This is a genomic window from Lentilactobacillus hilgardii, from assembly GCF_009832765.1.
Lineage (GTDB): Bacteria > Bacillota > Bacilli > Lactobacillales > Lactobacillaceae > Lentilactobacillus > Lentilactobacillus hilgardii.
On record NZ_CP047122.1, the window covers coordinates 1 to 42,732 of the forward strand.

Sequence of the window (42,732 nt, forward strand, 5' to 3'; positions counted from 1 at the left end):
ATGACAAAATCAACAGATTTCAATTACTATGAAGCCGATAACGTATATGGAGCCTTATTCTTCCAGTTTCCTAAGGTATTAATGTATGGCGAGCAATACAGACATTTAAGCAATGACGCTAAATTAGCCTATATGGTCTTAAAAGACCGACTGGAGTATTCATTAAGGAACAACTGGGTTGATGAAGATAATCACATTTACTTTATTTTTACCAACCAAGAATTGGGAAACCTATTTAACTGCTCCGAACACAAAGTCATCAAAATAAAAGCTGAACTTGAATCAATTGGTTTACTCTTCCAAAAACAACTAGGTTTCAACCCGAAAACTAAAAAGAATGAACCGAACCGCCTATACCTGTCCAAGCTTGATGTTCAAGCTACCGACGTCTATTTGCGCGGCGAATATGGTCAAAAAGACGCGCAATCCCTTGGTACAAGCGGAACTGCAAAAAATGCAGTTCCGCATAAGACTGCTGAATCCCTTGGTATAAGCGGAACTGCAAAAAATGCAGTTCCGCATAAGACCGTTGATAAGGACGCACAATCCCTTGGTACAAGCGGAACTGCAAAAAATGCAGTTAATCTAGATCTAGAACGAAGTGATAGAGATAAAGATAGATACTTAATAGATACTCCGGAGTTAGACTTTTCCACAGCTAATTACTCACAAGCTGAAATTGAACAACAAAACCGGGACCTGATTGAAAACGCCTATCACTTTCTCACCCACTCAGAAACTAATGACATTTTCTTAGAACCCGAAGCCGTCCAACTGATCAGTTTCTGGGCCCGAACCCCGCAACAAATGCGGCGGTTTATCAAAATTATTCTCAACGCCAAATACAAAGTTGAGAAGGAGCACCAAGATATCGGCGTCTACATCATCTTAGATGATCCGGAGTTAAAACCCCTAATGACCCAAACCCTCCGTCGCTATTTTAACGTCCTCCGAAGCAACGAGAAACACGTCAAAAACGTGGAGAACTACTTGTACGGCACCATGCAAAACCTATTTGGGATTTGGTGGAATAAACAAGCGGCTAGAGAATATGCGGCCAAACACCCCGAAGAACAGAACACTGACAATGAGCCTTATTGGAATTAAACGCCGTATAAGCTCATTTAAGCCGTTTTAAGTGTTACATGCATAATTATATTAAAATCGCTTTAAAATCGCTTAGAAGCAAAAATAGACACCTTGAGTGGCTGAATTGGCGCTTGGTGGAATAAACAAGCGGCTAGAGAATACGTGGCCAAACACCCTAACGATGAGCGTGCTTAAAACTAAAAAGCTATATAAGGCCATTTAAGCTGTTTTAAACAGATAGAGCATAATTATATTAAACGAGTTTTAAAATGCGCTTACGGGCATTTTAGGAACGTTGTATAAGTGCCATTGCGGAAAGGACAGCAAACTTAAATTCACAACTTTTAAAGAAGCAGGATAATTAAGCTAGCACTCAAAAGCTAGTATAATGTGAGTAGTGAATAAAAGGGGGCGAGAAAATCATGGCAGTTAAGGAAAAGAAACGCGTACAAGTCCAGATTGACAAAGAATTGGCTGATAATACCGAAGCAGTTTTAAGCGAGTTGGGTCTAAACCCAACTACCGCAATTAACATGTTTTATAAGCGGATTGTTGCTGACGCAGCATTACCGTTTAAACCAGCCCTGAGCGAAGCAGAAAAAGCTAATTTAGGCCTTTTAGAGGCTACCAAAGAGAGGCCAGTAACAGAGCTAAAAGACGCTATAGAAGCCGGTGATTTAAATAATTAATAACCAGGGAGGGTGTTTAGTATGAAAGAGACAATCACAATTAATGACTTTTTTGAAATCGCCAAAGAAACGGATTTAAAAGATTTACTTGATAAGTCATTACATGAGCCAGATCCAGAAAAGCGCAAAGTATATGACGCTTTATATACCTACTTTTTAGATAAAAGGCAAGATGAGGTTATTAAGCGAAAGGACTTTGTCCGTTGATAGATAAACCCCAATATATAATTGTTGCTGGTATTAACGGAGCAGGGAAAAGTACGCTATACGATACTTTCCCCATCTTGTTTGACAAAACAAAACGGATTAACGCTGATGAACTTTTAAGACAAATGGGTGGCGATTGGCATAAAGATAGTGACAACTTAAAAGCCATGAAAGAAGGAATCAAACAACTACACTATGCTTTAGATCACCAGCAAAGTATTCACGTAGAAACAACACTGGCAGGTAGAGGCAAAGATCAACTCAATTTGATTGACAAAGCTCACAAAAATGGTTTTGAAGTGACTTTATTATATGTTGCTTTGCGAGATGAAAATTTAGCTATCCAAAGGGTCAACGAACGGGTACAAAAAGGTGGCCACGGTGTCCCAGTAGCAACGATCAAGAAACGTTATCAGCAATCCAAACATAATTTGCCATTAGTGGCCTTTAAATCTGATAAGGTCATGATCTATGATAATAGCGAAAAGTTTACCTCTGTTTATGCAAGAGAGAAGGGACAAGTTTTTAAGAACGATTTGAGGCATTTTCCTTGGATAAACCAAAATATTACTTATCCAGAAAAGGTGCAAAAGCAGTTACAAAATTTTGCAGATCAAAACCCAGAAGTAAAGCCTAAAAATGATCCAGAAAATAAAAACGATCGGCCTAGTTATTAGGTTGATCGTTTTTGAATTTATCCGGTTTATGGGCGTTAACATAGTCAGCAAATATTTTTAAAAGCTCTTCGGTTTGTTCAACCGAGAGATTATCAGCTTGAAAGTATTTTTCGAGCAAAGCCCCCCTTTTGAATTAATCGGCGAGAACGGGCTTTGCGGGCTTGTCGACTTTCATAGTATTTAGATTGCCGTAATTTAAAATCTTCTCGCTCAATTTTTTGCTTTAAACGCGCTTGTTGTTCAACCAGTTTCTCATATTGATTAGCCATAACACAACCCCATTATTTATAACCGATTATGTGCTTGATTTTCCTTTAAAAACTCGGATACTTTTTTGGATAAGGACTTGATATTGTCATTAGATAAATTAGCATAATTTAAATTTGCTTGACTGATGATTTGTTTACCTAGCCGTTGTTCAATCTTATTTTTTTCATCCTTAATCTTTTGATTAAGCTGTTTTAATTTAGCTTCTTGTTTTTCTAAGTTACTTTGAGACATAACAATCCCTCCAATCGTATTAAAAATAATCACCGATACTATATCACACAGAGAACGTTAAGTCAAAGTATAAAAGTTGAAATAGCGAAGCGGAAGGCATACACTAAAAGTAAATTCAGGAGAATCAGCAGACCGAGTGAAACGAGGTCAATGCGCACTTACACGTCATCTTTGATGACGTTGTGCTAAACCCATTAAAACCTGTATTAGAAGTCGCTGATGGCGACAACAAAGTCAAACCCATAAACCCAAAGAAAGGTGGTGACCGACATGGCAATTTTTCACATGAGTTTTAGTAATATTAGTGCTGGTAAAGGACGAAGTGCGATTGCCAGTGCCGCTTATCGAAGTGGTGAAAAGCTATTTGATGATAAGGAAGGCCGCCACTATTTTTATGCCCGCTCGGTTATGCCAGAAAGCTTTATTTTAACTCCCGAAAATGCGCCTGAATGGGCCAGTGATCGAGAGCAGTTGTGGAATGAAGTTGAAAAGAAAGATCGTAAATCAAACTCACGGTATGCAAAAGAGTTTAACGTGGCTTTACCGGTAGAATTAAGTGAATCAGAACAGAAAGAATTACTGACAAAATATGTGCAAGAAAATTTTGTTGATGAGGGCATGGTAGCCGACGTGGCAATTCATCGCGACCACCCAGATAATCCGCACGCTCATGTGATGTTAACTAATCGCCCATTTAACCCCGATGGTACTTGGGGACAGAAAACAAAAACCGAATACATTTTAGATAGTCATGGTAATAAAACTAAGACCCCTGCAGGGAATGTGAGAAACCGAAAAATTTGGTTGGTTGATTGGGATAAAAAAGAAAAAATAACTGAATGGCGGCACAATTGGGCGGTTAGTGTAAATCAAGTTTTAGAGCAAAAAAATATTCCCGATCGGATCAGCGAAAAATCATTTATCGAGGAGGGAATAGATGATACCCCAATGCAACATGAGGGAATCAATAGTAAGCGGCATGAAAGAAAAGAATTTAACCAACAAGTTAAGGACTATCGCAAGGCCAAAGCCAGTTATAAAAACAACCAAGAAAAAGTAATCAATAGAGGTCATTTAGATAGCCTAAGTAAACACTTCTCGTTTAATGAAAAACGGGTAGTTAAAGAGTTAAGCCATGAACTGAAAACTTATATCAGTTTGGAGAACTTAGATGATAAACGGCGCATGCTATTTAATTGGAAAAACAGCACCTTAATTAAACATGCAGTTGGTGAAGATGTGACTAAACAATTATTGACAATTAACCAACAAGAAAGCTCACTCAAAAAAGCAGATGAACTCTTAAATAAAGTAGTTGATCGCACGACTAAAAAACTTTATCCAGAGCTTAATTTTGAACAGACCACGCAAGCTGAAAGACGAGAATTAATTAAGGAAACCGATAGCGAACAAAAAGTTTTCAAGGGTAGTGAATTAAACGAACGTTTAATGAACATTCGTGATGATTTGTTGACCCAACAATTATTGACCTTTACCAAACGGCCATACGTCGGCTGGAAGTTATTAATGCAACAAGAAAAGGAAGTCAAAATCGAACTGAAATATACGCTGATGATTCATGATGATAGCTTAGAAAGTCTAGAACACGTTGATCAAGGTCTACTAGAAAAGTATTCACCAACCGAACAGCAAAAGATTACTCGCGCAGTCAAAGACCTACGGGCAATCATGGCCGTTAAGCAAGTTATTCAAACCCAATACCAGGAAGTTTTAAGAAGAGGCTTTCCTAACGGTAATTTTAATGAATTACCAATGATTAAACAGGAACAAGCCTATACAGCCGTGATGTACTATGATCCTGTTTTAAAGCCATGTCAGGCTGAAACAATTGAACAGTGGCAAGCAAATCCACCACAGGTGTTCAGTCCCCAAGAACATCAACAAGGACTAGCTTATTTATCGGGACAGCTTAGCTTAGATCAGTTAGAAAATCATCACTTACAACGGGTTTTAAAGCATGATGGCACTAAACAACTCTTTTTTGGCGAATGCAAAGCCGATCCGACGATTAAGAACAGTCAGATCGAGAAAATCCAAAAGCAGTTAAAAGGGCAACAAGCTAAGGACGATCAATACCGAAAATCCCAGCTAGCACATTATCAACCATTGAACTACAAGCCAGTTAGTCCAGACTATTACTTAAAGACGGCCTTTAGTGACGCGATCATGACTGTTCTATATGCTCGTGATGAAGATTACCAACGACAAAGACAGGCGCAAGGTTTAAAGGAGACTGAGTGGGAAATGACGAAAAAGCAACGGCAACACCAAACTCGAAACCGGCATGAAGATGGGGGCATGCACTTCTAATCACAAAATTAGCGACTGGTTAATTGGTATGAATGGTAGCCCATAATGTATTTTATATTGATAAAAATTTGGTACGTAGAGCGTGCTCGATTAGTTACCTATAGCTGCCAGCCTTGTATATGGTCTATCAAAGGGACCAGGCAATCAAAAACTTTAAGCCGGAACCTTATTTTGAGCTAAATGCGGAAATTTTAGCTAATCAGCAAAAATTTGTCGCAAAATTAGACCCCTATCAGCGATTTAAAGACGAAACAGGGCTAATGACATTCATGCAGGCTAAACACGTTCAGAAAGGCTCACAGGCCGGTTTAATCAAGGACGTCCAAAAGCAAGGCAAAAAACGAGCTAGTCCCCAACTATTCTCGCTATCTAGTCTCCAAAGTGCCATGAATAAACGTTATCACGCCAGCGCCAGCCAAACCTTAGCGGCTATTCAAAGCTTATACGAAGACAAACTACTCAGTTATCCCCGCACCGATTGTACTTATATCACTGATGAAGAATTTGAGTATTTAGTGGCTAATCTGACGAAGTATCTGGGTGTGGTCTCTAAGCCAGTCGCTTTAACCAATACCACCCCAAATAAGCGCTATGTTAATGGAAAAAAGGTTGAAGAACACTACGCCATTATCATGACTAAAGTCGTGCCGACGAAAGAGAAACTAGCTAGCTTGCCTAAATTACAGCAACAAGTCTACGACCTGGTTTTAGGAACCCGTCTAGTATCTTTTAAGAACTATCTTCAGGAAGGCCAATACAACCATTTGAAGACTGCTGTTAAGGGCGCGTTCACAGTTTTTCCAAAGTCGCCGACATTTGTCTAGCCAACTCCATGAACGTTCAATGATCCATCGTTGCGGTAACACCGTGAACGTATGCAACTCGTTGCGTTTAGCTACCGTCGTCTTAGCATTCAAAATGAGCTTCACCTGATCCGCAAAGTCATTGCCAGTGTAGCCACCATCAACCATGACATGCTGAACCAGCTCTAAATTTTGGCTAGCCAAACTAATAAACATAGCCAATGCACCTGAACGATCTGATACATTAGCTCGTGTCACGAGAACGGCTTGTGGTAAACCATTAATATCAACCGCCATATGACGCTTAATCCCTGAAATCTTTTTGCCGCCATCGTAGCCACTATTTTTCGTTAAATCAGTGGTTTTAACACTTTGAGCATCAACAATCACAAACGACGTTCGGGCCGATCGGCCCTGTGCAAAGCGATAGTAAGCAACAGTTTTTTTAAAAGACTTTCTAATAGTGAATCGGCTGTCGGGTCTGGTTTATCTCGCCACATATCGTAATAGTGGTAGACAGTGTGCCATTCCGGGAAATCGTGCGGTAATTCACGCCATTGACACCCTGTAGTAAGCGAGTAAAGGATGGCATTGAATACGTCACAAAGATCATAACGACGCGGTCTTGTATGCTTGCGGAAGTTTTCTAAATCAGGTTGTATTAACGCAAATTGCGCTCGAGAAATATTGCTTGGATAATCTGGCATGACAAACTCCTCAGTCGGTTTTCCACAATTCTACCAGATTCAGCAGATACTAGACAGGTTCTAAGAGGCATTTCACCATACTAACAAGAAAACCAAAAATTCCCAGATCATTAATTTAACATATCGTATCAAACCACGTCTGGAATATTATCTAGGCGTTTTTTTAATGTCATGGTATTTTCTGGCATAAAGGTTGCATTATTGTGACTACGGTTGTAAACTAATAAGTGTTAAGAGGCTACAAACGTAAACTTAGAATTCAATTAATGGAGGAAGCCAATTGAAGGATGCAAAGAATGTAACCATCACCGATTCTGAATGGATGGTTATGAGAGCAATTTGGACAATGGGACATGCGACTAGTCGTGAACTAATCGATGCTATGAACGAATTAGAAGGCTGGTCAGCTTCAACAACCAAAACGCTACTTCACAGGTTGATTCAAAAACAGGCGGTTTCGCAGCATGGCGGCAGTCGACCATTCACGTATAAGCCGGTTGTTGGCGAGAAGGAATCAATGGCGGCAGCGGCAGATGATTTGTTTGACCATATGTGTGCGATGCGGGCTGGTTCAACAATTGCCGGCGTTATTCAGTCAAGGGAACTCTCACGGGCGGATATTGCGAACTTACAAGCGATTCTAGCTGAAAAGGCCAAAACAGCGCCCGAGGAAGTTCAGTGTAACTGCTTGCCAGGTGATCAAACGTGTTAAGACTGTGGTGTTCTGTTTACTTTTAGGATTGCTGCACAAAAATCCAGAATCTGGGATTTCTGATGGCGGAAACTTATGAATTTTTGTCGTAATTCTCATTCATATAGTGGCATGGTGCTCCGCAAAGCAGAAGCCTAAATATAAAAACCTGGTGGAAAAATCCCGAGCCCGGGGATTTCCACACAAGGAACTTATATTCCGGCTTCTAACCGCTTTGCTACGCACACTTATTTTTAGGGGGTCGATAATCATGGCAAATAAAGAGGACCATATGAACATGAAAAACATGAGTGCTAAGAATATGGAAAATAATGAATCAAATATGAGTCATATGGATCACGATATGACCGAAACGGATCATAATCAAATGAACATGGACCACGATATGGCTGAAATGGATCACAGCCAAATGAACATGAATCACGGTGATATGGATATGGCTGGGACTGACATGATGATGCACGGTGGCTCAATGATGCATATGGGGAATTTGAAAGTTAAATTTTGGGTCTCCGTTGTCTTAGCGATTCCAGTTTTACTGTTAGCACCAATCATGGGTTTAAACGTTTCCATCCTTAGTTTCAGTTCACCGCTAATTGTTGGCATTATCATCGTTTTGTTTGATACAGCACTTTACTTTTATGGCGGAATGCCATTTTTAAAGGGGGCTAAAGCGGAAATTCAGGATAAATCTCCTGAAATGATGACGCTAGTAACCCTTGGAATTTCCGTTTCGTATTTCTACAGTTTGTACGCATTTATTGCCAACAACTTCTTGAACCCGGCAAATCATGTAATGGATTTTTCGTTCGAACTTGCAACCCTGATTTTAATTATGCTTCTAGGACACTGGATTGAAATGAATGCATTGATGGGGGCTGGGGATGCCTTACAAAAGATGGCGGCCCTGTTGCCTAAGACGGCCCATCTAGTTACAGATAATGGTGAAACAAAAGAAGTGCCAGTATCTGATTTAAAAGTTGGTCAAGCTTTCCAAGTGCGTTCAGGTGAGAGTATTCCAGCCGATGGTGTTATTACGGCTGGGGAGTCGACCGTGAATGAAGCACTGGTAACCGGTGAATCTGCTGCCGTTACCAAGAACGTTGGCGATAAGGTCATTGGTGGTGCAACCAACAATAACGGGACGCTAACGGTTAAAATTAGTGGTACTGGTGACTCCGGCTATCTTTCTCAAGTAATGAAAATGGTTCAAAATGCCCAGCAAGCTAAATCTAAAGCAGAAGATAAAGCTGATTTAGTTGCCAAGTATCTATTTTACGCGGCATTTGGTGTTGGGATTATTGCTTTCTTTGCCTGGTTACCCCAGGGATTGGCGACTGCAATGACGATCATGGTGACCGTCTTCGTGATTGCTTGCCCGCATGCATTAGGATTAGCGATTCCATTAGTGGTTTCTCGTTCTACTACGATTGGCGCTCAAAATGGGCTATTAGTTCGAAATCGCCAAGCCATTGAAGCAAGTCAACATGTTAGCCACGTTCTCTTGGATAAAACTGGCACGTTAACAGAAGGTAAATTTACGGTGAATGCATTGATTCCAAATGATGGGATTGACGAAACAACGTTATTAAGCCGACTGGCCGCCCTTGAAAATAATTCGACTCATCCGCTGGCCCAAGCAATCATTACTGAAGCCCAAGCGAAGGACATTGAAGTCGTTGCGGCTGAAAAGTCTCAAAATATTCCGGGCGTTGGTATTTCCGGTAATGTTGATGGCACTGACTATACGATTGTTAATGGTAACTATTTAACGAAGCAAGGGATCAGGTTTGACGAGGCCGCTGCTGATAAATGGGCTGCTAAGGGTAATTCCGTCAGCTTCCTATTGCAGGGCACCCAAGTTCAAGGAATGGTTGCTGAAGGCGACACCATCAAAGCGGGTGCTAAGGAATTAATTAGTGGTCTTCAGAGGCGAGGAATTACCCCCGTAATGCTCACTGGCGATAATCCAAAAGCCGCGGAACACGTTGCTAACTTACTAGGATTGACTGAATTCCATGCAGGCCTATTACCAGATGATAAACAAAAGATTATTGCTGATTATCAAGCAAAGGGCAATCACGTCATCATGGTTGGTGACGGCGTAAATGACGCACCAAGTCTTGCCGCGGCCGATATTGGAATTGCAATTGGTGCCGGAACCGATGTTGCCATTGATTCCGCTGATGTTGTGTTGGTTAAATCAGAACCCAGCGATATTTTACATTTTCTTGATTTGGCTAAAATCACAAATCGGAAAATGGTTCAAAATCTCTGGTGGGGAGCAGGCTACAATATTGTCGCAATTCCACTCGCTGCCGGTGTGTTGTCATTTATTGGAATCATTCTAGACCCAGCCGTTGGTGCTGTGGTCATGGCGATGTCGACAATTATCGTGGCAATTAATGCGATGGGATTGACTGGTGAAAAGATTAAAAACGTGTAATTAAGTGATGACAAAAAGAGGAGAAAGATCAGCTGGTAGTCTGGTCTTTCTCCTCTTTTTGATCATCATGTTAATTACTTATCTGGTTGCTCAGTTAATTTCGCCAATTTTTGATGCAGCCTAATGTCATATTGCCTGGTAATTGGCATTAACACCGCGACCACCCCGCAAATGGCAGCACCGATTCCTGCAATCACAAATAGGCGTTCAATGCCAATCACATCAGCTAGGGGACCGGCAAAAATTAAGCCAATTGGTTCACCTAGATTCAACAAAGAATTCAAAACGCCTAGAATCTGCCCTAACTCTTCTGCTGGATAACTTTGTTGAATCATTGCCATTAAAAGCGTTGTAAAAAATGGAGTCGCAATTCCTTCAATGATGTTTAAAGCTGCGAACCATAAAAATCCGGTTTGGTTACCTGGCAAAATGCCGCTAATACCGGTTGGAATGCCAACCAGGAAAAACGCGATGATTACGGGCTTCATCCGGTCCTGCCACTTACCAAAGAGGCCAATGATAGTGCCGCCGATTAGCATGCCAGTTGAATAAATGGCTTCAATTAAGCCAGCCTGACTAACGGTTCCCTGAAAGTATTTCATGGTCATGAGTGGATACATGCTGGCAGCAGGCATGTAGGTTAGTGTGAAGACGGCGCCGATCAACAACTGCGACAAATCGAACAAACCGCTCAACAGGTCAATCAACAATTTCAGACGACCTTAAACAACTTAGACAGCAGCAACGCCAGCTCGCAAGCCCAATTAAAACAGACCTTACAAAGCGCCTACGCAACGTTTCAAAAGCAGACCAACCTGATCAGTCAGGAAAATCTAACCGCACTCAAACGGATTCAAACCGAGCAAGGCCAAAACAACCAGCGCCTCAGCCAACTCAGCGACCAAGTGAACCAGGCTATCCAAGAGACGCTGGCCCAAGTCGCTAATCAAGTGGAGCAGCAGTTACAAACCACGAAAAAGCGGTTCTCGTGGTATGAAATTAAGAATTATTTGCTAGCAGTAATCCCAACCGGGATTTTAACGGGACTCGTTTTTGGGTTGTTAACTCATTTTTTAGGTCGATAAAAGGCGTCTCCTTGGGGGTGAGCAGCTAGGTACTGATCAAAGTTATCCCGAGTGCGTGAATCAAGATCTTTAACTGAGTTAGTCGTAATCGTCTTGACGGTCTTTAATTGTCGTGCGACTTGGCGATCAGCAGCCTCGGTTAACTTGTGAATCCCGGTAATGATCACTAAAACCGGTTTAGGTTGACCAGTCACCTCTACCCAAGCTAATTGACCAATCGCAAGATTCTTTTTCCCCATGGTTTTGTGATGGCGAACCCGCCATTGATAACTTTTAAGACTAAAATAGTGATTCTTATTCACATGATGGCCGTTAATAACGGTTTCGATATGATGAGTTGATGCCATAAAATTCCTCCATTCTGTTAATAACCAACTTAGAGTTAATCAGCTAAGACCTCCTAAAAAACTACGTAAAATATTTTTTGCTTTTTTATTTACCAAGATAAACTTAAGGAGGTAACTTCAATTAAGCTACTTTGCCGAAAATATTGTTAACGGATAAAGTCTCTTCTCAACGGAAGAGATTTTATTGATTAACCAAGCCGCTTATAATATACATCGTACACCTAAGTGTACAAAATTTATCTCGGTAAAATATGCGTAATTGGCCTGACCATCACCCTATGAGCGGGCCCTTTGCGTCTGTTGATAGCACGATGTTTAACTAGGCCCTACCCTATTGTAACTAATGCGAACGGAGAGTATTGTTAGTTACATATAAGTGACCCGTAATCATTCTCAGATTGGTTTCGGTAAATAATCATTGGGATTTGCACATGACTTTGGCTTCTTAAGGTTCTAAGGATCTTATCGCTATTGAAATCTGATTAGTTCCATTTCTGGTTAACATGCATATATAATAGGGAGAAACTCATTTAGAAAGATTAATGAACCATCAATACATTTTCTAACGAGTTGACCAGTAGCACCAATTATTGATTGTCTTCAGCATTTGTTTCATAGCCTTTCAGGCATCGGAAATGGCGTCACTGAAAAACCGCTCTGTCTCCAAAGGAGTATGGGTGTTCATGAATCTTTGGATTTATGTTGAGATCTGGTTACTGAACAGCGTTAAAAAAGTTGTTGCTGTTTTGAATACTAAGATACATCTGATCATAAGGACAAAAAAAGTATGTAGAAAATTTGTAAAAGTAAGAATTGTACAGGCACAAGAATGACTATACAAACCTTTCCCTAGTTACGTCAAAGTATTTTACACAAACTGATACTATAAAATCAGGAAAAAGGAGAGCGCCTAATGGGCTTAGTTTTTCGCCGCACCATCAGCGATAAAATTTTTATTACTGCTTTAATTTGCGCGGGATTGAGTTTTTTGATTGGGACGCCACGGTTTACCGATATTAACTGGAACACGATTGGAACGCTCTTATCGCTTATGATCGGGGTTCAGTTATTACGAACCATGCATATTTTGGATGCATTAAGTAACTGGCTTTTAGTCAAATCACAACATACTCAACAGATGACGCAATTTTTTATCTTATTGGCATTCGGTGGATCAATGATTTTAACCAATGACATTGCTATCCTAACTTTAGTTCCCACCTTTATGACAGTAAATCGGCATCAGAAGGGAGCAATTGCTTACCCATTAACCTTAATCGTGATGGCGGCCAATCTTGGAAGTTCATTTACACCCATTGGAAATCCTCAAAACTTGTTTCTCGTGACATCTTATCACGTCAATATTTTGATGTTTTTCAAATTATCGACTCCACTGATGATTGCTAGCCTGATTCTTCTGGTAACGTTAAGCCTGTGGGTACCACGAAAATCTCTAACGATGGTCCCCGCGAAATCAACTACCATTCATGTTAGGCAAATTGGTATTGCAACTGCTCTGATTGCATTTATTATGCTTGGAATTTTTAATTTGATACCGATTTCATTAGTGATTATTGTTACTATTGTTGTTGGTTTGACAATTGATTCGCAGGTCTTTCAACATGTTGATTACGCTCTACTCTTAACATTCGTCTGCTTTTTTCTTTTTGTTAGTGCTATTAGTCACAACTTCTACATTACTCACTGGTTAAATCAGTTAATTCAAACACCGCAGAGCGTTTATGTTGCTAGCTTAATGACTAGCCAAGTGATTAGTAACGTTCCAGCCGCTATCTTACTGGCCAATTTTACAAAGTACTTACCGGCCTTGTTCCTAGGTGTTAATATCGGCGGATTGGGATCAATTGTGGCCTCCCTTGCAAACTTACTTGCAGTAAAACAATTATTGCTGTTTAGCAAACAACAGTCATTGGGGCATTTTCTTAAAGTATTCACTTTGTTAAATCTGATTGGTTTATTAATCTTAGGTATTTTTGGATGGCTTTACTTGTTAATGTGAGCACAGTAGCTACCATAAACCATTTAAAGTTTCTTGAACCCAGATTGCATAATTAAAGTTACCACCCGTAAAAATTAAAAAAGCCTGCCCATGATTTCATACTACCTTCATTGTGTACAATCTATATCATGAGGACTAATTTTAGAGTACGATAAAGTTGATTAACAATTTCGATAAAGGCGATGATGGGATGAAAAGCACGACGAAATGGGTAACACGGTGGCCCGAACGAATTAGTTACGGCTTAAGTGACGCCGCCGATAATTTAGTCTTTCAAATGATGACGACCTATTTGCTATTCTTTTACACGGATGTTTATGGACTGACACCAAGCGCGGTGGCCATTTTATTTGTCGTGGCGCGGGTAGCTGACGTTGTTGAAAGTTTTGTCATCGGGATCATGATTGATCACACACATTCACGGTTTGGCAAGAGCCGACCGTTCTTCCTCTGGTATTCGTTACCTTACGTTATTTTTGCGGTTCTCACCTTTGTGACGCCTAACTTTTCGTATAATGGTAAATTAATCTGGGCATATGTGACGTATTTAGGCCTTGGATTTCTGTATACGGCTGTTAATCTGCCAATCACGTCAATCTTACCAACGATGTCGCAGAATACTCGTGAGTTGACGTTGTTGGGTGTCATTCGTCAATTCTTTGGCAGTTCGGTTCAAATTGTGGTGGCGGTATTCACATTACCCTTGGTTGCGTTCTTCGGCCACGGTAATCAGCAAAAAGGGTTCTTGGGCACAATCATCGTGTTTAGCCTGATTTCATTTCTTTTGATTATCAACACGTTTGTCCATGTTCGCGAACGGTTCGCGAATCCTGAAATTGCCCATCAACCGTTAACAACTGTCCTAAAAATGTTGAAACATAATCAGCCATGGATCGTTATGTCAATCGTGATTCTCATGTACTGGCTGGTGACGGCAATTAAGAATCAGACAACCATTTACTATTTTAAATATACGGTGGGAAACGAAAACCTGGTACCACTAGCTAACAGTTTTACCCTGGCAGCGTTAATCGGGGTATTGCTGATCATTCGAATTACCGAGGTTCGCAGTAAGAAGCAAACGATGCTTCGCGGTATTTTAATGGCGCTGGTTGGTCAAGCCGTGATTGCGGTTGGGGTTTATACCAAAATACTGTGGTTCTTGTTTGGCGGTGTCTTGATTAACTCGATTGGCAATGGGATCATTATCGGCCTCGTCTCAATCATGATTGCTGACACAATCCGTTATGGTGCCAGCATGGGGATCCAAGCCGAGGGAATTCTGGCTTCAACGGATGACTTTGGCGTTAACGTCGGCCTTGGTGTTGGCGGCTTGATTACAGCTGGTTTGTTTCACTTTTCGGGTTACGTTGCCAATCGAACCCAGAATGCCGCAACTCTCACCATGATTGATTTGAATTATGTTTGGATTCCGTTGGTTATTTATGTGGGGATGTATTTTGTATTGCGGCTTTATGATGAGGGGCGGATTGAACGAGCAATAGAAGCAAGAAAATAAGTCCGAATTATATTCTAAATAATAGTTTTTGATTTGCTAACTAACACCGGTGCGGTGTGATATTATTACCTTAAAACCAATGTATCTAATTAAGATTCAAAATTTGCGGATGATAAGGACTGAATATTTTATGGAATATGAGCAGTTAATAAGTGAGCTAATTGATTTTCGTGATAGTCGGGGTTGGAATAAATATCATACGTTACCTGCATTGGCCCGAGCAGTCTCAGTTGAAGCCGGTGAATTGAATGAATTGTTTTTGTGGGATGTTGAGAGTAAAAAAGATTTTTCAGATAAGTCAGTTGATAACATGAAGCTTGAGCTTGCCGATATTCTTACATATGGGAAGTCAACACTTTTTCGGACAGTTTGCTAAGCGACTTTTTGTGAAGCTTGGTCATACAAGGAAAGCCATGCTACTGGTGCAAGATAGTCTAAGCGTGCTTGTACCCTTACGCGGTTGTAAAAGGTCTCGATGTAAGCGAAGACTTGCGCTCTCAGATCATTGATATCTTTAAATTGTATCTGATAAATGAGCTCTTTCTTCATGATGGCAAAGAAGCTTTCGCTCCAAGCGTTATCACCCGTTTTTCCCAATGCTGAGAAGCTACGTTGCCAATGATATTGGTTGACCAACTTTGTCACTGCTTTGGCCGTGTATTGGCTACCACGGTCACTATGAAAAATACACGTTTCTGGCAAAGCCCACCTTTGGTGGGCTTGTTTAAGTGTCGCTAAGACTAAATCCGTGTCCATATGATTGGATATTTGATGAGCTAACACTAGGTTGCTGGTCAAATCCCTTATTTGGCAAATGTAAGCTTTTCCTTCTGATGTTGTCGTCTGTGTAATGTCACTTGATAAGGCTTCAAACGGCTTAAAAGATTGGTGTTTCACTAGATTGGGATAATCACCTTGACGAGCAAGGCGGCTATCGGTCAAACTCTTCGGATGACGACAACGTAGCGTTGGATACAGACCGGCATCAGCCATCAGACGGGCAACTGGGTGATAGGAAGCTTTATTACCATTTTTACGCAATAAACCGCAGATGCGTTTGGGCCCGTAAGTGCCCTGTCCTTGATCAAAAAAGTGTTTGATTCGTTGACGATATTGCCTTTCTTTGGCGTTTCGCTTTGGCAAAGCTCTCCGCCAAGCATAATAACCACTCGTTGATACGTCTAACAAACGCGCCCACCTTACCACAGAAACAGAGGTTTCCCTCAACATAAAAGCATACTTATCGCTGGGGGTTACTTCTGGAGACTGGCAAAGTAGGCGGCGGCTTTTTTTAACATATCACGCTCCAATGCTAATTCGGCATTTTCACGTTTTAAGGCACGGTTCTCAGCTTCTAAAGAAGCAAACGGCGTTTGCTTTCCATCTTCGGTATATTGCTTCCGCCAACGATACAGGGCACTTTCAGGAACACCAAGTTCGGAGGCAATGATTTTAACTGGTTTGGAAGAGTTAAAACTCAAACGTACCGCATTTTTCTTAAAATCTTGGTCGTAGCGATTGCGTGAATAGGTCATTTTGAGGACTCCTTTTGGATAAATCAATTCTCTTATGTTGCTGTCCGAAATTCTAGTACAGACCCTATTAACACCACCAATATCCCATTCAATTATCAGAAAATCACTAATTTTATCGGGTCTAGAATTTTTGGTGTTGGAAAGTATTTCCATTCCAAAAGTACTAGGCCCTAATTTAAAAAGCCATTGATAATGGATCAAAAACGGCCATTAGGGTATGCCCTATTGGTCTTTTTTATTTTTGTGCTATACTAGGAATTACAAGTGTTCATTAGAACTGTCCAAAAGGAGAATTGGAAATGGCTAAAATCGGTTATGCGCGTGTGAGTTCCAAGGAGCAACATTTAGATCGGCAGTTAGCGGCTTTAAAAGACGTTGATAAATTATTTACGGATAAACTAAGTGGGGCGAATACTCAGCGGCCGGCTCTGCAAAAGCTGTTGACCTATATTCGCGATGGGGACATTGTCCTGGTCACGGAATTAGATCGCTTGGGACGGAATAATCAAGACCTAACTAAGATTATGAACACCATCCAAGCCAAGGGTGCTACCTTAGACGTCTTAAACTTACCCTCCATGACCGGAATAGCGGATCCCAACTTACGGCAACTGATGACCAACCTGATTATTGAACTCTATAAGTATCAAGCCGAAAGTGAACGGAAGCGGATTATTGATCGGCAGCAACAAGGCATTGCGCTAGCCAAACAACAGGGCAAGTATCATGGTCGCAGACCCCAATATACCCAAGACGATCCCCGCCTGCAGCATGCCTTTCAACTCTACCAAACCGGTATGAGTGACGCAGACATCGCCAGAACGACCGGCATTAAACGGACCACCTTTATTCGCTACCGGAAAAAGTATGGGGTTCAACGACCGGAACGATTCAAAAGTCATTAAGGGCGACTCCGGCAAGCTTTAGCCAGGGAATTTAAAATTTCATTTGCTCATTAACAGTTTGCTTTTGCTGGTAATTAAGAAGTAACGATTTAACCGCGACTTAATGACCTCAAAGCTTTAGTTATCTTGGTTGAAGGTGATGGGGCCAAATAACTTTCGAGTTAGGATACCTGCCGAAAATAAACTGATGATAATAATGATAATTTGGGCAATGCTGTCCTCTGACAAACTAGTATGAGACACAAAGGGCATTAGGAGGAGAGCGTAAAATATCTTGTGTAAATGGTAGATTGTAAAATTAATCCGAACAGCGTTCGGATTAATTTTACAATCTACCTTTTATTTCTCAAAAAATTTTCAATTTATGTTTACAAATGTAAATTTTAGTGTTGACTTTCTACGTTTACAGATGTAATCTTAAATTATTGAAAAGAAACATAACCGTTATTACCTAAGAGGAGGAAATGATATGGCACAAATACTTACAGTAGTAGTTGGAGTAATATTGATCGTTTTTATTGGTTGGTGGTTTTTTGGCAAACATAGTGAGAGTCAAGCAACTGCAGTTACAACGAAAGATGGTCAAACAGCTAAAGTGGTCGTCAACGGCGGCTTTAATCCAGCTGTTTTAAAAATAAAAAAAGATACCCCTGTAAAATTAGTCTTTAATCGGAAAGATTCAACGACCTGTCTTGAGAAAGTCGTTTTTCCAGACTTCGGAGTGGACGCCGAGTTGCCAATGAATCAAGACGTAGCGATTCCAATCGACACATCTAAAGCGGGTGAGTTCGAGTATTCATGTGGAATGCACATGTTTCATGGCAAGATCGTTATCAAATAACAAAGGAGCTAGGTTTATGCTTGGATTAAATAATAATAAAATCAATATCACGGTTGATGGCGGCTATTCGCCAAATAATTTCAAATTAAAAGCTGGTAAGCCAGCGGAGGTTACGTTTACGAGAGTCGCTGATAAGGGCTGCACGCAACAAGTCAAGTTCAACGGCGAATTATATGATCTACCACTCAATCAGCAGGTAACGGTTAGGTTTACACCTCAAAAAGGAAATTATGAATGGACGTGTGGTATGAACATGGTTAAGGGCAACTATCGCGTTAAATAATAACGCTCGATATTTGAGGAGGAAACCTTATGTCAGTTATGAAAAGATTCATCATTGGTGTGATTGGCTCAGTACCGTTACTCATAAATATGTTTATGAGCTTTGGCGGCTCCATGTTGGGCGGAGAAAAATATGGTGTGTGGATTTTGTTCGCGTTTGGTTCATTAGTTTATTGGTTTGCGGGCTTGCCATTTTTGCATACTGCCATCGTTTCATTTAAAAACCATCACGCCAACATGGATACCCTAGTTGGATTAGGTACTACGATTGCGTACATTTATAGTATTTATGCCATGTTTACTAGACCCGCTGGTACGTATTTTGAAGCTGTGGCGGTTGTGATTACTTTAATACTATTAGGCTCCGTTTTTGAAGAAAAAATGAAGTCGTCAGCTTCATCGGCGGTTGATAAGCTGATGGATCTGCAAGCCAAAGAAGCGGAAGTCCTTCGCGATGGCGAATTTGTAAAACTGCCCATTGATCAGGTTGTCGAAGGTGATGTTGTTCGTGTTAAGCCGGGTGAAAAAGTGGCTGTTGATGGTGAGATTGTTGAAGGGCAATCTACACTTGATGAATCAATGGTTACGGGAGAATCAATGCCCGTCGAAAAGGGACCTGGTGACGCGGTTATCGGTGCAACCCTCAATAATACGGGATCATTTACTTTTAAAGTAACCAAAGTTGGTTCTGAAACAATGTTGTCGAATATTGCTGAAATGGTTCGTCAAGCACAGAACTCGCGGGCACCAATTCAAAAGACCGTTGATACCATTTCAAACATTTTTGTTCCGGTTGTTTTGATGATTGCTATTTTGACGTACGTTGTTTGGTATGCATTTTTAGGGGCTACTCCGGTTACCGCCTTGATCTTCGCCGTGTCAGTTATGATTATTGCTTGTCCATGTGCTCTGGGGATTGCTACTCCGACTGCATTGATGGTTGGGACGGGACGTTCCGCCAAGCTTGGTATTCTAATTAAAAATGGTGAAGTCTTAGAGGCTACTCACACGATTAAAACGGTTGTTATGGATAAAACTGGGACCGTTACTGTTGGTAAACCACAAGTAACGGATATCGTTTCAACTGGTAAATTTGAAGAAGCCGAGATTCTTAGCATTGCTTCCGGGCTTGAAGGTGCTTCAGAACATCCACTAGCCTTAGCCGTTTTAAATGAAGCAAAAGCCAAAAGTGTCGTGCCCTTACAAGCTGAAAACTTTGAAGCTATCAGTGGTAAAGGCGTCCAGGCCGTTATTGATGGAAAGCAAGCCTTTATCGGCAATGACAAATTAGCAGATGATTTTAATATGACAACTGATCTGAAAAATAAAATGACCAAACTTCAAGCGCAAGCAAAAACGGTGGTCTTGGTAGGCTACGATGGGCAAATTATTGCTTTAATTGGGATTCAAGATGCACCTAAACCAACTTCGAAGGCCGCAATCAAGGCAATGCAGAAAGCCGGTTTTCGGACAGTTATGTTAACGGGTGATAACAAACTGGTGGCAACGGCGATTGCTGAGGAAATTGGCATTGATGAAGTTATTGCCGATGTTATGCCTGGAGATAAAGCGCAACATATTAAGGAGTTAGAAGAAAAAGCGCCGGTTGCTTTTGTGGGTGATGGTATTAATGACGCGCCGGCGTTATCAACTGCAACCGTTGGGATTGCCATGGGTTCGGGTAGTGATATCGCAATTGAATCTGGTGATATTGTTCTCGTAAAAAATGATTTAATGGACGTGGTCACTGCGCTGGTTATGGCGCGTAAAACGTATAGCCGCATCTTGTTGAACTTATTCTGGGCCTTTATTTATAACGTGGTTGGGATTCCAATTGCTGCTGGTATTTTCTATGCGCTCGGGTTTATCCTTTCACCGGAACTAGCCGGTCTCGCGATGGCGCTTAGTTCCATTACGGTTGTTATCAGTTCGCTGTTACTTAATTATGTCAGGTTACCAAAAGAAAATAAGCTAGCGTCAAATTAAGGAGGATCGCGATCCCATGGAAAAAGTAATTGCCAAAATTGATGACATGCATTGTGAACATTGTCAGCATATTGTGGAGGATGCGCTCGAAGCAACTAATGGCGTGCAGTATGCCAATGTAACCTTGGAAAAAGATGAAGTCGTCATTGAATTTGATAAACATAAGTTACAGATAGCTGAAATAAGCGATGCGGTAGCTAATGCAGGTTATGATGTCCGTCTTTATACGGTAGTGGAAAAATAACACAAGTCATTTTCAAAGAGAGGTCCGCCGTGATCGGCGAGCCTTTTTTATTTAGACGAAAAGCAGGGGGAAAGCGTGAAAAATATATTACTGATAGATGATGAACCGCGAATGTTAGATCTATTACAGCTATATCTGGAGGGTGATAGCTATCATTGCGAGAAGGCAAATGATGGTGTAAAAGCAATTGAGCGATTGAGACATGAAAAGTTTGATCTAGTTCTATTAGATGTCATGATGCCCGTTATGGATGGCTGGGAAGTTTGTAAAAAAATCAGGGAATTTGATAATACGCCAATCATTATGTTGACCGCCCTAAATCAAAATAACGATATGATCTTTGGCTTGAAAAATGGTGCTGATGATTATATTACTAAACCGTTTGATGAGCATGTGTTAATGGCAAGAATTGAAGCACTAGTTCGGCGTACTGAGAAGGTGGACATAATAAAATCAAATAATTTAACATTAGATCAGCGGACTCATCAACTGCGTATCGATCGGGCAGAACTCGAAATTACGCCAATTGAATTCAATATTTTAACGCTGTTTTTGAACAATAAAAATGACATTTTTAGTCGCAATCATTTAATTGAGCGTATTTGGGGATACAACGCTGAGGTTGATGATAGAACCGTCGACTCACATATCCGAAATTTACGAGAAAAGTTAAGAAACAATGGTTTTGCTGTGGATTCGATGCTGATTACCGTATATGGAGTTGGTTACAAATGGTTAGGATAAAAGCAGCTATTAATATTATGAAACAAAGGGTTAGCCATAAGATTTCGGTCAAAATAGGACTGTCATTTTTATTGATGGCGATTGCTATTGAAATGGGAATATTTATAAGCTTATTTCTTTTAGTTGTTAACACTTGGATCAATGAACAGGCCAGTAGTTTAGTCAAGCGTGGGGAGAACCATGCCCATGTTTTGACCAACGATTTCACTGCTCAAACAATAAAACATGTTGTTTTGACTGAAAAAGGGGATACTGATATGGCAATTATTGTCCAAAGTCCAGATGGTCAAACTTTGATGGCTTCACAAGTGGTGAATTCTAAAATGAAAAAGCATCTTGCAAAATTCACGAGTGCTAGTCAGGGTAAATCTGAGGTTTTACACTCTGACTGGATGAAAAAAAGTTATCTCGTATCAAAATCACCGATCATCAAAAAGGGCAAATTGCTTGGTAATGTTTATATGTTCTTATCTACTAAGCAGATTCAGAAAATGGTCTTTGATTTTTCTAGCGTGTTCATAGTTTTGGTTATATTAACGTTTTTGATAACTATTTTTGCAACCGCATCTATCGCAAAAAATTTAACCTTACCCATCAGAGCAATAACGTCTGAAACGAAAAAGATTGCCCAGGGAAACTTGTCCGTAGCATTATCGATAGATAGTCAGGATGAATTGGGGGACTTAGCTAATTCAATCGAAGACATGGCTAATAAACTCCGACACACGAAAAAGGAACGGAATGAGTTTTTTGCGGCCGTTACCCATGAATTGAGAACGCCGTTAACCTTTATAAAAGGCTATACGGACATCGCCAGTCGGGAATCAGTATCAGAAGGTGAACGGGTAAAATACCTGAGTATTATTCGTGATGAAAGTGCACGGTTGACTCATTTGATGGACGACATGATGACGTTAGTTCAATTTGAAGCACATAATTTTTCAATAAAAAAATCTTCGGTCCTTATCGCCAATTTAATGGACGACTTAATGAAAAAAGTAGCGGGAATCTTGAATCAAAAAAACATTCATTTACCTCTTGTGCTAGTTGAAGCTCGAATCCTGGTATCAAAAGAGCTCCCGCATTAAAATGAGCCCCGATTGAATCATCTAAACTTTAATCGGGAGGCATTCATCATGCGAAAGCACCTTAAGTTTAAACAATATCGTCATGAATTACAACGTGAATATCAAAAAGTCTATCGGATTATCAAGCCTTTATATCAGCAGTTGGTTCCGTTAGCCATTCGACATCGCCATAACTATCAGCACTTAGTCGTTTCTGATGTGGAAATTATCGCAACCACCATTCTGGGCCAACTTCATCACTTTTCATCACAGCTAAAATGGTATCAATGGTTGTGCCGTACACGGTTTGCCCGGCGGCCGTTCATTGAACGCTCACGCTATAATCGGCGCTGTCGGGACTTGGTCAATTTGATTAGTCTTTTACGTCAAGCTTATGTTCAGCGCGTGGCGGGGGATTTCAAGTATGTGATCATTGATAGTTTACCCATGCCACTTTGTCAACCCGTTCGTAATTTAACCGCGACCCGGTTGCGTGATTATGCCGATATCGGCTTTAATTCGTCTAAACGCACTCCCTTTTATGGGTTTAAGTTCCATTGTCTTTTAACGAACCAAGGCTTTGTGCTGAATTGGCAGCTCACAGCAGCGTCGGTGCATGACAGTCAAGTTGCCAGTGATCTCCTGTTATCAACGGGCCGTGACTTGGTGGTTTTAGGTGATTTAGGCTATTTAAACCAGCCGCAGCAGCGCGACTTAAGGGCTAACGGGATTATCTTGTGGACGCCTAAACGATCCAATATGTCACCAACGGAATCCGCACAACAGACGCGGCGCTTAAAGCGTTACCGGAAACGAATCGAAACGACGTTTTCATCTTTTACCCGTAGTTTTAATTTTGAACAACTGGGATCGCAAACCCTAACCGGCATCCGATTGACCGTAGAGACCATCTTGTTTGCCCATACGATGGAAGTCGTGCATGCCTTAGGGCAAGAGCGTTATGGCTTCAATTTAGCTGGTGGTATTCTTAACTAGCACAAGAGGTATATTATATGTACGAAGGCATTTCATTTACACAAGATTCTTGACGCTACCTATTATCTTGTACTATACAGTATGGTGTGACAAATAAATGCAAGTGTTTGTATAAAAATATCTTGTATGGACCTTTTGTTCAATTTTTAATGTTCACAATCTGGACATAATCAGTTGGGCTGTTTTAAAATAATTGGTTTAAAATTCAAACTACAAATTAACTCCATAAATTGAATTTACAATGAACATAGAAAGCGAGGTTTTTGAATATGATTATTATAGGACTAATGGTTTTTGCACTGATGTTATTAGCCGTATTTCATATACGACAAGAATCACGACTGTTGTGGAAGTCTAACTATATGGTAATTGTTGCAGCAAGTAATATTTTATTTTTAATTCTTGCTTTCATTATGTGGATTCCGGCTAGAAATAGTATATTACTCAGCTCTTTATTGGCTATTCTAATAGTACTAGGCTTTATGTCGGGAGTTAGTGGTGTAGCTCAAGATGGATTTTTGTTACCAAGTTTGTTGCCAACATTAATAAACTTTAAGGATATTCAACAATTAACAATGACAAATAAGCAGATCACATCTGGAAAAATAATTCTAGTAGTGACTGGTCAGTCAAAGCAAAATAAAAGGTTTAACCTCATTTTTAATGAAAATTCGGTTGAACTACAACACTTTATTACTAAAAATACGGCTGATCACGTTTCCATCCAAGGACGTGAATAATTTTTTGACATTATGGTTTACAAATGTAATCGTAAATGTTATGTTACAGCTATAATCAATAGAGGTGATTATTTTGTTAGATCACGAGGTAAAAGATAATTGTATTGGTTGTGTAACTAATGCTGAGTACGAAATTTTGCGAATTATCTGGCATTATCCCGGGATTTCAACTAAAGATATTTACCAGGCAATCCGGCGACGACAAACTTGGCGGCCCAGCACTGTTAAAACATTACTATTTCGACTCGTAAGCAAGTCCTTGGTTACTAAAGATACCTATTATCATCAGGCCCATTATTATGCCCAATATAGTGAATCGATAGTTGTCTCTGTTTTTATTCAAAGATTACTTTCAAGACGGGAAACGTTGTCGCCAGAAGAATTTTTAGTACTTGTAGAAGCTAATTTGCAAGAAGGTCAAACTGATGATGGTGAGTTAAAAATAAATGAAAAAAATTAGACTAATTTTAGGTGGAATATGCTGTGAAAATGCTGTAAAAACAATATTTTTTGAGTTACATTCAATTGACGGAGTGGAGGAAACCCATTTTGATTTAGCGAGTCACTCTGTATTGATTTATATGCAGATAAAGGCTTTATCAGTAATAGAAAGTAAGTATCAAGCTGATAATGGATGTAAGCTGATTCCTGAGACAACTTTTAAGAGAGGGTATAATGAATAAATCGTCTCTCAAAAGGAAGGAATTTTTACATGCCAACTCGTTACGACAAAGAATTCAAACAAAACATTATCAACCTATATAAGCAAGGCGAATCAGCTGCCCAACTGGCCAGAGAATATGGCATTGGCTATTCAACCGTTCATAAGTGGATCCAGGGCCAAGCCAAAACTCAATCCGGTAAATCGCCAGACGAAATTAAAGCGATGGAAAAGCGGCTGGCTTCCCTGTCTGAGGAGAACGAAATCCTAAAAAAAGCCCTGGGCTTCCTTGCACAGAAGTAACCAATATCTTTGATTACATTCACCAAGAAAGCCATCACCACCAGGTAACCAAGATGTGCCGAATCCTCGGTGTTTCCAGAGCTCAGTATTATCGTTATCGATCCCCCAAACCTTCAAAACGCCGGGCCGAAGATGCGGGCTTGAAACAACGGATTCTGCGGATCTTTGCGGAATTTAAGCAGCGATACGGTGTTATGAAGATCCACCATGAATTGAATCTGGAACTTCAACCAATGCAGCGTCGGTGCAGTCCACGCCGGATTTCCCGGCTCATGAAGGAACTGGATATCCACTCCGTTACCGTCAATAAGTGGAAAGCGGCTTCGGCTTCCAGAACCAAGGTTGAACAGCGTCCCAACTTGCTTAAGCAGGATTTCTCGACCACTGGTTTAAATCAAAAATGGACCGCTGATATGACCTATATTCAAACGAAGCGTAATGGCTGGTGTTACTTATCAACCATCATGGACCTGCACTCACGACGGATTATCGGCTATTCGTTCTCAAAAAAGATGGCTACTGATTTAGTCTTAAAGACCCTTGAAAGCGCGGTTAAAAATCGAACCATTACTGGGGACCTGATTATCCATACGGATTCAGGATCACAGTATACCAGCGATGATTACAATCAACGTTTAACTGAACTACATATCCGCCACTCATACAGCCGTAAGGGTTGTCCGTATGATAATGCGCCAATGGAATCCTTTCACGCTTCCCTCAAAAAGGAATGTGTTTATCCAGTGCCGGTCTTTGAGAATTATGGAACTGCCGCTGCTGTCCTTTTTGAATATGTGCATGCTTTCTACAATAGGAAGAGAATTCATAGTTCACTGGGCTACCAGACCCCCTTACAAGTTGAAATCGCAACACTTACGAGTCAAATGGCCGCCTGATTTAATGCTTTCCAGGGTTCAAATAAGTTATTAATCGCGATTAATGATTTATTTGAGCTGTGGAAGGTAAACGCGGTTCTGAATGTCTCTTAAAATCTGTCTCAAATATTGACTTCAATCCATTTAAAACAATCGACCTCTTTTCATTGGCATGGTGCAATTTTGCCAAGCTCAAGTGATGGTGGGCCACATCAAACTGTTGCAGCGGGCCAGAGTAGACTAATAAATTTCAAAGTTAATCAACCAGCAGCAACGCTTTGGTATCATCCTCATGCTGTTGGCAGTACGGCTATTCAGGTTTATAAAGGACTAGCTGGCTTCTTGTTGGTTGATGATCAAAATAGTAGGCGAATAAAGTTACCCAAAACTTATGGTAAAGATGATTTTCCAGTTGTTGTACAGGATCGAAACTTTGATAAAAATAACCAATTGAATTATAGGCAGGTTGCATCTAGTAATGGGACATTAGGTGATAAATTATTAGTAAATGGTACTCAGAATCCATATATCGAAACAACAACTAAATATATTCGATTACGCCTATTAAATGGTTCCAATGCCCGTAAATATATTTTTAAACTCAATGATGGTAGACCTCTTTACCAGATTGGTACCGATGGTGGATTTTTAAAAAAGCCAGTTCCAGAGAAACAAATTATACTAACACCTGGAGAGCGGGCAGAAGTCGTCGTTGATTTAGGTGGTTACTCGCAGGGAAGTCAGGTCAAGCTAAAGTCTAAGGAAAGTAGCGTTCTGACAATGAGGATAAAGAGCAATCGTGGAGGAGAAGCAAAATTACCCCATCGACTAACGAACATTCAGTCGGTCAATAATTTCAATCGAAAAGTTGTTCAAAACATCACCTTATCTGGTATGGGACATATGGTAAGCATCAATAATAAGCAGTTTTCAATGAAACGAATTGATATAAAGGTAAAACAAAATACGGCACAAATTTGGAAGATTAGTAACAAGGATAATATGATGGGTGAGATCCACCCTTTTCACATCCATGGCGTTCAGTTTCGGTTATTGAGCGTTAATGGCAACACACCCGCAAGTAACATGCAAGGGAGGAAAGACACAATTATGACAAGACCGGGGAACCAATATAAAATTATGATTAAATTCACGCAACCTGGGGTTTTTATGTATCATTGCCATAATCTTGAACATGAAGAGACCGGAATGATGGGCCAAATTCAAGTTGTGCCGTAACGGTCACTTAATTCGCTTAATGAAATTACGCCAAGTCTGCTTAATGCTGTCAAGTTGTTGTGGTGGAATTAAACCCAGCATCATGATGAATAGTAGCAGTGGGCAGAAGATAATTAGAAGAATTGTTGCTAGCATCCACATATTTGTTCACTTCTTTTTCTTTTTGATAATTATGCCAGAGATGTATGGAGATTATGTGCAAAATATATGGAGATGAAAAAATTTGACTAAAATTTTAGTTGTCGATGATGAAAAGAAAATTGTAGATATAGTTACCGCCTATTTAATCGCACAAAAATTTGAAGTTGAGGTGGCCTACTCGGGAACGGAAGCTTTGACCAAGTTTTATAAATGGCAGCCTAACCTGGTGGTGCTTGATCTTATGCTACCAGATTTAGATGGTAATGAAGTGACCAGAAGAATACGGCAAGATAGTAAAACACCGATAATTATGTTGACGGCAAAATCAAGTGATGAAAGTATTGTTAACGGATTGCAATCTGGCGCCGATGACTATGTAGTTAAGCCTTTTAGTCCACGAGTGGTAGTAGAACGGATAAAAACCGTACTACGACGTGTCACAGAAGAACAAGCGGAAAAAGTTCTCTCCTTTAACAATGGACAGTTAAAAATCAAATTAGAATCGCAACAAGTTTTTGTCCATGATATGGAGATTGCACTGACGCATACAGAATATGATATTCTTGCAACAATGGCGAACTATTATCGACAAATATTTACCCGTGAACAGTTAATCGATTTAACTAGAGGAATTGACTATGACGGACTAGATCGGATGATTGATTCTCATATTAAAAATTTACGACGAAAAATTGAAAGTGATAATACTAAGCCGGTTTATATAATAACGGTTCATGGCCGAGGCTACCGTTTTGGTGGGAGTAAAGATGAATGAAACGACAGATTCGGACACAGCTAATAATCTCTTTTATATTTTTGGTGTTATTGATCGTAGGTTCAATTAGTTTAATGACCATGAGTTTAGTTAGTGATCATTTTGACAAATATGTGCAGAAAAAACATGATACAACGCTCACCGCATATAAAAACGAATTAAAGGTTAGTTATCTGATCAACAATGGTACTTGGAAACCGGCCAAAGTTAAAAAGATCGGTGTTAGAGCATTGCAAGATGGTCTTATTTTGGTTTTGAAAAATACTGACAATAAAATAATATGGGAACCAAGTCAAACCTTGTTACATAGGGCTACTAATACCAAAAATATAGATAGTATGAACAAAAAAAATGGAGCTATCAAGATTAATTCCAAAAAAGTCGCCCTAGTACAATTCTCACATAATGATGCTTTAGGGTATACACGACATGATGTCGCATTTATCAATGATTTACGAATTGGTTTGGCCGGTATTTCAATCTTTGTATTTTTAGTTGCAATAGTCATTGCAGTATGGATAGCTCGTGATCTAAGTAGACCGTTACGACAAATTGTATCCTTTACTCAGGCGGTAGCGTCTGGGGATTATCGAAACCAGTTACCGCAACAAACACAAATCGTAGAGGTAAATGCGCTAGTAAATGTAACTAACGAACTTTCACGCCAGTTATCCAAGAATCAGGCGCTACGGGAGCGTTTGTCTTCCGATATTGCTCATGAATTACGCACGCCATTAACAACGATTCAGGGTTCGCTAGAAGCGATGATCGATGGAATCTGGCCAATTGATGAGGCAAGATTGGTTAGTTTAAATGATGAAGTTATACGGTTGACCCACTTGATCAATAATATTGAAAATATTGCTTCAATTGAACATCGCGAGGATAAGTTAATCAAAGTTGATACTGATCTTAGTAAATTGATACAGCAGGTTTTAAATAATTTTCAAAGTAATCTTGAGGAGAAAAGAATAACGCTTGATTACCAGACGGAAAAAATCATCGTTGCAATTGACCCAAATAAAATAAATCAGGTTATTACCAATTTATTGTCAAACGCCATAAAATTTACACAAACAAAGGGCAAAATAATAATTAAGTTAAAACGTGTAGCAGATAATGTTGTTTTAACTATTGAAGACAACGGTAGTGGAATTGCAGAAAAGGATGTCCCACATGTATTTGATCATTTCTATATGGCTGATCCAGCACGAAATCGCCAACAAGGCGGCCAAGGGATTGGTTTAGCAATTGTTAAAGCAATCGTGGTGGCTCAGTTTCTGTGGACAGTGAATTAGGTGTTGGGACTATTTTTACAGTTAAACTACCATTGAATAATTAGGAGGGAATGATCATATGGGAGCACTAAACCCGATCGCGTTTAAATTAGGACCTTTTCTGGTTCATTGGTACGGTATTATTATTGCAAGTGGGGCAGTACTTGGTGTGCTGCTTGCAATTAACGAAACTAAGCGACAAAGGATTTCTGCAGATGACATTTATGATTTAGTATTCTGGGCATTGCCAATTGGATTTATTGGCGCACGAATCTATTATGTCATTTTTGAATGGCAGTATTATTCACAACATTTAAATGAGATCATTGCGATTTGGCAAGGGGGTATTGCCATTTATGGTGGCCTAATTGCTGGTGGGATTACATTGATCGTCTTCTGTCGGCAGCGTAGCTTATCAGTTTGGCAGGTCCTAGATGTTGTTACGCCAGGCATTATGTTAGGTCAAGTTATTGGAAGATGGGGTAACTTTGTTAACCAGGAGGCCTTTGGGTCTGCTGTTTCACGCAGTTTTTTGCAGCAGTTACACTTGCCTAACTTTATCGTGCAACAGATGTACATTGGCGGTGCATATCATCAACCAACTTTTTTATATGAATCAGTATGGAATTTTGTTGGCTTGATCTTACTCCTTAGTTTACGGCATAAAAGAGGTCTGTTTAAACGGGGAGAAATTGCGTTAAGTTATGCGATTTGGTATTCATTTGGTCGATTTTTTGTTGAAGGAATGCGAACTGATAGCTTGTATCTATTTGGCCAAGTACGTGTGTCACAATTATTATCATTGATTGTTTTCATTGTGATGCTCAGTATCTTTGTTTATCGACGGAAACAGCAAAAAGCTTCTAATTATTTAATTGATTAATTAATAATGTAAAAGAAAGCGAGGCTAAATTATGATTAATCTGTATTTTCATACTAGTGATCCGGCAAAACGAAAAATGCTCGATTGGTTTCATGATCAAAAAATTGATGTACAGATCCGTAATATTATGCAAAAGCGATTAACTGAATTGGAAATTAGGCACTTGTTTTTGCTATCCGATAATGGTAGCGATGATTTGATTGCAATACGTTCGAAGGCTGTTCAAGAACACGTTTTTGATAAGGGTCTAACATTTAATCAATTAGTGATTGCGGTATATCAGCACCCCAAAATTTTAAAGAACCCGATTGTGTTTAATGAACAAAGCCTGGTTACGGGATTCAGTATTGAGGATATCGGTGTTTTTGTACCATCAAAACAGCGGAAGCGTGAGCGATTGTCATTATTTGGTAAATTATATACTGCAGAATTTGGTAAAGTTTCTTGAATTGACCAGGGCTTTACAACAGAATAAATTTTTTTGCTTTTTGTGTTTACATTTGTAAACTTAAGAGGTATGATATTTGCATCGTTTACAAGTGTAAACACAAGGGAGTGATGAACCTGAATGAAATTGACGGTCACAATGGAAAAGCTTATAAATGCTTCAACGTAATTAACTGTAATTGCTTGTTTAATAAAAAGATGGTTGTCGTATGACCGAATAAAATTAATTTTTATAAAAAAAGGAAGGCTGATCACGTTAAACAACTTCAACAACAAGCACCAGTAGCCTTTGTTGGTGATGGTATTAACGATGCGCCAGCATTAACAACCGCTGATGTCGGCATTGCCATGGGTTCTGGTACGGATATTGCAATTGAATCTGGTGGCATTATCTTAGTTAAGAATAATCTGTTAGATGTTGTCAATGCACTCGAGTTGAGTCAAAAAACGTTTAATCGAATTAAGTTAAATCTGTTTTGGGCGTTCATTTATAACTCATTAGGTATCCCCGTTGCTGCTGGTATTTTTGTTGGACTAGGGCTGATCTTGAGTCCAGAATTAGCCGGTCTAGGAATGGCATTAAGTTCATTATCAGTTGTTGCCAGTTCATTGATGCTCAATAGAACCAAATTAACTACGGTAACTGCGTAAATTGGAGGATACAAAGTGGAAAATCAAAATTCAAAAAAAGCAACGGTGCTGACTGTAGTGGTCGCAGTTGTCTATACTGTTATAGCTGTATTTGTTGGAATCCTTTTATTGAATGGTCTATAAACATGGTTAGATCATTTAGATTTTCTAGAACTTCGTTAAAAATAACTTAGCGTATTTTTGAGAGGATGAGAAAAATGCAATCGCGAAGATTTAGAACCTGGTGGATTAGCTTAGGCGTGATTTTAATAGCGCTTGCGGCCGTTGGTGCAATAAGTGTTGAAACCTATAATAGTTTGGCTAAACAGAATCAAGAAGTCGAGGCGCAATGGAGTCAAGTGGAAAATGTGATGCAACATTTCTAAAAATAAAATTAGAAAAAGAGAGAAGCGAGTAGTGTATGATTTTTAGCGAATTATTGCAGCAGGCGCAAAACATAGCCGCAATATCACATTCAAGAATTGGTGTGGAACGAGAAAGTCAACGCGTAAGCCTGAACGGAAAATTAGCCGTTACAAATCATCCAAACGTACTTGGTAGCCGCCAATTCCATCCTTATATCCGTACCGATTTTGCTGAGACTCAATTAGAAATTGTAACGCCAGTAGTGAATACAGTGAATGATTTATTTCGTTGGTTAGCTGCTTTACATGATGTTACCTATCAATCAATGCCAGCAAATGAAATGTTGTGGCCACTCAGTATGCCACCGGAGCTTCCAATCCGCGATGATGAGATTAAGTTAGCCAAATTGCCTGATTTTCAAGGTGTTTTATATCGCCGCTACTTGGCTAGAATATATGGTCGACGTAAACAGATGATTAGTGGGCTACATTTTAACTTTGAATTTCCAACTGTATTGGTCGAAGAACTGTATCAGCACCAAAGTGAGGTAACTGATTTTAAATGCTTTAAAAATATACTCTATCTTAAAACGGCGCGTAACTACCTTCATTACCGCTGGTTAATTACCTATCTATTTGGTGCCAGTCCTGTTGCTGAATCCAATTATTTTGAATCAAATGATGAGCAACCACAAACGGAAGTACGGAGTATCAGAAATAGTAAGTTTGGCTATTGTAATAAAAACAATGTTCAAGTATCATTTGAATCTTTACAAACTTATTTCGCCGATATAGAAACGCAAATACGTGAAGGTCATTTGATTAAGGAAAAAGAGTTCTATTCACCAATTAGGTTACGTAGAAGCGAACAGACAATTGACCAACAAGCGAGCGTTGATTATTTGGAATTAAGGAATATTGATATCAATCCGTTTGAACGTTATGGGGTTAGTGAAAATCAAATCGTATTTCTGGAACTATTTATGTTGTTCATGCTTTGGACGGACGAAAAGGAAACTAGTAATGATTGGATAATGGCCGGTGATCAAATCAATAATGAGGTGGCACTTGAGTCACCATTGACGCCAACTCGTTATCGAACAAACGGCCTTAAAATAATTGATTTAATGAAAAGAATGGCACAACAGTTGGATTTAAAAGGCTATGAAAGGGTACTACAGCAGGCCAAAAATGGATTGACAGATGTTGCAAAAACGATTAGTGGCCGAATGGTGAAGCAACTAATGACTATTAACCAATCAGTTTTTGCAACAGCCAACGGATTAGAGAATCGTAAGGTTATTACGAAGATTCCATATCAGCTAAATGGTTTTACTAATATGGAACTATCAACACAAATTTTAATGTTTGATGCCATTCAAAAAGGTATTACAGTAGATGTGATCGATGAAAATGATCAGTTATTAAAGCTACAGTTGAGTCACCAAATTGAATATGTCAAGAATGGAAATATGACAAGCCGAGATAGTTATATTGTGCCGCTGATCATGAAGAATAAGACAGCTACCAAAAAAATTTTGACCACGTCAGGTTTTAATGCTCCAGCCGGAGTTGAATTTATTAGCATAAATATGGCTTTAGCGGCTTATCCGAGATTTATGGGCAATCCAATTGTGATCAAGCCGCAGTCGGCTAATTACGGTAGAGGTGTTACCGTGTTTAAACTTTCTCCATCGCTGGTTGATTATTCGCAAGCGATTCGACGCGCATTTGCCGAGTGTTCGACCGTACTAGTTGAGAGCTTCATTGCTGGACCTGAGTATCGGTTTTTAGTAATTGATGATAAGGTAAAAGCGGTCTTATTACGAATTCCCGCTAATGTTACTGGTGATGGACACCATACGGTAAAACAATTAGTTGCAATCAAAAATCAGAGCGTCTTGCGTGGTTTGAATGATCGAACACCGCTTACTAAGATTTCTTTAGGGATGGTCGAACAAATGACATTAAAAAGTCAGCAGTTTACGGTTGATTCAATTCCGATGAGTGGTCAGCGTATCTATCTTAGGAAAAATTCGAATATTAGTTCTGGTGGGGACTCTGTTGATGTAACTGATCAAATTGATTTTACCTACAAAGAAAAAGCTGCTGCTGCTGTAAAATGTTTAGGTGCAAAAATATGCGGAATTGATTTGATTATTCCTGATAGATCAGTACCCGTTTCTGATCACGAGTCCTATTCGATTATTGAGGCCAACTATAATCCAATGATGGATATGCACTGTTACCCTTATAAGGGCCAAAAGCATAGAGTAACTGCAGATGTGCTTGAATTCTTATTTCCGCAGTTAAATGACTTATAAGACTGCATCTCATAATTGGTAATAATAATCAGCGTGTAATAAAAAGCAATCACAATTCCCGACTTTGAGAATTATGATTGCTTTTTAAAATGATTAATCATGATTACATAGTATTTTGATCATGGCCTTACAAGTGAGTTATCTTGAGTGTTGGTATTATTACTACTTTTGATTGTTATGATCAGACGGTGAGGTAGACAAATACTTTGTTGTCCCGGTTTACTGATCCAACCAGTATTAACGGCAATTTGATCAGGTGTATTATCTTCCTTATCGCGTATACGTGTTCCATTAACTTCTATAATATTATATTCACCGGGGTGTGGGTGTAATGTAAATAATTGGTGTTGTGTTTTGCGAGAGAGCTTAATTTTCTTTATTACTTTTTTGTCAACAGAAATTTCAGCATAGGTGGTTGGTTTAGCATTATTAGTCGCGGTGGTCATCTGTTGCTTCTGAGAGTATCCAAATATAATCAAGGGGATAAAAGAAACGACAAGTAGTATAAAAATGATTATGTAGTCCCAAGGGCGTATTTGCTGTTTTAGATTTTTAAACATCTTCAGTGAACAACCTAGTTAAAAGACGCGAACTGCAGGCAAAGTATAAGAGTAATTACCGATCGAGTCGACAGATCCATCAGACTGTAGGCTATTTAGACCAATCTTAGTGCTAAAATCCTCTTGATTAACAGTAGTTGCATCAACTTTATAAAAAACTGTAGTCCAAGTTGTTGCTGCCTCAAGCAGTTTTTTTCCAGTGGAGAGTGTAACATCTGTTAATGTTAGTGCGGTAACTAAAGTAGGCATATTTCTCTGCGTTAATTTCAACTTTGTCTCCTCCATTTTTTTGAAATACACTTTATTAAAACAGTCATATGTGTCGTAAATATGGAGAAGCCAGCATATATAAAAAAGAGTGCCATGTGGCACTCTTTTTGAGCTATTTAATATCAACAACACCGACAAATTCAACATCATCAATTGCAGTTAAGTAAAAACTATCAGTTGGTCCAAGTATTGCAAGTTGACCATTTTTGATTGTACATTCTTGATCTGGTGTGGTCAGTTTCACCGTCCCTTTTAAGGGAATGAGAACTATATTTCCAGGTACAGGGTGAAATTCTCCGTTGTTTGTCACTGTATTTTTCTTTAGTATACGATGACCAACCCGTCTTTGACCATTTTCGTAAAGGTGTTCATGGACCTCATCACCGCGACTACCAGTTAATATTTTCATATAATATATACTCCCAAGTTAATTGACTTTTTTACGTGGCTTTTCAGTATTATTGGAATTTTGTTGAGTGTTGTTTCCACAGCCGCCCATACTACCAGAGCCACCGTGCATACCCTTGTGCATAAATAGCATCATGAGTGGGTGTGCTAGAAGAAAAAGGGCTATCAGAATCCATTGTGACATAGTTTCACTTCCTTTTGCTTTGTTTCTATAATAAGTATAAATTGGAAGTGTGTTGTTTTTATGTTGTCGGGAATTTTTACATAATTATGAATATTATTATGTATACGGTAGATTGTAAAATTAATCCGAACGCTGTTCGGACAAAAAAGATCAGCTTCCTTTAAAATGGTGTTTACCACAAACCCATCTTTTAGGAGCTGATCTTTTGTCTAGTATAACCTATTCCGAACGAATTAAAATCGAAACCTTTTGTGAACTAGGGCTGTCCAATATCCAAATAGGCGTTCGGCTGAACCGATCACCGTCAACAATTTCTTAGAAACTGTTTAGTATCTTTTGAGAAGTAACCTGATAAAAGCTAACGAAACCATCATGAGACTAGTGTTGAGCTTACGCTCACAGTTACGCCATAAACGATGATAATTTCCCAACCAACTAAATGAACGTTCAATGAGCCACCGTTGGGGGATAACCGAAAATTGGTGTAACTCATTTCTTTTAACGACGATTACCTTGGCTGAGGTTAAACTGCTAATCTCATTGGCAAAATTTTGGCCGGTATAACCACTATCAACCATCATGGTTCGAACCAATTTAAACTGCTCTAAATTAAGGGTGACGAGGGCAATCGCCCCGTCACGATCAGTGATGTTAGCCCGGGTAATATGGATAGCTTGCGGGAATCCATTGATGTCGACGGCTAAATGGCGCTTAATGCCGGAAATTTTCTTGCCACCATCGTAACCCTTATTTTCAGCGGTAGCGGTGTTCTTAATGCTTTGGGCATCTAAAATGACGAACGAAGTTCGGGCTGACCGCCCTTGCCTTAATCGTCGATCAGCGACAATTTTTTTAAAACCTGAGTTAATAAAGCTGGTTTATCAGGGGTGGGGGCTTTTGACCAACTCATCCAATAGTAGTAAACGGTGGACCACTTTGGATAATCAGCCGGCAAATCACGCCAAGTACAGCCATTTTTAAGGACATAGAGCATGGCACAGAAGATATCATAAGGATCAATGTGTTTTGGGTGAGTTCGTTTTCTTGAAGCTTCCAGATCCTGACGGATCAAATCGAATTGTTGCCGAGAAATATCGCTTTGGTAATGATGACTAAAATGTTGCATATGATCACCAACTTTTTTGACAGTAGTTTATCAAATTATTGGGTCAAAATCAAAGATACTAAACAGCTTCTAAGAGCGTCATTGACTGGCTTGGCAGACTTATCATCAACTTTTATCATAAGTTCAAAGCGGGTTTTACGTTCGGTCAGCGTGAGCAGTGCCTGGTCATCACGAGTTCGTTTGCCAGCCACCGTGTCAATCTCCCAGTGACCAAATTCTTTGCGAGTTTGAATCTCAGCAGGCCGCTGTTCAATGGATTGTCCTAAAACCTTCTGATTCTTTCGGCAACGAGCTGACTTAGTATTTCGGCGAACCTTTTCCAAGAGATCAACGTTTCTGGTTCGCATAAAATGACGATCAATCCAGTTATACAAAGTCGTCGTGCAAGGAATTTGGTCCAAAGGGAAACGACCGTTTTTTTCGCCCGACCGATAATGGCATCCGGAGAGTGGTGGGACACTAACATCTGTTCATCGGCGTAGTCGATAAACGCCGTATTTTGGCTAAAGAGACACGGACGATGGGAGTGCTGCCGGGCCTGATCATACTTTTCCTGAGCAACATCGGCTAAATAAACCGAGTGTTCATAAGTGTAGACTTTCCCGTTTTGGGTTTGACGGGAGATTTGGATTGTCGTGCCCCGTTTAATCTCATTATTGATGGTTTGGGGGACTCGTTGGAGTAGCCTGGCGATTTCCCGATTGGGCAACGGCTTGGGCAATCGTTTATAAGCTTCAATCTGGCAGCGTTCCTTAAAAGATAAGTGTTCCCCTTTAATAGTAGATGTGGTATTCTCAAGAGGCGTCATAGCGATTTTCCTTTTCATTAAATGTGTTAGAACTTTAATGATACCTGAAAATGCGCTATGGCGTATTATTTTTTTAAAATGGCTAACTTCATTTTAAAATCCACCGTAATCTATTAGCTGCAAATGACTAGACATTTTTTATAAAAATAATTCTGTAGACATTTTAAGTTTGAGTTCAGAACAATTTTCCCTAAACTCCCAGCATGGCGATCGGTAGCACATGAACCTGATCGTTACTTCTAGTGTAAGCAAACTGGCCCGTATTTAATAAGACTTTGGTAACCTTGAATTCATTTTTAACCAAATCCGCAAACCAGTTAAGATGGCGAACGTAGCTGTCCTTTGCTTCAGGATCAGCCTTGACCTCAAATAAGATTAGAGAGCTACCCTTCTGCAAGATAAAATCAATTTCTCTAGTCCCGCGTTGATCTCGGAAGTGAAAGAGTTTCGCATCATCAGCGTCTGCATAAACAATGAGGCTTTGATAAACTAGAGATTCCAATAATTGACCGATTAAATTTTGATTTAATTTACCAACATGTTTAGGGACTTGATATGTGGTTAGCTGTTGACGATTAACATCTAATAACTTTAACGCAATGGCCGGATCGAGCATAAAATGTTTCGGGGCCCGAGCTAAATTAGGATAAAGTTTTCCTACTCCCAAAAACGGTGGGACTTCATCAATAATGTAGAGAATTTCAAGAGCTTCCCGATAACTATTGGCTGTTGGTCGAGTAGGCGCTTCACTATTGTTCGCCATCGCAGCATCAATGATTGTCTGAAATTTAGTTGGTGTCCCAACCGAAGCTGCATAAGCCTTCATCCAAGCTAATAAACTGGCAGGTTTCTTAATTTTAAACCCATTCTCTTCGAAATCGTGATCAACAATGTTTCTAATGTAGCTGCGCAGTAATAAGTCACGAGCATGAGGAGCTTTATCGCGAATTCCAGGAAAACCTGACCTAAAGATCTCATCTAAGTAATCATTAATATCTTTTTTGGTTTGACCACTAATCCGGTCATCTTTGGTCAAATTAAATAGCGTTTGAATATGTATATAGTCAGTTGCCATGCCTCTTTCTTGAATGGTAAAAGGCCGTAATTTCATTCGAATAATACGACCGGCCCCACTGTGAATTCGAGAATTAACCCGAATACTACTGCCAGTAAATAAAACACTGCCATCTGACAATCCCTTATCTACTTCATGCCGGACAAAAGACCACATTTCCGGTGCTAATTGCCATTCGTCTAATAAAACGGGCTTCTGACCACGTAGAATAGTATCGGGAGCTCCTTTTAGCATAAGCCGGGTGGCTTCGTTGTCTAAATTATAGACGGTCTGAGCAATTTGAGTACATGTTTCAGTTTTGCCAACCGCTTTAGCACCTTCGACTAAGATGGCTGGAAGTTCTTGTAAATCACGTTTCAAAGGCTCATCAATAATCCGTTTCTCGTAAATTATAATCCCCTACTTTACATTTTTGTATAACTGTATTTTACAAAAATGATACTACGTATTTTACGTTTTTGCAACCTTATATTTTGCGTTTTTGTAAGTTGTTGTCGTTTAATTGTTGCAAAGGTTGGATTCTTTCCTTGTTTATTAAAACGAACGTATGATTGGACTTTTGAGGCTAAACCATCAATTATAACCTTATGTAACATCTCAAAGCCAAATCAAAAAAGTTTCTACCTAACGCGTTGTGCTAGTTGTGTCACATTCGTAACAATTGAATTAGTTTTTTGAGCTTTAAGCAACCCAAAGCCCCGCATACGCGGTAACTTCTTAGGTGACTAAACCAGAAAGAAGGAACTGTTATGCGAGGCCTCCTCAAAGTTATCGTAAAAACCAATCCAATTCAAGCTAAATTTCAACATTTTATCGAAATTATTGAACCGATTTATGAAACCATTAATCCGGCTATTCGTTTCCGGCCAAATTACCGCCAGCTGAAAGCCGATGATGTCATTATCCTGGCCTGCATGTTAATGCGGATTGAAGAACGGGACGGTTCCGAAACCTATTTTCATCAAAAATTGGTTAGCTGGGGAATTACTGTCCCTGAACGCTCCCGGTATAACCGGCGTTGTCGAGATTTAGTATTAATAATGAAATTCATGCGGGTCACTTTATTGAGACAGTGGGTCCCACCCGTTACCTATGAAATCATTGATAGTGCGCCGATTACTTTGGCAGCTACTCGTCGAAGCAATCAGGCCAAGGTTTTAACCGGTTTCGCCAACAAAGGCTATAATGCCACCAAACAGACCTATTACTATGGCTTTAAGTTACATGCCGTGATGGCCAACCAAGGCTACTTTCTGGCCTGGGAACTGACGCCGGCGTCCCTTGATGATCGAAAAGCCGCGGAAGAACTCTTATTAACCGCGCCCGCGCGACAGGTCTTAGCCGATGGCGGTTATTTAAGCCAACCATTAAAAGATCGGTTGGCCACCACCTTTGGCATTCATCTTTGGACGCCCTTGCGCAAGAACATGGCTGCCCAGACAACGGTCGATACCGGATTTTTGAAAAATCAACGTCGGCATATTGAAACCAATTTTAATAATTTAGATACGGTGGGCCACTTTGAACACCCGGGAATTCGAACCATGTCCGGCTTGGAGAGCCGCTTAGAAGCGCTGTTACTGTGGCACACGATTCGAGTTCATGAACAACTCGCCGCTGGCAAAAGCGGGTTAAGACTTGGCCATTACTAACCAATATTTCATAACTAGCACAACGCGTTAAATTACAAAATACTTGTAACATGTAAATTGCTACAGAATAATTAAAAAAGTGCCCTCCCTACCGGTTAAAGACATGTCAATATCACAATGAAATGCCATTATACCAGTAGATAGGGCGCTTTTTCAAAAAAATAGGGAAATATAGAAATAGGGAAAAGGGGAAAAAGGGAAATACCGCAATTTCCCTTTTTCTATATTTGTAAATACTAGTTCAACAGTTTCATAAATCCAACTGATACTGTCTTTTAATGCTTCTTGAATTTCCTAATATTTTATCACTAGCTACTTAGTTTTTTATCTGTGACTAAAATCAGATATTAAAAAGGGATATTTCGCTATTAAGAAATATCCCTTTAGGGAAATAGGGAAATATCGTAATTTCCCTATTTTTGACTTCTAAATTTAAGCATGGTTTCATAGATACTTCTTTCTTCTGGATTCAATTCGTTCACATATGAATCTAGCAACAATTGAATTATTTCATAATCGAATTTCATTGATTCAATTTCTTTCAAAATATCTAACTGAGTTTTTGTTTCGGTAGAAATTTTAATTGATTTCTTTTGATTCTTAAACTTTGTTTTTAAGGTTTTATGATCATTTGAATTTGAAAATTCAAAACTTTGTTGAGGCTTAAAGTTTTTGGTGTGGTTTCTCAATAGGGGATTACCTTTCTTCACACCCTTTAAAATGTCATCGGTTGAATTATCACTTGCCATTATTTATCCTCCAATTCTCCATAGACTACTATTCTGCGAACAAATTCTGCTGTAATTCTTTCGTATAAATCTAAAACACGTTTGTCAAATCTATCTTTTTCAGTAATACCTGTTAATTTAAATCTCTTAATTCGTTCCATCCGCGGAATAACTGTTGAAAAAATATTTTCTCTTCCAAATTCACTAGTTGCCGTTGCTAAAACAGACTTATCAACTGTCCCTCTTTTATTCATTATCATTGGCAAAACGCCCAAGACTTGGACAGGTAAGTCATATTCCGTTTTCAACGAACTTAAAAGAGAAAGATACTCTTCAGCTCCATTTAAAGAATCAGCTTCTGTTTGAAGGGCAATGAGAACAAAATCTGAAAAAACACAAGCTGCTGTTGAAATCTCTTTGTTTAGCGGTGGTGTATCAATTAAAATAACATCATACTGACTTCTAAGTGGTTCAAATAAATTAGGTATTAAATGATCTGCTTCATTATCATTTTTTGTCGTTTTCCAAAGATACTTTGGATAATCAGCAAAATCTGTAGAGCACGGTAACAAATACAAGTCATCTAAAACTCTCATTGGTAAATCTTCAACATTTCCCTGTGTTACACCCACCATTAAAGTTTTTTGAATTACAAGAACATCATCATTCCTAGCAGACCGTGTAAGTATTAGATGTTGAGATAAATTGTTCTGAGGATCCATGTCAATTAGTAAAGTCTTAATACCATATTTTGCTAATTGATAACCAATTAGTTCGGTATTGGTTGTTTTACCTGCACCGCCTTTTTGGTTCCCGCTAGTTATTACAATAGCGCCTTTATGTTTTTTTATTGCTTCAATATCTCTTACGAGTATTGCAGAATCCATACGCTCATCTCCTTGTTTAGATTGTATCATAAATAGGGAAATTAGGAAATAGGGATATTTCCCTATTTCCCTATATAGAAATAGGGAAATATTAAAAAACATTTACACTCTGCTATATATACGATAAAATAGAGGGCGTTAGCAGTTATCAGAGAGTTAACAAACAAACTAAAACTAATTTAACAACCGAATAAAGAGATTAAGCTAAACAGAAAAATCCCCGATTCACGAGGAATCAGGGATTTTGGGTTTAGCAAGTAGCTAACAGACAGCTACTTAGATTCAGTCGATTTAGACCGCCAAGTTAAAATCGACTGAACATTGTTCTTAATTTGTAGATTAATTATACCGCAAACCAGTCCCAAAGGACAAGTTAAGGATAGTTAAAAACAAATTAAAGTCAATGGACTAAGTAGCTAACCAGAGCTATTTGGTCCATTTTTTGTTGTTAAAACTTAAAAAAGTTGCCGACTGGGCAACTCACAAACAGACACATGCTGGTAAATTACAAAGCCTCAAGTCTAAATGAATGCTTTGTAATTCAGTTAGAGCATATCAGATTTGTATTGTAATGCAAGTCGAATGTTTTAGCAACTCTCTTTTGAGACAGCGTGTGTCAGTCAAGAAAGGGAGTTTTTATT

The 42,732-nt window shown here is 39.4% G+C and carries 42 protein-coding genes and 7 pseudogenes; 34 read left to right on the forward strand and 15 right to left on the reverse strand.

Features of this window, described 5'->3' with window-relative positions:
• The 4 genes from GQR93_RS14535 to GQR93_RS14550 all read left to right on the forward strand — a co-directional run.
• Positions 1–1,107: replication initiator protein A (locus GQR93_RS14535; RefSeq protein WP_084999238.1), on the forward strand; the 1,107-nt coding region annotated here is incomplete at its 5' end.
• A gap of 404 nt (positions 1,108–1,511) precedes the next feature.
• Entirely contained in the window at positions 1,512–1,778 is a 267-nt protein-coding gene (locus GQR93_RS14540) for a type II toxin-antitoxin system RelB/DinJ family antitoxin (RefSeq protein WP_159298839.1), read from the forward strand.
• A gap of 21 nt (positions 1,779–1,799) precedes the next feature.
• Entirely contained in the window at positions 1,800–1,985 is a 186-nt protein-coding gene (locus tag GQR93_RS14545; protein ID WP_159298840.1) for a hypothetical protein, read from the forward strand.
• Entirely contained in the window at positions 1,982–2,662 is a 681-nt protein-coding gene (locus GQR93_RS14550; RefSeq protein WP_159298841.1) for a zeta toxin family protein, read from the forward strand. Before GQR93_RS14545 ends, GQR93_RS14550 begins: the two co-directional genes overlap by 4 nt.
• Here the strand turns inward: GQR93_RS14550 and GQR93_RS14555 are convergent.
• A pseudogene (locus GQR93_RS14555) lies at positions 2,652–2,931 on the reverse strand (hypothetical protein). The gene GQR93_RS14550 and the pseudogene GQR93_RS14555 overlap by 11 nt on opposite strands.
• A gap of 16 nt (positions 2,932–2,947) precedes the next feature.
• Complete coding sequence (locus GQR93_RS14560; protein ID WP_159298842.1) at positions 2,948–3,163, reverse strand: hypothetical protein; 216 nt, start codon at positions 3,161–3,163, stop codon at positions 2,948–2,950.
• A gap of 270 nt (positions 3,164–3,433) precedes the next feature.
• Between GQR93_RS14560 and mobQ the strand changes: the two genes are divergently transcribed.
• Together mobQ and GQR93_RS14570 are read left to right on the forward strand one after the other, a co-directional pair.
• Positions 3,434–5,494: a MobQ family relaxase gene (gene mobQ, locus GQR93_RS14565; RefSeq protein WP_159298843.1), complete on the forward strand. Its 2,061-nt coding sequence runs from the start codon at positions 3,434–3,436 to the stop codon at positions 5,492–5,494.
• Positions 5,469–6,220, forward strand: a pseudogene (locus GQR93_RS14570) (DNA topoisomerase); the annotation flags it as partial. The gene mobQ and the pseudogene GQR93_RS14570, both read left to right, overlap by 26 nt.
• On the opposite strand, the gene GQR93_RS14575 reads toward GQR93_RS14570, so the two are convergent.
• Positions 6,214–7,004 (reverse strand): IS5 family transposase gene (locus GQR93_RS14575; RefSeq protein ID WP_153108275.1). Its coding sequence is split into 2 segments (ribosomal slippage): positions 6,214–6,737 and positions 6,737–7,004, totalling 792 coding nucleotides; the frame shifts between segments, so codons are not numbered across the junction. The pseudogene GQR93_RS14570 and the gene GQR93_RS14575 sit on opposite strands and share 7 nt — an antisense overlap.
• Positions 7,005–7,284: 280 nt before the next feature.
• Between GQR93_RS14575 and GQR93_RS14580 the strand changes: the two genes are divergently transcribed.
• Together GQR93_RS14580 and GQR93_RS14585 are read left to right on the forward strand one after the other, a co-directional pair.
• Complete coding sequence (locus tag GQR93_RS14580; protein WP_002817470.1) at positions 7,285–7,716, forward strand: CopY/TcrY family copper transport repressor; 432 nt, start codon at positions 7,285–7,287, stop codon at positions 7,714–7,716.
• Positions 7,717–7,966: 250 nt separating this feature from the next.
• On the forward strand, positions 7,967–10,162 hold the full coding sequence (locus GQR93_RS14585; protein ID WP_159298844.1) for a heavy metal translocating P-type ATPase: 2,196 nt from the start codon (positions 7,967–7,969) through the stop codon (positions 10,160–10,162).
• 74 nt (positions 10,163–10,236) lie between these two features.
• Here the strand turns inward: GQR93_RS14585 and GQR93_RS14590 are convergent.
• Together GQR93_RS14590 and GQR93_RS14595 are read right to left on the reverse strand one after the other, a co-directional pair.
• Positions 10,237–10,827 (reverse strand): annotated as a pseudogene (locus GQR93_RS14590) (MFS transporter); the annotation flags it as partial.
• A gap of 401 nt (positions 10,828–11,228) precedes the next feature.
• On the reverse strand, positions 11,229–11,594 hold the full coding sequence (locus GQR93_RS14595) for a DUF5839 family protein (RefSeq protein WP_225442056.1): 366 nt from the start codon (positions 11,592–11,594) through the stop codon (positions 11,229–11,231).
• 913 nt (positions 11,595–12,507) lie between these two features.
• On the opposite strand from GQR93_RS14595, the gene GQR93_RS14600 reads away from it, so the two are divergent.
• The 3 genes from GQR93_RS14600 (at position 12,508) to GQR93_RS14610 (ending at position 15,509) form a co-directional block, all read left to right on the forward strand.
• Positions 12,508–13,614 carry an SLC13 family permease gene (locus GQR93_RS14600; RefSeq protein ID WP_159298845.1) on the forward strand — a complete coding sequence of 369 codons (1,107 nt, stop codon included), beginning with the start codon at positions 12,508–12,510 and terminating at the stop codon, positions 13,612–13,614.
• A gap of 190 nt (positions 13,615–13,804) precedes the next feature.
• Positions 13,805–15,133, forward strand: a complete 1,329-nt coding sequence (locus GQR93_RS14605; protein WP_056973910.1) for a glycoside-pentoside-hexuronide (GPH):cation symporter — start codon at positions 13,805–13,807, stop codon at positions 15,131–15,133.
• Positions 15,134–15,263: 130 nt separating this feature from the next.
• Positions 15,264–15,509 (forward strand): nucleoside triphosphate pyrophosphohydrolase family protein, encoded by a 246-nt coding sequence (locus GQR93_RS14610; RefSeq protein WP_225417940.1) that lies wholly within the window; start codon positions 15,264–15,266, stop codon positions 15,507–15,509.
• Here the strand turns inward: GQR93_RS14610 and GQR93_RS14615 are convergent.
• Positions 15,506–16,668, reverse strand: a protein-coding gene (locus tag GQR93_RS14615; protein WP_159298846.1) for an IS3 family transposase whose coding sequence is annotated in 2 segments (ribosomal slippage) — positions 15,506–16,428 and positions 16,428–16,668 — 1,164 coding nt in all. Because the reading frame shifts where the segments join, the coding sequence is not laid out codon by codon here. The two genes, GQR93_RS14610 and GQR93_RS14615, sit on opposite strands and share 4 nt — an antisense overlap.
• 299 nt (positions 16,669–16,967) lie before the next feature.
• Between GQR93_RS14615 and GQR93_RS14625 the strand changes: the two genes are divergently transcribed.
• The 21 genes and pseudogenes from GQR93_RS14625 to gshAB all read left to right on the forward strand — a co-directional run bounded on the left by GQR93_RS14625 (position 16,968) and on the right by gshAB (position 34,393).
• Positions 16,968–17,573 carry a recombinase family protein gene (locus tag GQR93_RS14625; RefSeq protein ID WP_033615032.1) on the forward strand — a complete coding sequence of 202 codons (606 nt, stop codon included), beginning with the start codon at positions 16,968–16,970 and terminating at the stop codon, positions 17,571–17,573.
• 469 nt (positions 17,574–18,042) lie between these two features.
• Positions 18,043–18,414 (forward strand): cupredoxin domain-containing protein, encoded by a 372-nt coding sequence (locus GQR93_RS14630; RefSeq protein ID WP_032811339.1) that lies wholly within the window; start codon positions 18,043–18,045, stop codon positions 18,412–18,414.
• A gap of 16 nt (positions 18,415–18,430) precedes the next feature.
• A complete protein-coding gene (locus GQR93_RS14635; protein WP_032811340.1) occupies positions 18,431–18,697 on the forward strand; it encodes a cupredoxin domain-containing protein in 267 nt (88 codons plus the stop codon).
• 29 nt (positions 18,698–18,726) lie between these two features.
• Positions 18,727–20,682: a copper-translocating P-type ATPase gene (locus GQR93_RS14640; protein WP_032811341.1), complete on the forward strand. Its 1,956-nt coding sequence runs from the start codon at positions 18,727–18,729 to the stop codon at positions 20,680–20,682.
• A 16-nt stretch (positions 20,683–20,698) separates the two neighbouring features.
• On the forward strand, positions 20,699–20,926 hold the full coding sequence (locus tag GQR93_RS14645) for a heavy-metal-associated domain-containing protein (RefSeq protein ID WP_033615028.1): 228 nt from the start codon (positions 20,699–20,701) through the stop codon (positions 20,924–20,926).
• A gap of 75 nt (positions 20,927–21,001) precedes the next feature.
• On the forward strand, positions 21,002–21,670 hold the full coding sequence (locus GQR93_RS14650; protein ID WP_039098576.1) for a response regulator transcription factor: 669 nt from the start codon (positions 21,002–21,004) through the stop codon (positions 21,668–21,670).
• Complete coding sequence (locus tag GQR93_RS14655) at positions 21,658–22,758, forward strand: histidine kinase dimerization/phospho-acceptor domain-containing protein (protein ID WP_057910561.1); 1,101 nt, start codon at positions 21,658–21,660, stop codon at positions 22,756–22,758. The genes GQR93_RS14650 and GQR93_RS14655 overlap by 13 nt, the downstream gene beginning before the upstream one ends.
• A 48-nt stretch (positions 22,759–22,806) precedes the next feature.
• Positions 22,807–23,733, forward strand: a complete 927-nt coding sequence (locus GQR93_RS14660; RefSeq protein WP_057910562.1) for an IS982 family transposase — start codon at positions 22,807–22,809, stop codon at positions 23,731–23,733.
• Positions 23,734–24,095: 362 nt separating this feature from the next.
• Entirely contained in the window at positions 24,096–24,473 is a 378-nt protein-coding gene (locus tag GQR93_RS14665) for a hypothetical protein (RefSeq protein ID WP_056980855.1), read from the forward strand.
• Positions 24,474–24,546: 73 nt separating this feature from the next.
• On the forward strand, positions 24,547–24,933 hold the full coding sequence (locus GQR93_RS14670; RefSeq protein WP_035457193.1) for a BlaI/MecI/CopY family transcriptional regulator: 387 nt from the start codon (positions 24,547–24,549) through the stop codon (positions 24,931–24,933).
• Positions 24,920–25,156 carry a hypothetical protein gene (locus GQR93_RS14675; protein WP_057910564.1) on the forward strand — a complete coding sequence of 79 codons (237 nt, stop codon included), beginning with the start codon at positions 24,920–24,922 and terminating at the stop codon, positions 25,154–25,156. Before GQR93_RS14670 ends, GQR93_RS14675 begins: the two co-directional genes overlap by 14 nt.
• Positions 25,157–25,185: 29 nt before the next feature.
• Positions 25,186–25,437 carry an IS3 family transposase gene (locus GQR93_RS15595; protein ID WP_002816285.1) on the forward strand — a complete coding sequence of 84 codons (252 nt, stop codon included), beginning with the start codon at positions 25,186–25,188 and terminating at the stop codon, positions 25,435–25,437.
• Between the two features lie 17 nt (positions 25,438–25,454).
• The gene (locus tag GQR93_RS14685; protein WP_263863847.1) at positions 25,455–26,333 is read left to right on the forward strand and encodes an IS3 family transposase; all 879 of its coding nucleotides are present in this window, start codon (positions 25,455–25,457) and stop codon (positions 26,331–26,333) included.
• Positions 26,334–26,495: 162 nt separating this feature from the next.
• Complete coding sequence (locus GQR93_RS14690; RefSeq protein WP_260159648.1) at positions 26,496–27,551, forward strand: multicopper oxidase family protein; 1,056 nt, start codon at positions 26,496–26,498, stop codon at positions 27,549–27,551.
• A 223-nt stretch (positions 27,552–27,774) separates the two neighbouring features.
• On the forward strand, positions 27,775–28,467 hold the full coding sequence (locus GQR93_RS14695; protein WP_003678293.1) for a response regulator transcription factor: 693 nt from the start codon (positions 27,775–27,777) through the stop codon (positions 28,465–28,467).
• Positions 28,464–29,765, forward strand: a complete 1,302-nt coding sequence (locus GQR93_RS15485; protein ID WP_225442058.1) for a sensor histidine kinase — start codon at positions 28,464–28,466, stop codon at positions 29,763–29,765. Before GQR93_RS14695 ends, GQR93_RS15485 begins: the two co-directional genes overlap by 4 nt.
• 58 nt (positions 29,766–29,823) lie before the next feature.
• A complete protein-coding gene (gene lgt / locus GQR93_RS14705; protein ID WP_035181252.1) occupies positions 29,824–30,627 on the forward strand; it encodes a prolipoprotein diacylglyceryl transferase in 804 nt (267 codons plus the stop codon).
• 31 nt (positions 30,628–30,658) lie between these two features.
• Positions 30,659–31,075, forward strand: a complete 417-nt coding sequence (locus GQR93_RS14710; RefSeq protein WP_003678287.1) for an ArsC/Spx/MgsR family protein — start codon at positions 30,659–30,661, stop codon at positions 31,073–31,075.
• Between the two features lie 242 nt (positions 31,076–31,317).
• A pseudogene (locus GQR93_RS14715) lies at positions 31,318–31,725 on the forward strand (HAD-IC family P-type ATPase); the annotation flags it as partial.
• A 197-nt stretch (positions 31,726–31,922) separates the two neighbouring features.
• Positions 31,923–32,081: pseudogene (locus tag GQR93_RS14720) on the forward strand (LemA family protein); the annotation flags it as partial.
• A gap of 44 nt (positions 32,082–32,125) precedes the next feature.
• Positions 32,126–34,393 carry a bifunctional glutamate--cysteine ligase GshA/glutathione synthetase GshB gene (gshAB, locus tag GQR93_RS14725; protein WP_159298847.1) on the forward strand — a complete coding sequence of 756 codons (2,268 nt, stop codon included), beginning with the start codon at positions 32,126–32,128 and terminating at the stop codon, positions 34,391–34,393.
• A 119-nt stretch (positions 34,394–34,512) separates the two neighbouring features.
• On the opposite strand, the gene GQR93_RS14730 is transcribed toward gshAB, so the two are convergent.
• The 4 genes from GQR93_RS14730 to GQR93_RS14745 form a co-directional block, all read right to left on the reverse strand.
• A complete protein-coding gene (locus GQR93_RS14730) occupies positions 34,513–34,953 on the reverse strand; it encodes a NusG domain II-containing protein (protein ID WP_035457186.1) in 441 nt (146 codons plus the stop codon).
• Between the two features lie 18 nt (positions 34,954–34,971).
• A complete protein-coding gene (locus tag GQR93_RS14735; RefSeq protein WP_035457185.1) occupies positions 34,972–35,223 on the reverse strand; it encodes a hypothetical protein in 252 nt (83 codons plus the stop codon).
• Between the two features lie 112 nt (positions 35,224–35,335).
• The gene (locus GQR93_RS14740) at positions 35,336–35,632 is read right to left on the reverse strand and encodes a hypothetical protein (protein ID WP_002817475.1); all 297 of its coding nucleotides are present in this window, start codon (positions 35,630–35,632) and stop codon (positions 35,336–35,338) included.
• A gap of 18 nt (positions 35,633–35,650) precedes the next feature.
• Positions 35,651–35,815: a DUF2933 domain-containing protein gene (locus GQR93_RS14745; protein ID WP_003688746.1), complete on the reverse strand. Its 165-nt coding sequence runs from the start codon at positions 35,813–35,815 to the stop codon at positions 35,651–35,653.
• A gap of 205 nt (positions 35,816–36,020) precedes the next feature.
• Here GQR93_RS14745 and GQR93_RS14750 point away from each other — a divergent pair.
• Positions 36,021–36,131: pseudogene (locus GQR93_RS14750) on the forward strand (helix-turn-helix domain-containing protein); the annotation flags it as partial.
• A gap of 10 nt (positions 36,132–36,141) precedes the next feature.
• Here the strand turns inward: GQR93_RS14750 and GQR93_RS14755 are convergent.
• The 3 genes and pseudogenes from GQR93_RS14755 to GQR93_RS14770 form a co-directional block, all read right to left on the reverse strand.
• Positions 36,142–36,941, reverse strand: a protein-coding gene (locus GQR93_RS14755) for an IS5 family transposase (protein ID WP_162920435.1) whose coding sequence is annotated in 2 segments (ribosomal slippage) — positions 36,142–36,653 and positions 36,653–36,941 — 801 coding nt in all. Because the reading frame shifts where the segments join, the coding sequence is not laid out codon by codon here.
• 71 nt (positions 36,942–37,012) lie between these two features.
• Positions 37,013–37,749: pseudogene (locus tag GQR93_RS14765) on the reverse strand (IS30 family transposase); the annotation flags it as partial.
• A gap of 190 nt (positions 37,750–37,939) precedes the next feature.
• Positions 37,940–39,184 (reverse strand): ATP-binding protein, encoded by a 1,245-nt coding sequence (locus tag GQR93_RS14770; RefSeq protein ID WP_054736667.1) that lies wholly within the window; start codon positions 39,182–39,184, stop codon positions 37,940–37,942.
• Positions 39,185–39,573: 389 nt separating this feature from the next.
• Between GQR93_RS14770 and GQR93_RS14775 the strand changes: the two genes are divergently transcribed.
• The gene (locus GQR93_RS14775; protein WP_138467835.1) at positions 39,574–40,476 is read left to right on the forward strand and encodes an IS982 family transposase; all 903 of its coding nucleotides are present in this window, start codon (positions 39,574–39,576) and stop codon (positions 40,474–40,476) included.
• Between the two features lie 413 nt (positions 40,477–40,889).
• Here the strand turns inward: GQR93_RS14775 and GQR93_RS14780 are convergent, their stop codons facing one another.
• A complete protein-coding gene (locus GQR93_RS14780; RefSeq protein WP_003554842.1) occupies positions 40,890–41,225 on the reverse strand; it encodes a hypothetical protein in 336 nt (111 codons plus the stop codon).
• Complete coding sequence (locus GQR93_RS14785; protein ID WP_054736598.1) at positions 41,225–42,091, reverse strand: ParA family protein; 867 nt, start codon at positions 42,089–42,091, stop codon at positions 41,225–41,227. Before GQR93_RS14785 ends, GQR93_RS14780 begins: the two co-directional genes overlap by 1 nt.
• Between the last annotated feature and the right edge of the window lie 641 nt (positions 42,092–42,732).

Excerpts from the sequence above, each read along its gene's own strand:
- GQR93_RS14540 (WP_159298839.1), top strand. The coding sequence starts at position 1,512 with ATGGCAGTTAAGGAAAAGAAACGCGTACAAGTCCAGATTGACAAAGAA.
- GQR93_RS14545 (WP_159298840.1), top strand. The coding sequence starts at position 1,800 with ATGAAAGAGACAATCACAATTAATGACTTTTTTGAAATCGCCAAAGAA.
- GQR93_RS14560 (WP_159298842.1), bottom strand. The coding sequence starts at position 3,163 with ATGTCTCAAAGTAACTTAGAAAAACAAGAAGCTAAATTAAAACAGCTT.
- mobQ (WP_159298843.1), top strand. The coding sequence starts at position 3,434 with ATGGCAATTTTTCACATGAGTTTTAGTAATATTAGTGCTGGTAAAGGA.
- GQR93_RS14585 (WP_159298844.1), top strand. The coding sequence starts at position 7,967 with ATGGCAAATAAAGAGGACCATATGAACATGAAAAACATGAGTGCTAAG.
- GQR93_RS14595 (WP_225442056.1), bottom strand. The coding sequence starts at position 11,594 with ATGGCATCAACTCATCATATCGAAACCGTTATTAACGGCCATCATGTG.
- GQR93_RS14600 (WP_159298845.1), top strand. The coding sequence starts at position 12,508 with ATGGGCTTAGTTTTTCGCCGCACCATCAGCGATAAAATTTTTATTACT.
- GQR93_RS14605 (WP_056973910.1), top strand. The coding sequence starts at position 13,805 with ATGAAAAGCACGACGAAATGGGTAACACGGTGGCCCGAACGAATTAGT.
- GQR93_RS14610 (WP_225417940.1), top strand. The coding sequence starts at position 15,264 with ATGGAATATGAGCAGTTAATAAGTGAGCTAATTGATTTTCGTGATAGT.
- GQR93_RS14625 (WP_033615032.1), top strand. The coding sequence starts at position 16,968 with ATGGCTAAAATCGGTTATGCGCGTGTGAGTTCCAAGGAGCAACATTTA.
- GQR93_RS14630 (WP_032811339.1), top strand. The coding sequence starts at position 18,043 with ATGGCACAAATACTTACAGTAGTAGTTGGAGTAATATTGATCGTTTTT.
- GQR93_RS14635 (WP_032811340.1), top strand. The coding sequence starts at position 18,431 with ATGCTTGGATTAAATAATAATAAAATCAATATCACGGTTGATGGCGGC.
- GQR93_RS14640 (WP_032811341.1), top strand. The coding sequence starts at position 18,727 with ATGTCAGTTATGAAAAGATTCATCATTGGTGTGATTGGCTCAGTACCG.
- GQR93_RS14645 (WP_033615028.1), top strand. The coding sequence starts at position 20,699 with ATGGAAAAAGTAATTGCCAAAATTGATGACATGCATTGTGAACATTGT.
- GQR93_RS14655 (WP_057910561.1), top strand. The coding sequence starts at position 21,658 with ATGGTTAGGATAAAAGCAGCTATTAATATTATGAAACAAAGGGTTAGC.
- GQR93_RS14660 (WP_057910562.1), top strand. The coding sequence starts at position 22,807 with ATGCGAAAGCACCTTAAGTTTAAACAATATCGTCATGAATTACAACGT.
- GQR93_RS14665 (WP_056980855.1), top strand. The coding sequence starts at position 24,096 with ATGGTAATTGTTGCAGCAAGTAATATTTTATTTTTAATTCTTGCTTTC.
- GQR93_RS14675 (WP_057910564.1), top strand. The coding sequence starts at position 24,920 with ATGAAAAAAATTAGACTAATTTTAGGTGGAATATGCTGTGAAAATGCT.
- GQR93_RS15595 (WP_002816285.1), top strand. The coding sequence starts at position 25,186 with ATGCCAACTCGTTACGACAAAGAATTCAAACAAAACATTATCAACCTA.
- GQR93_RS15485 (WP_225442058.1), top strand. The coding sequence starts at position 28,464 with ATGAAACGACAGATTCGGACACAGCTAATAATCTCTTTTATATTTTTG.
- lgt (WP_035181252.1), top strand. The coding sequence starts at position 29,824 with ATGGGAGCACTAAACCCGATCGCGTTTAAATTAGGACCTTTTCTGGTT.
- GQR93_RS14710 (WP_003678287.1), top strand. The coding sequence starts at position 30,659 with ATGATTAATCTGTATTTTCATACTAGTGATCCGGCAAAACGAAAAATG.
- gshAB (WP_159298847.1), top strand. The coding sequence starts at position 32,126 with ATGATTTTTAGCGAATTATTGCAGCAGGCGCAAAACATAGCCGCAATA.
- GQR93_RS14730 (WP_035457186.1), bottom strand. The coding sequence starts at position 34,953 with ATGTTTAAAAATCTAAAACAGCAAATACGCCCTTGGGACTACATAATC.
- GQR93_RS14740 (WP_002817475.1), bottom strand. The coding sequence starts at position 35,632 with ATGAAAATATTAACTGGTAGTCGCGGTGATGAGGTCCATGAACACCTT.
- GQR93_RS14745 (WP_003688746.1), bottom strand. The coding sequence starts at position 35,815 with ATGTCACAATGGATTCTGATAGCCCTTTTTCTTCTAGCACACCCACTC.
- GQR93_RS14775 (WP_138467835.1), top strand. The coding sequence starts at position 39,574 with ATGCGAGGCCTCCTCAAAGTTATCGTAAAAACCAATCCAATTCAAGCT.
- GQR93_RS14780 (WP_003554842.1), bottom strand. The coding sequence starts at position 41,225 with ATGGCAAGTGATAATTCAACCGATGACATTTTAAAGGGTGTGAAGAAA.
- GQR93_RS14785 (WP_054736598.1), bottom strand. The coding sequence starts at position 42,091 with ATGGATTCTGCAATACTCGTAAGAGATATTGAAGCAATAAAAAAACAT.